Genomic DNA, 55,364 nt, shown 5'->3' on the forward strand with positions numbered 1-55,364 from the left:
CTCATTGTCACCTCCGGCAGTTCCGAGCGCCTCGATTCACCCAAGACATCCGACCGGCCCCTTGTCGAAGCTCTGCGGCGTGCCGCGGACGATGACGCGCGCAGCTTCCATTCTCTGGCCGCAATTGTGATTTCCTGTCCGCTTGTCTGGATGTTCCTCAATCCAGAGGAATTCTATTTGCAAAGCGGAAACCTGAAGGTGGATCTCCGCAATGAGGTCAAGAACGCTTTATCGGCCTGGCAAGAGGAGCATGGTGACGCTGTGGAGCCGTTCAAAGAGGCTTGGTTGACGTCTCCGGAAATAGATATCGCCATCGGTCACATCAGGAGCAGCAGCACCACCCAACAAAAGAAGGTGACGCAGAAAGGTTTCTTCAACGTTTTGAATGTGGTGCCGCGCTATCATCCGCAAGCCCGCGCTTCAAAATGATCAATGATGGACCTGAACAGATTGCCCGGCTTCGCGGGGTGATTGACATTGCCAAGGCGATGGTCACGAACGTGCATCTTGTTCGCTTTCTCGAACGTGACGCATCGGGCTATCGGGCAGAGGACGACCTCCGGTCACTTTGGGGGCGTGGTGACGGACGCGCTGAACTGAAGGCGGCCTATGCGAAGGGTCGATTTCTTCACTGCCGAAAACTCAATCCCCGGTTGACCGACGAAGCCGTCGAACACCGTATTGCCTGGGTCGCGGGTGAACTGGACCGCGAGACGCGTGGAGGGTGCCGGCTTATCCTTGATGACCCGTCCAAATGTCTGGTTGCGATACTTTCCTGCTTGGGCGAAAGGTTCCTGTGCGAATGCCGCGACGGGTCGTTGCGGGTGCGATCACGGCTGTTGGCCGAATGGCAGGACTTGATCTTGGTCGTACCGCCGATGCTTATTACGGCGGCCTGGATGGCGGCGCGCCAGCCCAAAACGGGTGATTACGGCCAGTCCCTCTCGGAACGGGCGAAGTGGCAGGCACGGGTTCAGGGCTGGTTGTGCGACAGCACCTTGCCGGTGGATGACGATCCGTTTCTCGACCACCTCTGCCGGACGGAGGGGCTTGATGAAACACATATGCACCTGAATGGCACGACAGAGGCGGACAAGATCTGGATCGACGCTCTGCGCCGACCTGATGCGGTTGTCGGCGAGCTGTTGAGAAAGGGTGTATCGCGCGAGGACGGATTGCATGCCGTGATCGGGAACGGCGTTGACAGATTGCTGCGGCAAGAAGACGAGCAACTCACGCCAAAACGTCTCAGGGTTCGGGTGGGACAGGCCATCTCGCTCAAGACCTTTCTGCTGGAGGAGGCGAGTAAAGAGCAGGCGCGGGAACCGACCACGGATGAAGAGGCGGATTTGCGCTACCGCCATGCTGTCAGCAAGCGGATAGGAGGGGCGCCGGTATCCAAGACAACCGCGGAAGCCCTCCAGCTCATCGACATTATCGGCATGCTTCGTCGACCGGAGGCCAGCGAGCTGCACGGCCTGGCGTTCTTCTGGTACGCGTTGCTGCGGGCGCAATTCTGCCGCCTGCTGGTCCAGCAAGTGTCACAGATTGGCTTTGACCAGTTCCAGCAAATTACCTTGAACGAACTGCGCGAAACGACCGAGAAGAGTTATCTGGACAGATTCCGGCAGATCGAACGCGGCGTGCAGAAGCCGGTCGATTTCCTTGAAGGACGCTTCGCACCCAAAAAAACGCCCGCTGGCACCGCGAGGCTCATGTCGCAGGTGCTGCGCGGTTACCTGATATTTCTGGACGAGAACGCCGATGGCTCGCCGCGTAAACACCTGCGGAAATGGTTGGCAAACCCCGAGACGACCGACATCTCCCTTGCCGACACCATCCGGCTCATTCGGAAGTTTGAGCGCGGCTCTGATAAAATCCCGGCCAGCGAACGCCGGTTGCGTTTGGGCCTGGTTGCGCATTTCATCAAGCGGACTGATGGGGCCGAGCTAGAGAAGTTCTACCAGCGGACGCACCCGGCGCCGGTTTGCAGGGACGTAAGTGTGAGGCGCGAAGCCGATCAGGCCGCGCGGGCGCTGGTCGCCTTGATGAAGAGCACAGAGGGCTTTTCAGAGCTTTTTCGCGGGGTGGATGCGGCAAGCAACGAGCGGCACGCTGGACCCGAAGTTTTTGCGCAGATATTCCGCAGAATGCGTCGCGCGGGTGTGAAGCGTTTTTCGTATCACGTCGGAGAGGATTTTGTTCACCTGGCCTCAGGCCTTCGCGCCATTACCGAGGCTGTTCAATTCCTGGAGCTGTCCGCCGGGTGCCGAATTGGACACGCAACAGCGGCAGGACTTTCCCCAGACAGGTGGTGGAAATCCCAAAACGGTTCGGTCATCCAACCTCTCGAAGACCGTTTGGATGATCTGGTTTTCGTTTGGGGACTGCTACGGCAGAAGTCCTTGATGCCAAATCAGATCGTCCTGATCGAAATGGAAATATGTCGACTGGCCATGTCGATCTGGAAAACACCTGAACTTACGCCCGACCTGTTGCACCGCGCATGGGAACTTCGGCACCTCGACCCGATTGTGCGGACATACGGCGACCATGACGTAGACCCGGACCGAAACGGGGAAATAAAGCTATTTCGTGACAGCGCGGCCAGCGATGCGGACGCGCACTCCCAATTTCTTCGGCGCCATGGCGTTGGCGTTGAAGCGGCCACGTTGCAACGTGCACGGCAGTCAATATTGGTGGAACGGGGATCCGACGTCCTGTCACCGGACGTGCTGGAGGCCGTTCAATCGGTGGTCCTGGAAACGCTGCAGCATCGTGGCATCGCCATTGAAACCCTGCCCAGCAGCAACGTGCGCATCAGCATCCATGATTCCTACGAGGATCACCATGTCAGCGGTTGGGTTGGCCACGGCAGGAATTTCTGCGCTACTTCCGTCGTCGTCGGCTCGGATGACCCGGGCATTTTCGCCACCAGCCTGCGCATGGAATACGCCCATGTCAAAAGAGCACTGCTGAGCAACGGCAAAGGAATCCAAGTCGATGCCCATCTGCAAGATATCTGCAAGACGGCAAAACGATATCGCTTTTGATTATGGCAAGGCCCGCCATAGGTTGCGTAATTCATCCTCAAATGTTTCAGCGCCGACCCGACACCAGATCATCACTTTATACTTGCAACGCGGAAGCTATCCACAGAGGACTGATCGGATCGTCCAACGCCGCAGACATTTCCGGCCATCGATGTGTGCGCCTGAACGAAGGGAAGCCTTTGGTCGGCTGCTGCCAGTTTCGCCGGATGAGCAAGGCCGCCGACAAAGCGGTCGTTGCCAACCTCATATCGCTTCCCTGATAGCGGCCATCGGTTCACCCAGTTACACGCGAAGCTGAACGACCGGGCGTGGGACTTTCCGGAACGTCCGCTTAGGAGACGGGGACCGGAGAAAGGCGACATTCGCTGTTGGCGATCTCGCCGATCGGCAGGTCCGGCTCGGCCGCTATGGGATCGCGCCGCATGTGGTGCGCTATCTTGAAAGGCCCGATTTCGATTGAGGCGCTGGCCGGCTTTTCGCTGACGGCCGATATCTTTCGATGTAGAGTGCGATATGGGTAAGCGCTTTAGAGGGAAGCCGTGCGCATATTGCGATGGGGTTGGCGCCACTGCCGACCATGTCTTCGCGCGCAATTTCTTCCCAGTCGAAGATCGCGGACATCTCCCCCAGGTTGGCGCGTGCGAACCCTGCAATCGCGAGAAATCACAGCTGGAGCATTACCTGCTGAGCGTGTTGCCATTCGGCGGGAATCATCCTGCATCCAGTGCGATTCTCGCGAACGAAGTGCCGCGGCGCCTGAAGAACAATCGAAAGCTCCACCTCGAACTGTCCGAAGGTAAGCGAGAAGTCGTTATGCAGACGCAGCACGGCGTGCGCGAAAGCCTGACCCTGCCATTCGACACCGACAGGCTGGGGCGGCTGTTCGAATTTGTCGCGAAGGGACTTGTCGATCATCACTGGCAGGTCCGCGTGCCAACGGACCATTTTGTAGGCGCAGGATTCCTCAGCAACGAGGGGGAGCGCCTGTTCGAGCAGCTGATGATGCGGCGATCGAAGGCGGAAGCGCGCGGCAATCTCGGGCGCGGGCTGGTTCTCTATCAAGGCGTGCAGACGCTCGATAGCCCAACGACCACGCTTTGGCGCTTCCAGCTATATGGCGGCATTCAGTTCGGGGGCGATCCGGGGGTACCGACGCAGATGCCGTCGAATATCTGGGCATCGACGTCGCGCACCCCGATGCCGGGCCTCTCAGCGCCCGGTTGATCTGCGTAATCAATCGAGTCCGAGGATCAGCTCGCGGGGCGCGTGGTCGTGCTTCAGGACATCGGTGCAGATGACCTGGTAAACATCACGCTGGTCGAGAAGACGCGCGATCTCACACTCTTGCCGTGGCGACCGGCGCTGGAGCGCCAACTCGGCAAGCCCGTTGCCGGCATCGTGCGCGGTGATCGGATCAACTGGCAGTGCCGTCGCGGGCGGGGCGGACCAACTATCAGTTGACCGCTCTTTGTTCTCCCGCATCTTCCCCTATATTTGAGGAAATGGGGTTGGTGACGATGTTCGAAATTACTGGCGCGCAAGTCGCCGATCTCAATGACGCCGATCTACGGACACTCGTCGCGCGTCTCGCCTTGGCAGAATTGCGTGTGCAGGGTTGCCCCAGCTCGTCGGTAACCGCTGGCGGTAATCAGGATGCAGCCGATGGTGGACTCGATGTGAGGGTCGAGTGTCCCTCCGCGCTGACGACGCCGGATTTCGTGCCGCGCCAGCACACCGGATTTCAGGTCAAGAAGCCAGACATGCCGGCGAGCGCGATCCGCGATGAGATGCGTCCTGGCGGCGTACTTCGGCCGGTCATTGCTGAACTCGCCGCTCGCTCGGGCTCATATATCATCGTCAGCGCGCAAGGGTCGGTCGCCGACAAGCCGCTGAGCGATCGTCGCGATGCGATTAGAGCACAGCTCGACGAGCTGCCTGAGGCCGGACAGCTGCACAGCGACTTTTACGATCGCGATCGGCTGGCAACCTGGGTCAACCATTATCCGGCGATTGCCGCCTGGGTCCGCACGCGGCTCGGCATCAGCATGTCGGGCTGGAGCAGCATCGGCGATTGGTGCGGCGCCGGCGTGAGTGAGGAGATGCCCTATCTCTTCAACGACAAGGCCTGCCTGACCGATGAGCGGACGAGCGACCGCGAGCAGCTCACGATCGGGGAGGGTATCGTTCGGCTTCGCGCCTCCCTGACCAAAGCTCGCCAGTGCATCCGGCTGATCGGCTTGTCCGGTCTCGGAAAGACTCGTCTCGTGCAAGCTCTGTTCGAGGATGGAGTCGGCGAGACTCCACTCGATCCGGGACTCGCCGTCTATACCGACTATTCGGCGGAAACAGACCCGACGGCCCGGGACATGGCGCGCCAGCTGGTGATCGCACGCCAACAAGCGATCCTGATCGTCGATAACTGCAATCCGGCGACGCACAGTGAGCTTGCCCGCATCTGCTCGGAAACGGGAAGTCAGGTCAGCCTCCTCACGGTCGAATATGATGTGCGCGACGACGAGCCCGAGCGCACCGAGGTCTTCCGCCTTCAGTCGGCATCACCCGAGATGGTGGAACTGTGGCTGGAAAAAACCTTCCCCAACGTGACGCAGGTCGACCGGCGAACAATATCGGAGTTCAGCGACGGTAACTTTCGCGTGGCGCGCGCGCTAGCCGAGACGCTCGGAAAAGGCGAGACCCTGGGAAAGCTCAAGAGCCGCGACCTCTTCGAGCGGATTTTCCATCAGCGCAACGAGCCCGACCGCGATCTCCTTTCCGTCGCCGAAGACCTCGCCCTGCTCTATTCAATCGACGGGGAAGACACGTCGGCGAACGGTGAGCTTGCGCGAGTTGCTGCTATTCGCGGCGTTGGAGTAGCGACCATATATGCGGCGCTGAACACGCTTCGTCAGCGCGGGATCGCGCAGCTGCGCGGACGGTGGCGCGCGATCCTGCCGCATGCGATCGCCAACCCACTCGCCGGGTTTGCCCTCGAACGCATGCCGCCGGCCGACTTCGATCGCTTTTGCGGGTCGCTCACAGCGCGGATGCAAAAGTCCCTTTCGCGCCGCTTGGGCTATCTGCACGACAGCGCCGAGGCGCGGACTGCGGTCGAACGCTGGCTCGGCGCCGACGGGCCGCTCGGCGATCTCGCAGCGTTGGGCGAGGATGGCCTGCAGATCATCACGAACATCGCCCCGGTCGCGCCAGATGCGGCGCTCGCAAGGATCGAGCGAGATATTGCGAGCCCAAGCGGTGCCGAGATACTTGATCCGCAGGCAAGCAACCGGTGGCAATGGATACGACTGATCAAGCTCCTCGCCTACGATCCGCCGCTTTTCAACCGCGCGGCGACATTGCTCGCCCGGTTCCTTGCCGCCGAACCGCCCAACCACAATCACAACTCAGCCTCGGACATGTTCGCCGAGCTGTTTCATCTACACCTGTCTGGCACCAAGGCACTGCCAGATCAGCGGCGAGCGCTCGTGCGCCGGTTCGCCCAATCCGGTGATCCGGCTTTGGTCCGCTGCGCCAGCGTCGCCCTCGATGCACTGCTGAAGGCGCACCATTTCAGTTCATCGAGTGACTTCGACTTCGGCGCTCGGTCAAGGGACTATGGCTGGCACCCGCCGACCTATGGCGACATCTGGGCTTGGTACAACGGCGCCGTCGACCTGGCGGTCGAGCTTTCGCCAGTCATCGATAACGCCCGGGACTACCTTGCCCACAGCGTGAGGGAGCTGTGGCACTTCGGCGCCTGCCATGATGCGCTCGAACGGGGAGCGACCCATTTTTCTTCCGACCGGCCTTGGATCGAGGGGTGGATCGGCTTCCGGACAGCACTGCGCTTCGAGGGCGACGCGATGCCGGATGAAGTGCGCACCCGGCTCGCCGCGCTCATCGAACGCCTGAAACCTACCGATCTTCTTCATCGGGCCCGTGCGGTCGTGCTTGGGCACAACAGTTTCGGTTGGGATGTGGCTGACGGCGACGCGGATGACGGCGACGTTATGAAGCCGTATGAGCGTGCTTCGCAGTTGGCGAAGGAAATCGGCACCGCGCTCGCGCACGATCCGGAGACGCGCGCTGCCTTTATCGCCGAACTGCTCGTCGAACAACATCCGCAGCGCGCCTACGAGTGCGGCATTGGTCTGTCGGATGGCGCTGCCAATCTTGATGTGATGTGGCTGGAACTCCTGGTTCACTTCTCCGCCGCTGATCCGGATAGGCGGAATGCGACGGTGCTGGGCGGGTTCATCCATGACGCGCACGCGAAGGATTCGGCCTTTGCCGACGCTGCGCTGGAGGAGGTCATCGGAAATCCCGATCTAGCCGCGAGCCTGCCGTATCTTCAGGCGCGTGTTGCTATCGATGCCCAGGGCATAGCCCGGCTTCGGCGTGCGACTGAACGCGGCGCCCTGTCGGCGCGCGACTTCCACAGCATCGCGAACGGTAGTGTCGGGGAGTCTCCGCCTGACGCGCTCGGTCCGCTACTGACCGATATCGCCAATTTGACCGACGGCGTGGAGATCGCGCTCGATATCCTTCACATGCACTTTTACCGCGATCGGGAGGAGGGCCGCCAACGTGCGCCATCCTTGATCGCTGTTGGCCGTGAGCTGCTGCTGCGCGCCGACTTCGGAAAGAAGCAGTCGTTACGCGATTTTGGGCTGCATACCGTCATTCGGGTCTGCTGCGCCGGATCCGATGGAAAGGCGACATTGCGGGAAATCTGCGCGCGCGTCCGGGCCGGGCTGGAGACCGTTTATCTCTCGTCTTACGATCTTGGTTATGTCTTGAAGGCGCTCTTCGAGACGCATCCCCTGATCGCACTCGACGAATTCCTGCTCCCCGAACTCAGGCCGAGAAATCGGGAGCTGTTTGAAGGGGACTTCGGGTCTGGCACGCCGGTGGAAGATGTCGGCGCCGAGACACTTGTTCAGTGGGCGAATATCGATCCGGATCGGCGCTATCCGCTGCTTGGCAAAAGCATCCCCATGTTCAAGCGGCAGCAGGGCGAAGAGGAGAATGGTGTCTCTACGCTTTTCCTGGAAATATTGGGCCACGCGCCAGACAAGCGGGCGTTCCTCGGTGATATCTGGTCGCGGCTGCATCCGCGCAGCTGGAGTGGTTCGCTCGCCGATATCCTTGTTCGGCGTCGCGTCGCGATCACGACGCTGGGTGACAATGTTGGAGGCGAGGTCCAGCAATGGGTCACCGACATGCTGCCCGAACTCGAACGCTGGATCGAACATGAGAGCAAGCGTGATCGGGAAGGCGAGCAGAGTTTCGAATAGCTGCTGATACGTGCGTCCCCAGCGGGGCTTTGACGCCGATCACGGCTTTCGCGCTGGGCGAATGGCCGGTTTTGGCGGGAACAGCCGTTCAAAACACGATAGGCGAACGGCGTAAGCTGGTTGCGACCTGCCGGTGGCGCCCTCCCCGACTCACGCCGACAAAGCGGTTATAGACCGCCTCATCTCGGCTCCTTGAGCGGCCGTTAGCTCACCGATTTTCGCATTAATTTGAACGAGCCGGCGAGGGACATTGTGTCAGGTACGCTTCGACACGCAAAAAAAGCGAAGCGATCCTATCCGCGAAGACTTCGTAACCTACAACGCCAGCTATCAATTTCTGATGTCACCTAACTTTGCATACGGTTATGCTGCGAATTTGCCTGACAAGATCAATTGCAGCCTCCCGCGTCACGACGCCTGTATACCGTGCGATGTTCCCTGCAGAACCCGCCCACCGGCCCTTCCCGCTCCCCTTGAGAAATGATGGGTAGCGTCGCGGTAGAGCCATCTTCTCGTAAAACCAAGCTTCAGCGGCGATCCGCACACGATTCTTGCAAATTGGCTCGACGTCACTCTTGGCCATGCCACGCAGGACCGTTGACGCGGAACTCACCGTTAGGAAGAAGGCTTTCCGTGGCTCGCCAACGGTAAGCGCAGTCTTTTCGTGGTTTGCTCGTCCGATAAGGTCCTGCAGCAAACGCGAGACTGGTCGATATGGAATGCCTGACAGGAAAGGCTCGCAACAACCACGCGATGTCGGCGGCGGCCGCATTCTCCAATCGGATTCTTGTACCTTCAAGCTTTGGAATATCGGAAAAATGTGCTGAAACTCTCTGATCCGCTGCTGGAAAGCGGATGGCGTCGATGTCCTGCAGGTATTCGACTGTACGCACTTTGCCCGAACGGATCGGATGGCGATCAGCCACCCATTAGCGGAATAGAGCGCTCCTATGGAGCGGGTGGCCAATGCGCATGGCCAGAGATCCGCGATCCGGCCTCGGCAGTCGTTCCGTATCGTCGTTGAAGGAGACCACCCATTGCCCACGTACTCAATGACCCGCAAATCTTCAAAAATATCGATCCAATCGATTTGAATATCGTTTGCATCACAAGGGTTTTACACAGCCGAGATGACAACGCCCCAAAATAGAACAGCCTCGGTGAATCGATCTATAAAGTCTTAAAATCCAGCACTCCGCTTCTATCTCACTTCTCGATGTGCGACAGAGGAGGGTAATGATAATGGCTGCGAAGCGAGAAAAGGCGCCGGCAAATTCAACACCTGCGATTTCGATCCGGTTGCTCCGCAATGACTGGACGGTAGACGAGGCTATCCGCAACAAGGACAAGCTGACAGAGAAACCGGCAACGACCGGAAGGCTCTTTCAGGAACAGACTTTTGGCAAGGATCCCGGCTGGCTCGGTTTCGTCAACGCCTTTGTAAGGGGGGAGCCGCTGAAGTTGCAGAACCAGAGCTGTTCGGCAGTGCTGTTCCTCGAAGTTAAGACCGGCGCGAAGAGTACGCGCACTTTTGCGCTCGCGTTCGGAGCTGCCCACCTTTCTCTTCACGCCAATGCTTTCGAGCGCAACTTCGGGCTCAAGGTGGCGCTGAACTCCGTTGCGCGCGCCAACCTCAAATACGTCGATGTCGCAACCCTGGAAGCAACACCGATTCAAAAACGCGCGCAGGCGAGCCGGAAGTCCGACCTCGACGGGTTCGGTGTCGATGTGCAGCGCGATCTTTTCCGGCTGGCCGGCGGCGTGCCGACCGATACCGATTTTGCAGGTTCGCTGGCCGGACGCGACGCCCTGACGCTCAACACGCGCATCCTGCCCACGACGATCGAAACGAAGTGCAGGAAGGCGCTCAAGCTCTTCGAGGCGCAGGACTACAAGAAGGACTACGCTTTCATTGACCATGTCAGCCCTGTCCGGGAGACCGATCTTATCGAGGCTCTCGACGAGCTCATCTATGCGGAAATCCTGCTGCTCCTGGACAACAAACCGTCCGATCTGCATCTCACGATCCCCGATGTCATCGATCCGGAACAGACGCATGAAATCGGCTACTTCGGGATCGGTTTTCGTGGCGGAACCAAGACCGGCTTCGGCGAGCTCACGATCGAGGACTATATTGCGGAGATCGGTAGAGGACACCCAGAGCAGATCACCAGCATCGAGGACATCAAGGGTAGCCACGAGATCCGCGTCGTCATCGATGGACATGGGCAGAAAGCGCACAAGCGCAAGGTCTACGACTGCATGATCTTCGAGGCCGAACACAACGGCACTACCTATGTCCTGTTCGCCGGCGACTGGTACTGCGTCGACAAGGAGTTCTTTCAGAACGTCGAGGCCGATTTCCAGAAATTGCTGAGCAGCGTCCCGCTGCGCGCCCAGACGGCATCGAAAAACGAACGCGAATTCATCGAGGAACTGGATGCTGATCCCAACCTTCTGAATCTCGATCAGGTCAAGGTTTCGCCAGCCGGAGCCCGCGGCGCGAACCTGGAGCCCTGCGATTTCCTATCGCGGGAAAAGGCCTTTATTCATCTCAAGGACGGGCACGATTCCGCGCCGATCAGCCATCTATGGAACCAGGGCGTGGTATCTGCGGAATCGTTCGTCGGCGACGCGACGTTTCGTGGCGAGATGCGAACTAAGGCACTCAAGCGTCAGAAAGAGAGCGGCAAGAAGGGCTTCGAAACCGTGCTTCCAGACGGCCGTCAGAAGAAACCGGCGACCGTGGATTACACAATCGTCTACGGCATCATGCGCCACCCCTATCAGCGATCCAAGAAACTCGACCTGCCCTTTTTCAGCAAGGTCAGCCTGAGAGCGGCAGCACGCCGTTTACAACTCATGGGCTTCACGGTTGAGGTCCATTTGATTGAAAAAACGTAGGAAGCAGAATTCACTCCCTTCCCACCTGCCGCCCGGTCGGCTCGCCTTGGCCCGCCCTGTCCTCCTCAACGATCCGCAGGCGAGCGGCCAAGCAACCCACGGAGCGTAGCTGCAACACAATCTCCAGTTGCCTTGGATGGCAAATCCGCAGAGCTTTCTGTTCCCACCATATTTGGAGCCTTTCTGTTTGTGCTCCACGGGCATACGGCGCCTTGCGAAAGCGCAATGGAGAACTCGTGGACGTCAGTCCGTAGCACGAAGACTATTTGCCCCTGGCATTTCTGCCAGATCCGGATGCGAACTACGATCCGGTGAAGTTCAGCTCGAGCCGTATCGCGCCTAATGGCGACGATCCCCGAGCTATTGAAGTTGCAAGTCTGATACGCCAGCGTCACGCCATACTGGATACATGCCGCGCTCGGGGAGCGGCGAAGCCGCGCAGCTTCTTCGGCGGATTGCTGGCCTGTTGCGCGAACTCAGTTGATGGTGGTGCCGCAAGCCGCGATGCCGCCGGCGGCCATCAACGGGAACGGCGCGATCACTCGTCGCTGCCTGCCTCGTTCTCTCGCTGGCGGATCGCTGGGTTAGTGATCAAGCGGGGCGGATTCGCGGGCATCGGCGGGTTTCTCTCCACTTCCTTGACGAAGGAGCCAATCGCGTAGCGCATTTCGGGCATGCCGGTGAGCAACATAGAGATTTCCTGCTCGGTCGAGGTCAGGAATTGAGCGCTGGCAATGACGAGGGGGGAAGTCGTACCCCAGACGCCTGCCACGGCACCAAGGTAAAAGGTTGCAGCCGTTCCGGCTGCGGCTGCGATCACCAGGTTGATGACGGATCGGTTCGCCACCCCGCCGGCCTTGCTGCCCTGCAGGTCACCGCGTTCGGCGGCTTCGCAAAGCCCGCGCATAACCTTCGCACTGTCGTCAGCGATGAGGAGATGTTCCTTAGCCGCGGCCAGCACCTCCATCGTCGTTTCGAGTTCCGGGTATTTTACCAGAAAACTGCTGGCATGCTCGTCCCACTCGCGAATGGTGGGGAAGGATTTGAGCCACGGCACCACCGAGCGCATGAGATTGTCGAGCGGCCGGCGCACCTCCGGATCGAGGGGAAGCGCACTGGAAGATGATCGCTGGGCAAGCCTGTCGTCGAGCTCGATGAAGGACCACATTTCAAGGGTCGCCGCGTAGACCAATCCAAGCAGGCCGCCGATTTCTTCCGCCGGCTGCTCAAGCAGGCGGGCCAACTCGCTCGCTGTCTTGCTTATCCCCGCCCAGCCTGGTTGATTGTCGAGCCGTTTTGCCTCTTCGGCAAAGCGGCGCGCATTCGAGATCGAAGCGTCCTGCAATTGCCGCATGACCGGCTTTGTCGCGATGGTGGCATCGCTATCGCTCGTCCCCGCAGCTATTGCGAAGTGGTCACCGTCGGCTTCGAAAGTTGCTCCGCCTTCGGTCTGCTCGAGTTCAGCCACCTTTGCGACAACGGGATTATCAGGGAGCACAAGGTCTGGTTTTACGAATTGAAGCGAGCTTATATCCATTCCGAGGTGGAGGCCTCGATCGGCCAGCGCGGCTTTGATATCCGTAAGCGTTTCGCGCCCGATTCCAACGGTGCGCAGAAGCGAGGCCTCGCTCGCCTGAACGAGTTCCCCGATGTATGCGAACCCTGCGTTTTTCAGCAGCCTCATCGCCCGGGTCGGCATGATCAGCTCTGACACCGGCTCTTTTAGAATGTCACTTGCCCGGAGCCGAATTTGATCTCGCGAGGGCCTCGGTGAGTTCGTTCGGATCCACCGGGCTATGCGGCTAACCGGCGTTACGTTACGCGAGAGGTCGGCCACGTTGACCTGGATGAATTGGTGCTTGGGAAACACCTGACCAATGTTCCAGGGGTCGATCTGAACTGAGAGCAGATGTCCGTTTGCGGCAGCCCGCTCGAACTGGGCGGCATGGGCCGGATAGTCTCCAGAAGTCAGCAGGTTTTGCGAAATGAGCAAAACGAAGGGGCCAGATGCCTCCTCGACGATCCGCCCGGAGCCCAGGGCATGGTTGATCTGAAATTCGAAGTTGGGAATTTGGGAGCGCAAGGCGTTGCCCAGTTCGAAGGCGGTTCCCTCGTCCTTAGGATGGGCGAGAAAAATCGCCGAAATACCTTCCGCTTCCATCGCTTCTGGCTAGCCGCAAGATCTGGCGCAGGCAACACTTAGCCCGGCGCTGTGGAAACTTCAGCGACCAATCCTCCAGCCGCTTCGCTGCGACCGGACGCTCTATCGGCTTCGGCATGTCGGCCTGCGTCCGGTGGTTTCCGCGCCCGGACTGATCAATGTTCAGTGAGCGTGCGCAGTCTTGATGCCGTTGGCGACAGCCTTCAGTGAAACCGTCCAGGCCCGCAGATAGTGGTCGCGAGATCGATGTCGCTGCCCCGCTTTAAGATGAACCAGGGTAGCTGTCCGAGCGAACGAAATACCTCTGTCGCGGTGTGTAAGCCGTTTTTCCCGAGCAGTCCGGCAATTGGGGCAGGCGCGCCGCCAAAATGCGAGCACGGCATCCTCATCCCTTGGTCGTTCTCCCGAACGTCCGTGCGTCATGCCGATTGTACCGTATCAGTTTTACAGCAACAGGGGGCATGGTGTGGAAAACCTCGGCCTGTCTCGAACACTGACCTGTCCAGCCTTCTTCAGGCGGCAGCAGCACCCTTGGCATTCATGGGTCCAAACCGTTTGGCGGTCTCACTCCCCAGCCGGCAATGCGGCGGGCATTGAGCGGTGATTTTTCAGAAATTCGTCTCAGCGCCTCGTCCAATGATGCCAGCATTTCCGGGGCAGTCGGCGCGATATGACGCGCCATCCTTACTGTTGCCTGGACGATAGGCCGTAAATCCTTGCCGTTGATCGCTTCGAACTCGGCCTGGAACCGTTCGGGGGGCAGGCTCGAAAGCAGGTCGGCATCTTCCTGGATCCATCCGTTCTTCCTTGCGACCGCGACAAGGACAGGTCTCACGTCGCGAGTGTTCGGAGCTGGAGCAGGTCTTGCTGCGAAAGCCCTTTTCAAATGCTCGTCTATTCGTTCGCCGTTCAAATATTCGCCGCCGAGTTCGTTGAAATAGGTTTGATCATCCGCCTGTGTGGCGGCAAAAGCGGCGATTAGCGCATCCGCTTCTGATGGACGATCACTTTCACGTAATAGGGCAACGGTGGAGTTGATACTGGCAAGATCGAGATGGGCTATATTCTCATGGGCCGCTTCGCGGATCGCATCGAGCACTACAACGTCATCGACGCTAAAGGATCCGTGGTACAGGTCCCATGCTGCGCTATAAGTGGCCGCCGATCGGAAGCGTATCGCCTGGTCGTGAAGTTTCTTGGCTGCGACGAGCAACTCATCGTGTTTGAAGTATCCGACCTGAGCGCCCTCGATGATGACCCGATCGAAATCGTCGCAGCTGACAAATGAAATGGCATCCAGTCTTTCGCCCCAAAGCGGGGAGGGTTCAGGGTGCTTGTCCATGTACTCCTGAACGTGTCGGTCGAAGGACTGGTAGCTGATTATTTCGTCCTTGGAGGGAGCCTGATCGGGCTCGTAAGCGATCCATCCGCCAAGAGCTACGGCGACAATCGCTTGATCGAGAACTTCCGAACAGAACGGGTTGATGAATTCTACCAGATTGATTGCCAGGTGCTCGATCTTCTTGATCACCCGAATGTTGGTGATTGCGAGTCGCGTTGTTGCCTCGCGAACTTTTTCTGCGACACGGGTACTGCCGTCTACGGCAATTGCGGCTGCTTCTGCCGGGGTAGGCTCGAACGTCAAGGAAATGTCGGCGACTTTCTCGAGCGTTCTACCGAAATCCACCTTGTTTACACCGTCCATCGCTTCTTCGTTGAGAAGGATGGCGACCCTGCATTTTCGCTGTTCCTTGAGGAACGAAATCAATCCAAGGACGTCGCGAGGTTTCAATCCCTCGCCTGCCCGTTCGAGGTCGTCGATGCATATGAGCTGCTCGCGAACGAGCAAAAAGGCCGAGCGCGATAGTGCCTTGCCAGCCTCTCCAAACCCAACTGTGCTAAGTGCCGCTTCCAACCATGCACGTGCCTTCCGCTTGTGCGTATAGGCCTGCTGGACAAGGTCGGTGAAGGTATCCGCATCGGGCCCGGCCGCGGCCTTTTCGGGCGGCACGGTGCTCTCGAATATTGCGTAGCGCAGATCGTCGAGTGAATTGAGACCGAACAGCGATACGTAGGCATATTGTTGTCCGGCCAATGCCCCGAGATCGGCTGCCTCCTTCAGATAGCGCTGCCATGCAAACGTTTTTCCGGTCCCCCATCGCCCCCGGATGCAGAGCACCTGGGGGTCTTTGTTTGCAAGAAATCGCTGAACTTCCTGAGCTACATTGGCTGTCGACATGGATGGCGACGTTAGCGGACCGGGGCGTCTCGCCAAGTCAGAAATCGATTGCGTGGGGAATCGCTTGCAGTGACAAGGCGTGTTTCTTGGGCAGCGTCGTTCCCGCGATGCAGGGCTCGGAGCAGCTCGCGACACCAGCCCGCGCGCGGGAAGCGTCGCCGATTACTTAAGCATCGCGGATTGGACACTTTCCCGGCCTCTCTTCAGAAGCTCTAGCGGAAGGTCGGCCGCTTGAGTGGCTACGTCAGGCTGCTATCGCCTTTGCAATCGGGTTTCTCGCAAAGGAGGAGACTGGTTCGGGTGGGCTTGACGATTGGGAGAAAGGCCGCGCAATCAGCCCGCTGCTCACTCACCTATGAGTGCGCGGCACAATGACTGCAAGGCGGTCCTGCAAGTGATCGATGCCGAACTTGGAAAACTCGGGCAAGGTGGTGACCTCGCTGACGGCCGTGCACGTGATTATCTCGTCGGCTGGATCAAAGGGCATTTCCATGACTTGGCCGAAATTCGTTCCGCCGAGCGAATCATTTCTAGCGTGCGTCCTCAGCGGCACCGGGCGAAACGTGCCTAAACGTATACATGGGTGGTTTCGAAGCGGGCCCAAAGCGCTGCCCCAAGGCGACTTAAACGAAGGGCAGCTAAGGGCCCTTCCGTGATCCGAAGGAGACGTTCCGGATCGTCCGACTTCCGAGACATGCGCTCACCACACGTTTCCTCCTGCTCACCTTTTTGTGCAGTAAGCCACCGGGTCTCGACACCAAGTATCTATGTCGTCGTTCCGCCACCCTACGGCTCGGGAACTGAGACGAATTTGCCTTGGGAACGTGCCATCCGATATTTTGCGATAAAGGGTAGCTCGCGATAGACCGCTACGCTGAAGAACCGCGTTCAATCTAACGAAAGTCACATTTGGTGCCTGCCCTTGTACCGTATCTATTCCAAAATGCGGCAAAGGTTCTTTTCCTTCTTTGACGCCGGGAACCTTAGTGCCTTCATCCCACTTCATATCGGTCCTTCCTTCTACTGGGCATATAAACTTTGATCAATTCCGATACACATTGGATCCTACGTTTCTGTGATTTGAAAGGCTATTTGCCAGCGCGGGCCCGCTCCCGCATAAACGCACGATCACTTTTTAGGAAAGCCTCCAACATCGCTGGCACTAAAGCAGCAACTGGTTCTTCGCGGCCATAGGTCACCGCGTAGATTTTGGCGTATTCCTCCAGTGCTTGGGCAAGTTCAGGTAAAACGTGAACCGACAGCTTCATCGGCGAACGATCAGGCAATGCTGGAAGTTTTAAATCGGCCATGAAGACGCTCCTACTGTTGCCAGGGCGGCAAGACGAGATCACGATGAACGACGAGGCGCACCGGGGCGCCAGGCCGGATCGTGATCGTGGGTTGTATCTGCAGACTGCGTGACACCAGCTGATCACCGGCACGAGATACGCTCTGCTGAGTCGACTGCCCGATGGCCTGAACGAGATCGCTTTCGCCGGTGAAGGTCAATTCCGAGCCAACCCCAAGCAACGTAGAAATCGCTGCACCTTTCACAATCTGCCAGGTATGCGCGTCGACCTGATCCTCCAGGCCCGCATAACCGGACAGGTCGCTGGCCGGCACGTTATCGAGGCGAATGGAACTGCCGTCCGGCATCACGATGCGCTGCCAGACGATGAGCGCCCGCTTCTGCCCGAAGGCCACCAGACTGTCGTAACTGCCGATAAGCCTGGCGCCCTGAGGAATGAGCAGGACATGCCCGGTTGCGCTATCGAACACCTGCTGGGTCACCTGGGCAATCACCATGCCCGGCAGGTCCGAACGCAGACCGGTGATCAGGCTCGCCGGTATGACACTTCCTGCCGAAAGCATGTTCGGTGACGCCGCCGGGACCAGGACATGTGACTCGATATCACTCCCCCCATTTCCCTCCGCAACAAAATCCGCCTTGCGCTGCTGGGCATTGGGATCGCCGGTAAAGTCGATGGCTATTTTCGAGCCTGCGCTTGTCGCTGGCGCCGGAACGGTCGCGGCGGATGCAGGGGTGCCCCCTACGCTTTCAGAAAGCCCATCGGACGCGGCTTCCGCCGACGAGAAAAACAGCCCCGAGGTTCGCGCAGCGCGCCGCTCTTCTTCAGCGCGATCTATCGCACTGTCCTGAACCGGCTTTGCGGCAGCTTCGGGCGGGGCCAACGATGGAAGGCCCCCTTCCCGCTGCTTCTGCAGGATCGGCCGCCCGAGATCGCCGGGCAGCGGCGGGCCCAACTTGGGCACGCCGTCGTAGCTCTGCGGCAATCCGGCGATGGCATCCGGCGGACCTTCCCGCGCCTGGGTGCCTTCATCTGCGCGCCCGGCCAGATGCAAGTCTACGCCCTTGAGCGCATACCAGGCCGCACCTGCAATCACCAACGCAGCGATCCCGGATAGGGTGATAATCGCCTCGCGCTTGAAGCGCTTGGCCAGGGGCGGCTTTTGCCGCAAGGCCAGGCTTTCCGGATCGAGTTTCGGCGAGATCTGCTGGACATCAGCGCCGGGCACTTCGGCCCTGCAATCAGATTGCCCGACCGGCGAAACCGCCTGCACGGCCTGAGCCACGCCCTCTGTTGGTTCGGGTCCGCTCATTTCCCCCTCCTGTTCGAGGTGCCTTCCGCGACCCGGACGATGCGAACGATCTGCTGGTTCCTGGTTCCAAGTCGCAGCTCGGCGGCGTTGAAGATGCGGTCGACCACGTAGAACCGGCCGCTCAGGCGGTAGTTCACCAGCTCTGCCGCACCTTTGCCATCGACGAGGAACAGCGGAGGCGCTTCATCGAGCACGATGCTGGCGGGCAACTGGATGAAGGTCTGCCGACCATCATCGAAGGCGCGGAGTGGCCGCCAGGTCGGCCGGTCGCCGGAGATTTCATAATTGAAGTTCAGAGCCTCAGGCATGACGCCGGCGGCTACAGGCCGTGCTGCTTCGGCGGCAGCATCCGCCCGTTTCAGCGCCACCAGCGCATCCTCGGGGTAGGTCCATGACATAGCCGACAGCGCCGCTCCGCTCGCACTCGACAGCGTCAGATGATAGCTGCGGCGGTCGGTCGTGACGACGAGGTTGGTGGTGAGACCGGCAGCGAACGGCTTGATCAGGATGTGGGTTCGCTTGGCCTCACCCTGCCCGCTGGTAGTATCGCCGATCACCCAGCGCGCGGTATCACCGCTCGCGACGGCGACGAGCGCCTCGCCCGGCTGCAGCGCGATATCGGTGATGCGGTCCGGCGCGGTCGCGACGTGGTAGAGCGCGCCTTCAGCAAAAGCCTGAACCTGAACGGCATTGAGAAACCGGCCTGCCGCGGGCTCGACCGTTGCGGCGTGATTAGCCCGTTCGATCACGGAGGCGCTGCCGCTTGGCGACGGCGCCGCCTGCGCTGCATCGTGCAGGGCCGGAATCAGCAGGGCAGCGGCGATGACCGCTGATCTCGTCGGGAAGGCGATCATGGTAAAACCTCCTGTTGCGGATTGAAAAGCGGCTGCTCAGGAACCGTCGCCGCCGGTTGCGGCCCCGGGCTCTTGGCCGCCGGCACATCGAGTTCCCGGCTCCAGTCGACGGCATCGACGTAGATCCCGAGCGGATTGCGGCGCAGGACGTCAGCGCTGCGCGGCGGCCGGGCCACGATCGTCAGGATCCCCGTCCAGTGACCGACGTCACCCTTGGCGCCGCGCTCGTACTCGGTCTCGGTCCATTTGACCTGGAACGAGGTGTCGGACGCGCGCACCACGCTCGTCACTTGCACGGACACCGTACGCTCGCCAATCTTGGCGAAGGGATCGGCATCGCGGGCATAGCCGTCGAGGAACTGCGCGCCGCGCCGGGTGGCGAAGTCGTAGGCCGACAGCCAATCGCGCCGCATCAGCACAGGATCGAGCGAGACCGAGCGAACACTTTCCACGAAGCGCGCCAGATGCCAGGCAATCTGCGGATCGGTCGGGGTATAGCGGCTCTCCGCTTCATTGACCGCACGTGGCTCGCCGAGATTGTCGACCTCGACGACATAGGGCACGACCCGGCTCTGCAGCGACTGCCACACGACGGCGCATGCCATTCCGCCTGAAAGGCCTATTAATCCGAGCGCGATAAGCCGCCAGTTGCGTGCCTGCACCCGGGCCGTGCCGATGCGATCATCCCAAACCTGCGCGGCGCGCTGAAAGGGTGTCTCCGGTTCGGGGGTTCGCCCGTAACGCTGGACCGCTCGCTTGAATGCCATGGTTCAATCCTCCTTTTCGTGGATGTCGGGAACAGCTGCGGCGCCGCCGCGATCACCCTCCTTGAGGGTCTGCAGTGCGACTTGCCGGTGATGGCGCGCGTCCTGCTGACGGCGCAGATCCCGCGCCCAGCCAGGCGCCGGATGGGTTGATGCCGGAGATGCGGCGGCGCCTTCACCGCTCCCGCCAGCGGCACCGTGGAAGGCCTCAGTCGCGGCGGCGCGCCCGCGCTGCGCAGCTTCGCCAATACCGAAAGCCTGGCTCGCTTTCTGCCGCGCGGCACCGCCGGCCGCCTTGCCGACGCCGCCAAGGCCTGCACCGATGCTGGATGATCCAGCGCTGCTCTGGCCGAGCCCGTAAGCGGTCGATGCTGCGGTTTTCATACTGGTGCCGGCCCGGATCGCGCCGAGCGCGGCGCCGCCGGCCAGACGCGCAGCGCCAGCGGCGCCGCCCGCACCTATCGCGACGATCCCGGCGGCGCCTGCCGCCGTACCCAGAGCCGCGCCTGCTCCCAGTTGCGGCGCGCCGGACACCAGACCCGAGGCGATCGCCGGGCCGAAAATCCCTAGCCCGAACACCGCGAGGCTCGCCAGCACCAGGCTGAGCGCCTGGCCGATATCCGGCTCCTGCCCCTGCAAGGCGCTGGTGAATTCATCGAAGAAGGTCGAGCCGATGCCGACGATGACCGCGAGCACCATGACCTTGATCCCAGAGCTGACCACGGCGCCGAGCACGCGTTCGGCCAGGAATGCCGTGCGGTTCCACAGAGCGAAGGGCACGAGAATGAACCCGGCGAGGCTCGTCAGCTTGAACTCGAGGATCGTGACGAACATCTGCACCGCGAGCACGAAGAAGGCGATGATGACGAGAAGCCAGGCCAGCAGCAGAATGACGATCGTCAGGAAGTTGTCGAAGAAGCTGGTGAAGCCCATAAGCTGCGAGGCCTGATCCAGCAGCGGCCACGCGGCGGTGAAGCCAGTGCCGGCGAGGCGGCCGGGTTTCAGAAGGTCGGCAGCGGTGATCGAGCCGCCCCCGGCAGTGAGGCCCGCCTGGGCCAGCGAACGGAACACGATGTCGCCGAGGGCAGCAAAGTTGCCGATGATGAACGCGAAGGCGCCGACATAAAGGATCTTGCGGATGAAGCGCCCAAGGATGTTGTCCTCGCCGCCCAGCGTCCAGAACAGCGCCGCCAGCGTCATGTCGATACCGATCAGCGTCGCACTCAGGAAATGCACGTCGCCGCCCAGCAGGCCGAAGCCGCTGTCGATGTAGGCGATGAAGCTGGTCATGAACCTGTCGATGACATTGAGGTCGTTCATGGGCCGGGCACCTTGCGATAGACATGCCTCTTGAAATTTCGCCGCGGGACGCAGCCCAGGGGCGCGGAAAAGCCGCGTCCCGCAACACGGCGACGGGAGAGGCGTGACCGTCGCCGTAACCGATGATTTCGAAGTGCTCGCCGGCCCGCTCGAGCCGACAGCACGGAATGGCAGGTCAGTCCGGCGTGTAGGCCGTGCCCGAACCCAGGAACTTCTTGGTTGCCGCCTGTGCGTCACTGGCGGACTGGGTGCGGTTCGCGCGCTCGATCGCCTCGGCCCGGTACTGCGCGGCCAGCATCTGCTGGATCTGGAACTGCTGCTTCGCCGTCAGCGCCAGGAGTTGATTGGTCGCCTGACTGGCCTGAAGCGCGCCTTCCGCGCCCTGGCTGCGCTCGACGATCGCCGAGAGCGATGCGGCGTCGGCCTCGACATTCTCGACCACTTGGGCCTGGATGCTCATGGTATGCTCATAGGCCGCCATGGCTGTCTCCATGCGGCTGCGCGCCGCGCTCACCTGCGAAGCGAGTGAAAGCGAGGTGCTGCCGCTGGTCGGATAGAGCTGACGATATTGCTGATTGAGTGTGGCGACCTGGAAGCGGATGCCTTGCGCCTGCCCCATCAGCGTATCGATCTTCTGCAGCGTCTGGGTCAACGCCTGAAGTTCGGGAAAGCGGATGGTGGTGAGGTTCTTCGCTTCGTTGATGAGGCTTTGCGCCTCGTTCTGCAGCGAGCGGATCTGGTTGTTGACCGCTTGCAGCGTGCGCGCGGCCGTCAGCAGGTTCTGGGCGTAGTTGGTGGGATCGTAGACCACCAGAGCGCGGGCCGATTTGGAGGGGATGACGGTGCCGATCAGCGCTGCACCCGCAATGGCAATCCCCAGACCCGCGCAAGCGAGCAGCGAAACATGCGGCTTGGCATTCACCTTCATAGATCTTCTCCAAACAGGTCGAGGGAAAGAGGGGACTCAGGGACCGAGGGGGCGGCACCGTGAACCAGGTCGGCTGCCCAGGACGCCTTGCTGCCCGCGAGGAAGCGGCGCAGGAAATCGTCGGTGCCGCCATCGGCGAGAAGCGCATCGATCCGCGCCTGGCTCGCCGGATCGGCGGCGCCGCAGATCGCCAGGGCGAGCGGACCGAGACCGAGCTCGAACAGGCGATTGCCGCGCGCAGATTGCAGGTAATAGTCACGCTTCGGAGTGGCCCTGGCGATGATCTCGATCTGCCGCGCGTTGAGGCCGAAGCGCTCATAGGCGGAGCGCGATTGCGGTTCGATCGCACGGTCGTTGGGTAGCAGGATGCGCTGCGGGCAGCTTTCGATGATGGCCGGCGCGATCGTGCTGTCCGCGATGTCGGCAAGGCTCTGGGTCGCGAACAGCACCGAGACGTTCTTCTTGCGCAGCGTCTTCAGCCATTCGCGAATCCGCGCCGCAAACAGGGGATCGTCGAGCAGGCTCCACGCCTCGTCGAGGACCAGGAGGGTGGGGCGACCGTCGAAGCGCTGCTTGATGCGGTGGAACAGGTAGGTCAGGACCGGCGCGACCAGCCCTGCCCGGTTCATCAGCGCCTCGGTCTCGAAGCATTGGACATCGGCCTCGGCCAAGCGTTCCTCCGCGGCATCGAGCAGCCCGCCGTAAGTGCCCTCGAGCGTATAAGGCGCCAGCGCCATGCGGAGCGGGTTCGACTGCAGAACGAGCGACAGACCCGTCAGCGTCCGCTCCGCCTCAGGCGCTCCGGCAAGGCTGGACAGCGCCGACCAGATCTGGTCCTTCACGTCGGGGGTGATCGTCACCTTCTCGCGCGCAATCAGGTCGCAAACCCAATCGGCCGCCCAGCTGCGTTCGGCCGCCTCGTCGATGCGCTTTAACGGCTGAAAGCTGAGACCCCCTTCTCCATCGATGCCCTGTCCAAGCGCATTGTGGCTGCCGCCCATGGCGAGCACGGCCGCGCGCGCGGACCGGCCCATATCGAAGATGACTATGCGGGCGCCCTCGTATCGGCGAAACTGGCAGGCGATCAGCGAGAGTAGGACGGATTTGCCTGCACCGGTGGGGCCCACCACCATCATGTGCCCGACATCGCCGACGTGGTTCGAAAGACGGAACGGTGTCGATCCCTGCGTAGAGGCGAAGAGCAGCGGCGCGCCGCCAAGATGATCGTTGCGAGCCGGTCCCGCCCAGACCGCCGACAGCGGCATCAGATGGGCAAGGTTCAGGGAGTGGACCAGCGGCTGACGGACGTTAGCGTAGACCTGACCCGGCAGAGAGGAGAACCAGGCTTCGACCGCGTTCACGCTTTCGCGCAGGCAGGTAAAGCCGAGGCCGTTGACCACGCGCTCCACCGCGCGGACCTTTTCCTCGACGCCGTCGCGATCGGGATCCGACACCGTGATCGTCGTCGTCAGATAGCCGAAGGAGACGTGATCGCCGCCCAGCGCCTGCAGTGCAATATCGGCATCGACAACCTTGTTGTCGGCGTCGCTGTCGACCAACTGGGCAGGCTGATTGTACATGACCTCCCGCAGTAGCGCCGTGATAGACTTGCGCTTGTTGAACCACTGCCGGCGTAGCCGGGTGAGCACCTTGGTGGCATCGGTGCGGTCGAGCCCGATAAACCGGGTCATCCAGCGATAGGCGAATGGCTGCGCGTTCAGCGCATCGAGCAGCCCCGGCCGGCTGAGATTGGGGAAGCCAAGCACCGTCAGGGTGCGCAAATGCATGCGGCCCAATCGCGGCTCGAAGCCGCCAACGAACGGCGTATCGGCAAGGATCGCATCGAGGTAGACCGGCGTCTCCGGCACGGCGAGCGAGACCGGATGGTCCGCGATGCAGTCGTGGAGATAGGTGAGTGTCCCCGCGCTATCCAATGCCCTTACCTCAGGCATGAAGCCGGAAAACAGATCAAGGACGCGGCCAGTCTCGGCGGCAAAGCCGGCAAGCGCCGTGCGCCAATCGCGCGGCGCGCCGCGTGGCTCATCAGTTTTCTCGACAAGGGCACGGCCGGCAGCATCACCGGCGTCGGCCGGTGGCAGCCAGACCAGCGTGCCGTAGTATCTGCTCTCGAAATGCTGGCCTTCCGCTTCGAACGCGGACTGCCGCTCGGCATCGATCAGGTCCGAGGCGGCATCGGGAAACCGTCCGATGGGATAATCCATCGCTTCACGGCGCTGCGCTTCGAAGAAGATCGCCCAGCCCGAGCCAAGGCGGCGCAGGACATTGTTGGCGCGGGCGCAAGTGCCGACAAGTTCGGCTTCGGTAGCGCTCTCGAGATCGGGACCACGAAACACGAAGCTGCGCTGGAAACTGCCGTCCTTGTTGAGGACGATACCCGGGGCGACCAGTGCGGCCCACGGCAGGTGATCGGCCAGGCGGTCGAAGCGGGAGCGGTATTCGGCAAGGTTCAACATGCCAAGTATCCTTTCTGGCGCAAATGACGCAGGAGCACGCCCGCGAAATCGGGATCGCGGCGCGCGGCAAACACCGCGAGGCTGTGGCCGATTGCCCAGAGCGCGATGCCGACCGGCCATTGCTGAAGTCCAAGGCCAACGGCGGCGGCGAGCGTCCCGTTAAGGATCGCGATCCCGCGCGGAGCCCCGCCCATCAGAATGGGCTGGACGAGGCTCGCGTGGATCGGTGTCTCGAAGCCTTCGAGGTGGCTCACGAAACCAGGGCCCCCCCGCCGAAGCTGAAGAACGACAGGAAAAAGCTGGAGGCGGCGAAAGCGATCGAGAGACCGAAGACGATCTGGATCAGCTTCCTGAAGCCTCCCGCCGTCTCGCCGAACGCCAGGGCAAGGCCGGTAGTGATGATGATCAGCACCGCCACGATCTTGGCGACCGGTCCCTGGACCGATTCCAATACCTTCTGCAGCGGGTCTTCCCACGGCATGCCTGAGCCGCTGGCCCAGACCGGGGAACTCATTGCTATGGCAAGTCCGAGCAGCGCGGCACTGCTGAGGTCACGACCGGCAATCCTGATAGCACGCATGTCATTCTCCTTCGGGTTGAACTGGCTGGGAGGTGGCGGCCGGGCGCAGGGCATCGACGACACGGTATTCCCCGCGCTCATCGAGCCCCATAACACGCGCGACGGTGTCGATGCGGCGGTCGGCGCCGCGTCCGGAAATGAAGACGATGAGGTCGATGGCCTCGGCGATGAGCCGGCGGGGCACGGTGACCACTGCCTCCTGCACCAGTTGCTCGATCCGGTAGAGCGCGACGCGCGCGTTGTTGGCATGGACGGTGGCAATCCCGCCCGGGTGCCCGGTGTTCCACGCCTTCAGCATATCGAGCGCCTCGGCGCCGCGCACTTCACCGACAATGATCCGGTCGGGCCGCAGGCGCAGCGTCGAGCGCACCAGGTCGCTCATCGATACCCGCCCTGCCCGCGTGCGCAGCGCGACGGTATCGGCAGCGGGCGATTGCAGCTCGCGGGTATCCTCGATCAGGATCACCCTTTCATCGAGGTTGGCCATCTCGGCAAGCAGGGCGTTCGCGAGCGTGGTCTTGCCCGAGCTGGTGCCGCCCACCACGAGGATGTTCGCGCGCTCGACCACGGCGCGCGACAGGAACCCGGCCGCGCCCGGCGTCATGATGCCGTCGCGCACATAGTCCATCAGTCCGTGGATTTTCGCAGCAGGTTTACGGATCGAGAAACAGGGTGCGGTCGCCACCGGTGGCAGCAGACCTTCGAAGCGCTCCCCCGCACTGCTGCCGTGCGGCGGCAGTTCGGCCGAGACGATCGGCGCGTCGGCATGCACTTCGGCGCGGATGTGCGAGGCGACCAGCCGAACGATGCGCTCGACCTGGGCCGGCTCGAAGCCGATCCCGGTATCGATCCTCCCCTCGCCGAGGATGTCGAGCCGCAAGGCGCCGTCAGGATTGACCATGATCTCGACAACGCGGGGATCCTCAAGCGCCTTGCGGATCGCGGGCCCCATGGCGGTCCGGAGCATGGCGCGGCGGCGGTCGGCGGAGATCTGATCGGGAGTGTCAGTCATGACTGCCGCCATCGCTTTCCAGCGAGGGAAGCGTGCGCTTGCCGCTGCCGATCTGGCGTCCGACCTGGGCGACAAAGGCCTCGAACCTATCGCGCCCGACGGCGCGGGCGGCCGCATCTCCCTCAGGCAGCGGCGCGGTGACCATCAGCTGGTAGCGGACAAACAGCGCCAGGGTCTCAAGAACAACATCGAGATCCCGCCGCGTGGCCTCGAGTTCCCGCGAGATGCGGTCCAGCCGCGGCTTCAGCAGATCATCGATTTCGCGGGCGCCCTTGCGGGCAAGCCAGACCTTGAGCGCGTCGTTAACCACGCGGCTTTTGTTGCCGCGGGGGCCCGCAGCGAGGCGATCGAGCGCGGTGCTCAGGTCCTGGTCGAGATAGAGGTTCTGCCGGATCTTCATGATGCCCTCACAGTCCGAGTATCTGGGTGTGGTCGCTGTCATCGAAGGCGAAGCCGCGCGCGACCGGCGTCATTGCCTGCGCCTGCTCCATCGCCCGCTTGTCCCCGGCGATGTCATCGTCCTCGGTGGCCGGTACGATCTCCGGGGTCTTGTCTTCTTCAACCGAGAGGCTGTGGCCCCCAGTCGAGCCCGGCTGACGCTGTTGCTGCAGGCCACTCTCGTCTTCGGAAGCGGTTTCCTCGGCGACCTCGGTGAGACGTGCGTCCTCGACGCCGACGCGGTCCGCCCAGTCGTCGGGACGGGCATCCGGCCGGTCGGCATATTGTCCGGCGGCAAGCATCGGCGCGGGAAGCCGGCGTTCGGTGAAGTTCGCATCGGCGTAGTAGCGCAGCTTGCCGGCCCGGATCGGTGCCAGTCCGGACAGCAGTACCAGTTCCTCGTCCGGCGACAGCTGCATGACCTCGCCGGGCGTCAGCAGTTGGCGAGCGGTTTCCTGCCGGCTGACCATGACGTGGGCGAGCCACGGCGCCAGCCGGTGCCCGGCATAGTTGCGCATCGAGCGCTGTTCGGTCGCGGTGCCCAGCGCGTCGGAAATGCGTTTGGCGGTGCGCTCGTCGTTGGCCGCGAAGGCCACGCGGACATGGCAATTGTCGAGGATCGAGTTGTATTCGCCGTAGGCCTTCTCGATCTGGTTCAGGCTCTGCGCGATCAGGAACGCGCGGATGCCGTAGCCGGCCATGAAGGCGAGGCTGGTCTCGAAGAAGTCGAGGCGCCCCAGTGCGGGGAATTCATCGAGCATCATCAGCAGCTGGTGCCGGCGCCCTTCGCCCGATTGATCAAGCTGCTCGGTGAGCCGGCGACCGATCTGGTTGAGGACTAGGCGCACCAGCGGCTTGGTACGGCTGATGTCCGAGGGCGGGATGACCAGGTAGAGCGAGCACGGCTGCTTCGCTTCCATGAGGTCGGCGATCCTCCAGTCGCAGCGCGAGGTGACCTCGGCAACGGTGGGGTCGCGGTAGAGGCCGAGGAAAGACATCGCCGTCGACAACACACCTGAGCGCTCGTTCTCGCTCTTGTTCAGCAGTTCCCGTGCGGCGGAGGCAACCACCGGATGGACTTTTGGCTGCTGGGCATTGCCAAGATGGTTGGTGGCAAGCATCGCGCGCAATGTCGCCACGAAAGAGCGCTGGGGGTCGGACAGGAAGGTCGCAACCCGCGCGAGCGTCTTTTCTTCCTCGGCGTAAAGGATGTGGAGGATGGCGCCGACCAGCAGCGAATGACTGGTCTTTTCCCAATGGCTGCGCCGTTCGAGCGCGCCTTCGGGATCGACCAGGATATCGGCGATGTTCTGGACGTCGCGCACTTCGTTGGCGCCGCGACGCACTTCCAGCAAGGGGTTGTAGCGCGCAGACGCGGCATCGGTCGGATTGAACAACAGGCAATGCGAGAAACGCGAACGCCACCCGGAGGTCAGGATCCAGTTTTCGCCTTTGATGTCGTGGATGACTGCCGATCCGGTCCAGGAGAGAAGCGTTGGCACGACAAGCCCGACGCCCTTCCCGGAGCGCGTCGGCGCAAAGGCCATGACGTGTTCTGGGCCGTCGTGGCGAAGGTAATTGCCGCGCAAAGATCCGAGCATAACGCCGGCCGGATGCAGCAAACCTGCCTTGGCAACCTCGCGCGAGCTTGCCCAGCGCGCAGAGCCGTATGTGGTGACCTTGCCCTTCTGCCGCGCGCGCCACAATGATCCCACCACCGCCGAGCCGCAGCCGAGGAATCCGCTAATGCCAGCGAGCATGCCCGCCCTGTCGAACACCTCAGGCGCATAGGCGTCATAGGAATACCACCACCAGAACAGCGCCCACGGACGATAGACCGGAAAGCCGCCGACCCTGAACCACGCCGTCCCAAGTTCGGGCTGGTAAGCTAGCATCGAGGCCGCCCACTGTGTCGCCAGCCACAAACCGGCGAACATGATCGCGAAGACGACAGCAATCTGGCCGATAAGGAGTTTGGTGGGCGTCACGGAGCATCTCCCGTCGACCGATGACGATCGGTCTCGACGGGATCAGGCTGCGCGATCAGTTAGGAAACGGGAAGTGCGCTGAACGGCGTTGAACGGCGCGGAACGGCGCGGAACAGCGCGGAACAGCGCGGAACAGCGCGGAACAGCGCGGAACAGCGCGGAACAGCGCGGAACAGCGCGGAACAGCGCGGAACAGCGCGGAACAGCGCGGAACAGCGCGGAACAGCGCGGAACAGCGCGGAACAGCTATCGCGGGGTTGGCGCTATAAGGTGATCAGTCAATGGCTGGCGGCACGCTGCAACTTCTCGAGGCGCCTTGCGCAGATTGTCGCAACAATATCCCGTAAGTGCCGAACCATCTCGGATAACGCCTGAAGATCTTCGATGCCAATTTCGTATCCATCGGAGTAACGCGCATCTACGTACGCCCGCTTCAGAAGTTCAAAACGGCGTCGGTCAATCTTATTTGCGCGCGGCCAAGCTGCAATAAGAGTTGGCTCCTTATCCTCGGCAAGAGAGCGCAGAAATTTTATATTATGAGATCTGGGAAAATACAGCGTCTTAACAAGTAGAACGCAGGCATATGCAGTCTCCGCGGCCTGATGAAGATTGAATGCGGCATGCTTGCGATAGCGTACCGGGTCGCTTTGGTTTATCATCTGACTTTCTGCTGTCTCCAGCCAGACCGCGATGTCAGGAAACTTTTCTTCATAGTATTTTGTCGAAAGAGCCAGAGCATCTGATGAGGTTAGGGCTTTGGGATAGCTGAATGTCGATCCTGGGAGTTCGTAAAGCGCGATCCCATCGCGCACTATGTCCGCCCAGAAATATTCACCTCGAGAAAGCGCCTGATTGACCTCCTGCATGGTGTGAACAATGATATTTACTTGGCGACCTATCGCCGGGTCGCGCAGCATCTTATCTTCCGCGACGTACCAAAACTCCGATACGTCCGTTAGATTTTCATGACTGACGACTATCAGCACGTCATAATCTGATTGGTAACCGTTCTCGGGCTCGTCTACCCAATCGTTGCGTGCGTAGCTTCCGAACAGGACGATCTTGAGAATTCGTCCGTTCTTTTTCCAAGGCTGCGTAGCCCGAGAAGTCGCAATATCGAACTCCGACATCAGAGTGGCTTTGGCCTTCTCTAATTCTTCTTGCTGCACAGCCGGCAAATGATCGATATCTTTACGCATTGCCCCAGATTCTCGCCTGAAAGCGATCCTTTGGCAACCCTTCAGCGATTGAAGCGCGGCCCGAAACTTCCAACCGGGTTTTGGCCTGATCAACGGAAGGTTTCGACCAAAGCCGGTCGTTCAGGTCAGCTACGGCAAACGTCTGCTCCTGACCGAAGTTGCAGACCGAACGCTGCGAAGCGGACCGCCAGAAAAGCGCCTCAATTCGGTCATTGGACCGCTGAATGCGGGCACCCAAGAGCTGCCATCGTCAAACGCCATATAAGAATCTTTATATGGCGTTTGGCGCGCTGACGATTGAAGCCAATGCTTAGTGTGTCGAGGTTCTCCGGTCGTTCGCGCGCCCGAGCTAAAGTGGGGAAGTTGGTGCGATCTTATGGCGGGTGCCGACATGGCTGCCACGACCCGCGACGTCTTTCTGCTTCACCGCCTCGTATCCCTGACCTATCCCGCGATTGCCGATCGGCTGGACCTCTCGGTGGTCGAGGTCGAGCGCCACGTCGCTTCGGCTATCCTTCATCTTGCGCGCGCCCTGGACGACGCGGGATGACACCCGCGCACGCCGTGTCATCCCGGGATTGGGAAGGAGGGTGGCGGCCGGTCAGCTGCCTGCGTCGCGCTTCGCCTGTTCGAGGACGAGATACGGGACGAGCGCGACCCACATTACCGTAATAAAACCATAGAGCTTGCTACCGAGATCGGCGGTCAGGCCGTGATTGTTCCAGCCGTGCGTCGCGATCCAATAGCCCTGCGTCGCGCCGATCCAGAGCAGCAATGACACCAATGATGCTCCGATTTCATTCCACGCCGGCTTGCCGTCGACCTGCGTCGCGAAATAGCGCAGCGCCATCGTGAACAGCGCCGTGGTCACGATGATGATGAGCAGCCCGACCGGGCGATCGCCGACCAGCGACTGACCCAGCGGGAACAAGGTTGCCGCCTCGATCGGAAACAGCTTGGCGACATTGGTCACATAGGCCGGCGACGCCACTTTGGGCGCCTCGGCCAACGCGAGCGAGAAATTGCCGTTGGCGCGCGCCATCGCCCGGGGCGACGGCGACACCCTGAGCGCGCCGATTAGCCCGGCGGGAGCCTTCACCGACAGGAATGCCGCGTTGCCCAGGATTCCCTGCAAAGTCGCGTTGGCAGTGTCGGCGTCGGCGATGACCTGATGGGTTTGCGCCGAATTGGTCCCGCTCGCCTCTGTCGCTTCCTGTGCCGCATGATTGGCTTGGTCGACCGCAGTGCCGCCATAGGGCACGTCTTTCCCCGAATATTTGGTGTCGCATTGCTCGGCGAGGCTGCCCGAGACCACCGCGCGCTGCAGCAGGATGGTGCGGTCGTTGGAATCATTGGTCCGTAACGCCAGCGCCGAAAGCGCGTCGCGAAGATCGGTATAGGCGGTGACGACTAGATCACAGGTGGCCATGGCTCACTCCTCACACTGCCGGAAAAAATGCCGCGACCTGGCTCAGGATCGAGAAGATCTGTTTGCGGTTCTCGCGCGCGACCTGCTTGCGACGCTCAGCCGAGATTTCGTTGTGTAGAACCGCCTGTTCTAGCTCGTCATTTGATGTGCGCAGATCCTTGATCGCTTTCTGCAACCCCGCGATCCGCGCCACCTTGCCGTCGGTCACCTCGTCGGCCGCGATCGCCAGGTCATGCACCCGCTGGACCCGCTCATCGAACCTGAGCATCGTGCGCTCGCGCGAGTAAGCCGCATCGAGAGCGAACAGCTTGTAGGTCGCGGAGTTCGCGTCCTGCAGGCGATTGAGCTTGATCACTGCCGTCGACAGCATGTCGAGCAGCTTGGTCGCGTTATGGCTTTCGATGACCCCTCTGACTCTGCGGACCTTGAGATCGGTCTGTTTGAGCTGAACGAGTGTCCCGATTAGATCGACCACCGCCTTGGCGGGATCGCTGCTCAATACGCCGAGATCGATTACTTTCGATCCCGCGATCCGGTTGATGTCTGAGCTCGCCGTGGTCAGCGTGTCGATCGCACTCGAAATCTCCGCCTTCGCATCGATTGGCTTCTCATCGAGAATATCGGCGAGTGCGCCCTGATAGGCGGCGATCCCGGCGATCGCCGCAGTAATCGCCTTTAGCCCCTGATCCGACACCGGCTGGAGGTTGACCGTTACCTGTCGCGACGGCGGCACGCCGCGCATATCGCATAGACCGCGCTTGGTCTTGGCCGGGTCCCATTTGAGATCCATCACGATCGACGATCCCCAGGTGCAGGTCGGATCGCTCGCGACCAGCGCGACGGCGGCCTCGCGGCGGCGCGCCTGGACATCGGCGACATAAGCGCTCGCGGCTGCCGTGGTGGCCTTCGCCTTGGTCGACACGTCACCGGCGATCTCAAGCCGCACCTGATTGGCCGCGCACCCCGCGAGTAGCAAAAACCCCAGCGCCGCCGTGCGCATCATAAATCTTCTATGATGGTGCGGCGCGTCATTTCTTCGGATTCGCGAAGCGCTGAAACAGATGCGAGACGCTGATCCGCATCGGCTCGAGCTTTCCCTTTGTGTCCGTGTGGTGGCAGGCAAAGCAGTTCTTCGAGCCGGTCTGCGTGTACGATTCCATTGCCACGCTCGACAGCCGGTCCTCGCCGCCCAACATCGCGTCGGTGAACGTCGCGCCGGACTTGAACACCGATCTGGGGTCATCCAGCCAGGTCGCGCCGACAAGAACGTATCGGGTTAACCATGCGGACTTGTTCTTTTTCGCGAAGCTATTGTTTAGCGCGGTGATCGCCCCGTCGATTGCCGTGACCGGTTTCGCTGGATCGGTCGAGCAAGCAGAAAAGGGGTAGACGCGAACGATCGAGCTTTTCGGTGCAAACGTCTGATTCGCATCGTCGACGACCGTCATGCTCGCCGGCTTCTTGTTGATGCCGCTCGCCGGATCACCTTTCGCCCAAAGCAGATAGGGCTGGCCGTCGTCGTTGACCGTTCCGTCCGCCGGCTCGCCCTGCAAGCTGCACTTGCTCTGGGGATCAATCGGATTGCCCTTGGTTGAGGGCGCATTGCGGACATACTCGAACGTCGCCCAGATCATCTCGGGATGATTGACCGTCGTGAAAACGACATGCAGTCCGATCATCGCGACGGTGACCGTCCGCAGCCCTTGCGCATCATTCTTCGCCTTGTCGACGACCAGTACCTTTTTGCTGGGATCGAACGTGGAGGCTGCGGTCGTCAGCCACGGCACTTTGGCCTGGACAACGATTCGATCACTAGGCGGGTTGGCTGCGTCAACGATCTGCCAAGCCGCCTTGAATTCGACCATGTCGGGCGGCAGCTCCGTTTCCGGGGCGGTCGCGAGCAGCTTGGCTAGGTTGTTATAACCCTTGCCCTTGATCTCCTTTGCGAACTCGGGGTCGACGAAGATGTTGTAGAAGATCGGATGCCCGGCCTCGTCGATCAGCACCGAGTTAGATCCTGCCTGAAGGATGTCACCGGCATCGCGGACCTGGGCCGATTTCTCGAGCCGCGGCGCCAGCACCATCAGCTTCTTGTTGCTGTTGGGATCAGCCGCGCCGCTCAGCAATCCAGCTTGGGGATCGCCCCCAAACAGATCGGCATAGCTCTGGTAACCGAGGAAGCGCGGGCTGTCGGCTTCGCCCGCCACTGCATAAAGAAAATGTTGAAGCGCGCGCTGGTAGAACTCGCAATCGTTGCCGCGCGCCGGTTCGATCGACGGCGGCCGCGGCGCCGAGGCGGAGAACCACGCAGCGTCGGCCTCGCATTCGTCCTCCTCGTCGGCGGCGGTGACCTTGGTTTCGGTCTCGCTGGTCGTTGTCTCCGTAATGGCCGGTTTGCTGCGATGGATAGCGACATAGGCGAAGACGCTCGCGCACAGGAGGAACAGGACAAAAGCGAGCTTGGCGAACCTAACCATGTTCGGGCGCACCCGCCGCCAGCCACGCGCCGATATCCTGAATGATCTGCTGGCCGCTCACTTGTGTGCCATCGACGTCGACCGAATATCCAGCATCGGTCACAAACGGCCCGGTATCGGGCATTTGCGACATCGCCGGCGCGGTGCACCAGCCGGCCTGAAGGATCTGGTAGAAAGGCGACGCCGGCATGTTGCCATGGTCGACGATCGGCACCGGTGCGCCGTTGCAATGCTTGCTCGGCACCATGCCGTTCATGAATGACGGATAATCGCCCTGCCAGAAAATGCCGTGCGCGGCATTGCTCGGGTCAAGGCTGCCATTGCCGGCTATCGCGTTCAGGTATTTTTGTACGCGTTCGAATGTGATCGGCATGACTCAATCCCCCTGATGCGAGTCGTGACGTCATAAAGATACGCCAACCATCCTCTCTGGAAAGAATTTTTTCGGCGCTTAATCCTCGCGATACTATCTGATGCACCGATTTCGAGCAATTACCTCAAATTTACATCCACTTCGGATGTTTGGCGCTATTGAGGCCTTCTGTCCTTATAGGGCGCCGATCGCGCGAATGTTGAACGTCAACTTCTGGCGACAGATGCCGTCTGAGGGGACGCTCGGGAATGTCAGCAAAGTCCCAGACCAAGGCGTTCAAGCAGTGCCGAGAGATATGTTGCGTTAAGAGATACCGGGCGGCGGTCGCCCCCGCCCGACGGTCCAATTCACGCCATCCGCGCGAACGAGGCCTGACACCGTTTTGCCTACCTGTCGCTCCAAAGGCGGGCGCCAAGGAAGCAGCGTGAAATCCCGGCTCCGTTCGATAAGAGCATGACGTCCGCTGACGAGATCGACAGCGCGCCTGTAGACGCCTTCGATTTTGTCGCCCTGACGAGCCTCCCGAAAAGGTATTTCGAGCTCGCCAGATAGCTGCGAGGCAACGCGCAGCAATTCACGCCTGCGCAGCGCATTCAGCATGTCGTCCGAAAAGACCATGCCGCCCGCCGCTTCGGTAGCGAACCCTTGCGCCAAAAGCCACTGCCGCCGCAGTACTCGCGCCTCAGCCAATTCTGCTCCGAATCCTGCCTCACGAGCCGGGGCCGCATTGCCGGAAACGAGCTCCCGATCGATCCACGTCGCGGCCTCCAATCCAGCCAGATCCTTGAGCGCTCCGCGAGATAGAACCTCGATGCCCACCGGTCGGTCCTGCAACCGCTGCGATTGCCACGTGGCAACGCGCTCAAGATGATCGCTGGAAATCACCCATCGACCCGATGGTTCGCGCTCCACCAGCCCGCTCTCGCGGCGCATCGCCTCCAGGCGGCGGACATGGGCTTCGGCAAAGGTCTGCGTAGCGGCCGGATCACGGCGAAGATGTAGCGCGACATCGTATTGCCCGCCGCTCCCGGCTGCGACGGCGGCGATCGTCCTGTCGACCTCGCGCACCGATGCCCGCAGCGGCTCGATGCGGACGACCACGCCGCGCCCTACTCCGCTGCCCTCATCGAGGCCGCTCAGCAAGCCCTTCCCTACCGCGACATAATGACTGCGGCCATCTGCCGCATCGACGATCAGGTAGTGGCGATCATCGTTTTCGTTGGAGAGCCCGCGAGATACCACTTTGCCCACCAGCGGCGTGGCGCCTTCGGCTGCCGGATCGTAGATCACCTGGGCAACACCGGATCGCTCCAGTTTGAGACGCGAGAAGTCGCGCTGCATGGTCCGGATGACGTCCCCGCGTTCTCCCATCACGCGCAGCGCTTCCTCCAGGCCAGCAGCAAGTTGGTAGCGATCATTCCCGAGCGGCTCGGCAAGGCCCATTCGCGCAAGCTTTGCCAGCCGGCCTGCGCGAAGTGATTGCTCGAAGGGGTCACCGGCCCGCGCGGCCACCTGCCGATCGTCCCCGGCGTTCCGGAGCAGCGCACGGTCGATCGAGGTGAAACGCTCCTTATCGATTTCCGCTCGGCGAGTGCCGGCGATTTCCCTGTCGGTTCGCGGCCCCAGGTCCAACTCGACAAGATCGCATACCCGCCCTCGGATACCGCCGGTCAAATAGTCGCGCGCAATGACCAGATCCTGGCCCCGCTCGTCTTTCCCGCGTACGACGATATGCGTGTGCGGATGGCCGGTGTTGAAATGGTCCACAGCCACCCAATCGAGCCTGGTGCCGAGGTCCTCTTCCATTTGCGCCATGAGCCGCCGGGTCAGTGGCTTCAGGTCCTCATATTGGTGCCCGTCCGCGGGCGAGACGATGAAGCGAAACTGGTGGCGATCCCCCTCTCCTCGCGCAAGAAATTCCTTGCCACTGGCAGCATCATGTTCCGCTCCATAAAGGGTGCCACGCTCCCCTTCCCTCGTGGTGCCATCGCGCTGGAGATAACGCAGGTGTGCCGCCGCCGCTTTGGCACCGTTCCCGCCCAGCTTGACGATACTCGTCTTGACCACCGCCCGCCGGCTACGCGGGCCGCCCGCGCTTCGGGTCGAAAGCACGCGCCCCACGCCGGCGCCCCGCCCAACTCGACTGCCGGAAAACCCGGATTTGCCGCGGCCTTTCCTTGCCATACCACTCGCGAGGTTTGCAGCTGCCAGAACCTTGCCGAGATAGCGCTGCTTTCCCTTGCCGCCCCGGGCTTTCTGGCGGCCGAGCCGGGGCGTAAACTCGTCGTCGTTGTTCATCGCTAGACCTTCCAATGCGGAAAAATCGTGCCAGCCTGCGCGTTCTACTCCGATCTGGAAACCGGTGCCGGCAGGACCCGCAGGAATGCTGGAAAAATCGCCGATCCGGCACTGTCCGGAGCGGCATAGTGCCTAGAAAACCTGAGAAAAACGACGTGCAGACAGTAGGTTATGGCAGCAGGGGTGCCATAGCTTTTATCTTGCCTTACGCCGCTTTGCCCTCCCTACCGCCCTATCGTGCGCGAACCCCTCCCCGCGCCCCTCTTGCGGAAGCCCAAGCAAGAGCAATCCACCGAGCAGCGAGAAGGCCGGGACGCTGGCCACGAAAGGACCAACATCCCGGCCGCAATCCTTCGCTGCCTTCATCGCAAGGCCGCGTACGCCTCACGCGCTTCACTCTCGCCCGCGCAAGCCCGCCGCGCGACGAGACCCTGCGCCTGCCCATCGCCGTCAACGATGCTCACACCCGCGAACCACCGCCCATCCAGCCTCCCGAGCACCGCCACCCGATCGAGCTCGCGCTCGCCCTCATCGCCGCAATCCCACGCGCCCAGCCACCGTTCGCACACGCGCGCGTCCCACACGAAGTCGCTCTCCTCCGCCTCCAGAAACCGCGCCGCAAGCGCCTCGCCTGCACCGCGCCCGAACTCCAGTTCCAGTCCCGCCACAAGGCTTGCGACAACACCGTCAACAACAACGCCAAGGTTCACATAATTAGCCATGAAAGCCTCCTAAGCCAGTGCGTCCCCATCCTTGAGGACCCCTGTCATCGGACGGTCGGCGCGGCGGCTGTCAGGGCCGTGCCGGCTTTAGCCGGTGCGCCGCGCAGCGGCGGCGGAGGAACCGATTTTGCCAGCAGAAAAACAAACAAACTCGCGCGCGAAGCGCGCTCATTTGCTGCGGCAAAATTGGAGGGGCCGCCGGCCTTTACAGCCGCCGCAGAGGCCGTCATGCTGGGAATTCCGAGGGGGTGGCTGACCTCTCGTCCTAGCGCACGTCTTGGGCCTGGGCTCCAACCTGAAAATGCCTGCGACACTGTGCAGGGTGTCGTGCACAGTACCGTTCAGGGCACCGCGCGGATAGCAAACAGCGGATCCATCGATGGGCGCGCTGGCGGGTTATCAAGGGGAGCATTCGGCACGGTTCTGCCAAGCGGCTTCGCGCTGGGCAACGCTTGATCGCCTGCAATGTCAGAAGGTTCGCGGACCTCCCCAAGCGAAACGAAGATCGTCTGACGTGGCGCCCCAAACCCGAATGCCGTGCCAGACTCAGAGCCTTGTCCGGCCACTTCGGCGAGATAGGCCCGGGTTTCCGCGGGCAGAGCACGGCCCGATGCGAGCGACGCCGCGTAGCGCGTCGGCCCCGCATTGTAGGCAGCAAACATGCCGGGATAGCCGAAGCGATCGTACATCTCGCGCAGGTATGCCGTGCCTGCCAGGATGTTGTCGCGCGGTGCATGCGGATCGCTTCCCAGCCCGAGGCGGCTTCGCAGTTCGGCCCAGGTCCCCGGCATCAGTTGCATGAGTCCCATCGCTCCGGCAGGCGAGGTTATCGGCCCTCCGCTCCGCTGCGTACGTCCCCTGCTTTCCGCGCGCATGACCCGCTCGATCCAAAGGGTAGGTACATCGAAACGCGCCGAGGCTTCCGCGATTTCGGCGCGCCATTGGGCGACGCCGCTTTGCTCTTCGGCGAGCACGGGACTGGCGGCCAACGCGATAGCAGATGACGCAAGGTTCAGCAGAGATCGACCTACTGCTCGTCGCCCTACGATGGGCCGCATCACGTCGCCGGTAACCACAACGGCCTCGCTTTACCGAGGATATCGCGCTCTTGTGTAGGCCCGAAGTACCGGCCGTCGAAGCTGTCGGCTCGCAGGTTCATCAACAGCAGATAGCTGCCCTGGCGAAGCCTCATGCAGCCCTCCCAGGCCGGTAACCTGCGCCCAGAGGGATCGGCAAACAGGCGCTGTACCACCGGCTTTCCATTCAGCATTACGGACGAGCCGCGCGCGCAGATCGTGTCACCTGCAGCGGCCCACACGCGCTTGACCAGCGGCACCCCGGCCGGAAGATAATGCCGGTGCGCTGCCAAGGCGCGGGCGTGTTCGGGCGGCCAGGCGACGACCATGTCACCGGGCAAAAGGCGCCCGCCGGGAGACACCAGATAGAGCCCGACAGGCGCGCTGGCACTATGATTCCACACGAGGCGCGGCACCGGCGGAAACACCAAGGTGAGATTGAGAACGGCGATGCCGGCACCAATGAGGACGGCCCGCCTGCGCAGGCGCCGGCGGTTGCGGCGCGCTGAGCGCAAGGCATCACCCCACGCAAGCAGCGGAAGATTGCGGGCGTCAGACATCGTCTTCGCCTCCGCTTCGGGCGAGCGACCAGGCTTCGATATCGTCAATGTGATAGCGCCAGTTGTGGCCGTGGCGGCGCGCCTTAGGGCCCTTGCCGGCAAGCCGCATGGCCCGCAGGGTATGGGGCGAAATACCGAGGTGGAAAGCTGTCTGCTTGCCGGTGAGATAAGGGCACACTTCGCGCGCCGCCTGGGCGCGGGTTTCGGCGTCATCGGTCATGATTTACGCTCCCTGTCGGCGGGCTAAAAACGCCTGCGCCGCGCAAGGGATGTCTCCTCTACAGAGCCTTGTGGAGGGTCGAAAATCGACATGCGCGTTTTCGCCCCCTCCCCCGCGACCGTTTCCTGTCCCCGCCGCCATGTTGCGATCCGCGAGTGGAAAGAGCACGAAACCCCATCCTCCGCCGCGCTGTGCGAAGAGCGGTATTGCCGCAAGCTATGATGGAAAATCGAGCCGCCAAGGCGCGTGTGCGAGCGGCGTCAGCGCTTATCACCGCGTTGCAGCGGCGCCTATCAGGCCGTCAGAGAACCCGGCCTGGACCAGCCGCCGCCGACTTCTCGATGCGGGAAGATGGCAGCAGAAGTCGCTGTCGAACCAGCAACTCCACCTGCGCGACGAGAGCTTCAATCCTCTCGAACAGCCAAACGAGTTCGTCGTCCCTGATCGCATAACTCGGCGCATACCGGGTCTTCACATAGGCATCGTTGAGCAACCTGAAGCAGCGGCGTGAAAACGCATCGTCCGGTCCCCAGAGATTGCCGAGGTTTGGCACCGCCACCGCGGCGCGTTCGCGCATCCAGTCGATCCGGTGGGTGCTGGGACTGTAGAGCAGATGGGCGAGAAGCAGCGTATGATAGGCGTGTTCGGCGGTCTGGTGGAGATTGAAAACCGCCTGGTTCGACATGCCTTCGGCCTGGCCAAAGCGGGCCATCCTGAGGAAGCTAATGGCCCTGGGAAAAGTGCTGTTGACAAGGCGCTGCGCCTGCTCGCGAAAATCTTCCGGCGCGAGACGTTTCGGCGCTGCAAACGGCTCGCCCGGCAGTCCGTAGAGAAGCAGCCCTCGGCTCACGGCATCGACGAAATAGGACTTCCCGCCCGACAGGCGGCTGTTGATGCCCGTCATCGTGAAAACGGCGAGTTCGACCGGCGCGGAAAGACGGCCCATAATGGCGTGCTCCCGCATCAAATGATCGCGCGTGTGGGTCCAATATTGGGCTTCCGCCAGCCGCTTGTCGTTGACGGCCAGCATGATCTCGTAGCGCTTCGGCGGCGTATCGCCTCCTTGCGGTCTCGGCCTTTTCGTCGTGGCAATAGCCTTTTCAGGGCACACGGCGCCGGGCGTATGCTCACCATGAAGGAGCACTTTCATCACGCGGCCGGCGCGCTTCCAACCTTGGGTCGCGCGGCCGATCGTGTCCTCGAATTCGGTGAAGATGATGCGCAGAATGGCGGCGACGTCGGCGCGCACGGTCTCAGGAAGGTGGTCCAGATCCGATTTCATCGACGCCGGATACTATCCAATCTCCGGCCGGCTGCAACCGCCGCGCCGGACAATCGCTCTCCGCCGCTCCCTGCTGAAACGAACCCGGCCCCGCGCAGTTTTTGCGCGGGGCCGGGAGCATCGCGGCGGGCCTTAGTCGGCCGGGTTCCAGATGATCGCGAAGGTGTCCTCGTCATCCTGGCCGGCCGCGCGGCCGAGGTTGGCGTAGAGCCGCCGGGGGCCGAATTCGGGAGCGGCGAGGCTGAGAGACACGTAGTCGTTGCCGGAGGTTTCGCTGCGGCGGATCCAGCCCGCCCCGACCTCGGCGCCGCCGCAAGTGACGCGGTAGTCGGGCTGGGTGTCACCGGACTTGGCGGTGTTGGGCGCTATCTCGATCTCGGCGCGGATCGAGAGGGTGCGAAGCTGGCCCTTGAAGCTGCGGCCGGTGCGGGTGACATATCCGATTGCGGGCATCTTTCGTCTCCTTGAAGCATTCGCCCCGGAGCCATTTCCGGGCGATGGGCAGACCTTCGGGATCGGTCACAGCGGGACGGCGAACCGTGAGGCCGAAGCACATGCGAAGGACCGAAGAACGCCGCTTATTTGGAGCGAAGCGTCCGCGAGGAGCCCGCGCAGCGGGCGGGGAAATAAGCAGCGGGCGATGGTTTTGCCGGCTCGCGGCCGTTCCAGGTCGATGCCCCTTCCAGCCGGGAATGGTCCCGAGGCGTAGCTGCTTTCATGAGGAGACGTACTTGCCCGCCCGGAGATGTCACCCGCACTGGTCGCCGCTTCGATGCCGAAGGAAGCACCCGCGCGCGTCCTGCGCATGATCGTCGAAGTGCCCGGCCCGGCGGGGGCCGGCGATGTCGCCGGCACCGGCCTTGGCAAGGTCATCACGGCCGGCCGGATCCGTCGCAGCGAAACTTTTATGGTGCCGCGCGTCCGCCCGGCCGTCGGTCTCGCCGGCCCTGCCTCGGCCTGCGTCCGAGGCCGTGCCGCCGGTCGGGCGGGCGAGCGTTTAGGCGTACGCTGGGACCACGACTACCTTCCGCCGCGATCGTTCCTGGCTCCGCGCAAGGATGTGCGGAGTCCACGCGTAGGTGTCTGACCTCGACGGGCGCGCGCTCAGCTTCGGCGCGGCGCGCACACCAGCCGGCTCGCAAGCAGGAAGATATCGCTGGTCGCGCCCTCCGGCGCGCCATCGACGGTAATGGCGTATCGCCACAGTTCGCGCACCGGCCGGGTCACGACTTCGCGCACGAGATCGCCGAGCGGGCCGTGCTTGACGAGACCGGCGACAAGCGTCCCCGCCTTTTTCAGATCTCCATCGTAGCGAACGAGACGCGCGCGGGTATCGTAAACGAGCTGGGCCATGTTCCATCTCCGCCAGTCATGTTTGTTCTTGAAGGTCGTGCCGACCTGCCGCCGGGCACAGAGACGACAACCCGGCCAGGGACTTGCGTATCCCGCAGGCGCAAAGCCCATCGGCGAACGGAGCCCTCGCTGAGACGTTCGCGCCCCGTTCTCTCCCACCCGTCTCGCCTGGGAAACGCCAGGCTCAGTCGCCCGGAACGTCCTATTCGAGCGGCACAATTTCGGCTTCTGGCAAAGGGTTCGGATCCTCGCGGAGATAATCGCCGACGATACCGGCGAGGCGTAGCCGCGTCGGCGTATTTCCCAGACAGCGCGCACGAACGCGTGGCCCGGCCCGGCACCGCTCGTCGCGCTATCGGATCAGAAGGTTCGCGACCATCGGGATTCAGCGGCGCCGCGTCGTCATGCGGGTCTCCCCGCAGAGCGAGCAAGCGCACTTTCCGCGCTCGAAACCGCCCATCCCGGCTAGTTCATGCGCGGCGTGGGCCGCGTCAGCCGGATTACCCAGCTTCAGTCGCTCGGTAATGCAATCATCGCAAACAGGTTCGGGAGAGAGCCTGCCCACGAACTTCTCGATGTCCTGAAAGATTGCTGAAGTTTCACCCATGCTGGGCCTGTGCCACCCGCATCGGATCCGTGCAACGGGTAGATGATCCGCCGCGCGCCCGGCACCGCAAGGTGCGCCGGGCGCGCGAAAATTTTTTCCCGCAGCACCGCTTTTGCGAAGACCCGCCGACGGTGGGAGCGGGACATCCCACCTGAAAAAGAGAATACCCGGCAGGCAGCAAAGCGGCCTGCCGGGCACCCGTAGTCAGGCCGCTTTCAGGTCTTCGCCATGCTCGCCGTCCAGTTCCGCCAGATCTGTATAATCCGTTTCGTCCGCGATGGTGTGATCGGGCGGATCGACCTCATCCGCCGCGCTGCTCACGGCAATCCGGTGGGCATTGGCCTCGGCAGTGCCGACACCGCCGCGCTCGGTGTAGGCAGATGGCGGGAAGGTCATCCAGCGCGGCACCCAGCCCTCCTTTTTCGTGCGACCTCCTGCCCCGGCAAGGTGATCACGGATGATTCCCTTGAGGACCTTGCCCGGCTGCTTGGCGTTGGCGGAGGCCACCATTTCGCCCGCCACTTCCCCGGCCATGGCCAGCAAGACCTCGCGGTCGCGTAGCGTCTCGAGGAAGGCCTCGTCCGCCTGCCACCAGTCTGCCATGGAGAGATTCAGCTCCATTCCGAGCGTTTCGATCACCGGACTACCCGCCGCCAGCGTTTCGCCCATGACGATGGCGAGTACGTCCATCACCGCGCCGTCCGGCAAGGCAATAAGCCGGGCAAGCAGGGCGTTCAGCCCGGTGGTCCGGCTGCTGCCGGTGACGGTAGGCTCGTCTTCGCCAAGACCGAGAGCAGCGAGAACGATTCGGCGCTTCTCGTCGAAGCAGGTTTCCGCCTTGCATTCGTCGAGGCTTACACGGCTTCCCTCGTGCCGGGCTGTCTGCGGCTCGATGCGAACGCCCCATAGCGGCGATCCGGCAACCGCGTGAGCGACCATGAGCCGAAGCGCGAGGCCGGTATGGCCAAGCAAGGCGGCGCGAACGGCGGCATGGCGGTGCAGGTCCAGATAAGTCCGAGTGACCGAAGTCATTTCCGGGCGGGCAAGTTTGCCCGCCCCCTCCGAGGCCTCACCGCGCGCAAGCCGGGCCGCGCCTTTGCGGCTGAGGTAGCCTTCATGGATCACGATTTCGCCGATGGGCCTGACATCGAGATAGACCCGCCCGCCCTTGCGCTTGGGCATCTTTTCGTACTCCCAGGAATGGAAATTCTCGTCCGGCCCGATGACGACGGCATCGGCCCAACCTTGCTCCTTGTATTCGCGGCGGCGCGCCTCGACGGCGGCATTCTGGAGCGACCAGAAGGACCTGCCGCAGGCGAAATAGCTGTCCTGCCCGAACAGGTCGGACACTGTCGCCAGCCCCCTGCCATCGAGCGGGAACAGCGCATGCGATACCGAAATCGTCTGACCTCCCAGAATCCAGCCTTTCAGCTGATGCCCCCTCGGCGCGTAAGCCTCGGGGTCGTCCAGCAGCGCCAGCCAGTCGCGCTGCTGGCGCTTGGATGCCAGAGTCAATTGCCGGACGGTCACGACATCGATTTCCTCGCGGCGATAGAGGTCGCGAATGCGCGGCAGCAGGTTTCCGAGCGCCAACACCCGCTTCACCGCAAGGTCCGGCAGACCGAAGGTCACGGCAATCTCTTCGACCTTGCGTCCTTCGCGGATGAGCCGCGTAAAGCATTCCCACTGTGTCATTTCTTCGGGATCGAGACGGGCGATGTTCTCGATCAGCGAGGCCTCGACCGCATCGGCATCGTCGCCCTCGTCAAGGATCGCACAAGGGAGAACGGCGGATTCCGCTGTGCTTCCATGGGCCTCGCCAGCCGCAGCGCCGTTTTCTTCCGCGACAATTCTGGCGGCGTGGAAGCGGCGCGAACCGGCAACGATTTCATAATGACCCGGCGGGCAGTGCGGCCGCACGAGGATCGGCTGGATCACGCCGCGCGCGCGAACGGTCGGCGAGATGTCGGAAACGTCCGGAGCCTTGCGGCCATGCCGCATGTTGGCCTTGCTGACGCAGAGCTTGTCGAGGGCGATGAATTCGAGTTTCATGATAAGGGTTTCCATCGATTTGGTGTTTCAGGGGTGGCCGGTCCTTCGCACCCGGGTGAGGGACGAGGGACCGGCAGTGAATGAGCGGATAGGAACCAAGGCGTCCGCCCGCGCCGGTCTGCTGCCGCTATCGCGGCAGAAGCCGGATCGCCGCCGGGTCCTCGCGCGTGAGGCGCTCCAGCAGGAGGGCGGCATCGGGGATCGAGCCGGCAAGACGCGAAGCTTCGGCCCAGATCGAAAGGCGGTGCCGGGTGGTAAAGACGAGGTCCGAGGCGATCCGCATGCCGAGCGGCAGAGTGATCGCCTCGATCTCTCTCAGGGAGAAGATACCCAGTTCGGGACTGCCAAAGCCGAGATCGGCCAGCCCATAGAGAGTGTCGCCGTCAGCATAGAGTTCGCTCGCGAGCCAGACCGCACGGCCCGTGGGATTGAACAGGCGCACCAGCGGCAAGGGGTCGAAACGTGGGTTGCGGATGCAGTGCTCGAAGTTTGCGGTAAGCAGCGAGCGGATGCCGGGAGGAATGAGGCTCATGACACCGCCCCCCCGTTGTTCATCCTTTCGCCGTTCGCCTCTTCGCTGCCTGCTCCTTCTGTCTCCATGCTAACGGCGTGGGCCATGTCATAAGCCGTCTCGGCGTCCGCAGCGGCATGGCGCGCCAGCAGCCAATCCGACGCCTTGCTGGCCATCGAAGCGGCCCGGAAGATCGCGCGGTTGTCCTCGCGAAGCACGTCCAGCCACGCCCCCAAGTAATCGGCATGACGCACGGTCGGCACGATCCCGAGCGCGGCGCAAAGGAAAGCCGAACCCATTTCCGCGACGAGTTCCTCGCGGGCGTAGTCCTTGGAACCGAACGCTCCGGTCAGATTGCGGGCGAGGCGCGCTTTACTCCCGGTTGCGTGACACATTTCGTGAAGACAGGTCCGGTAGTAATTCACCTGATCGTAGAACGCGGGCTGGGGCGGCACTTGCACGAAGTCTGCGCCCGGGGAATAAAAAGCCTTTGCGCCGCCGATCCGGAAATCGATCCCGCTGGCGGCAATGACCGCTTCGGCAACCGGCACGATCTCTCGCTCGGGCAGCGCGACCGGTTCCGGCATGAGGCCTTCTCTCAGTCCTTCGCACTGCGCCACGTTGAACACCGTAAAACGCTTGAGAAAGGCTATCGAGCGCGCTTCCCCGCCGCTTTCCTGCGCCCGCGTCTTCTCGGCCTCGGGGGTGAAACGGTCGGCATAGACGACAGTCGTGCCATGCTCGCCCTTGCGGACGTTGCCGCCCGCTTCCAATGCCTGCCGAAAGGTGAGCCAGCCTTGGGAAGGCCAGCCATGCTCGATAACCGCGCCCCACAGGATCAGCACATTGACGCCCGAGTAACAGCGCGAGGTCAGGGCATTACGGGGAAGGCCGACAATCGGCGCGCCGCATGCTTCGCTACTCCACGGCTGGACCCAAGGGACGCGGCCCTGCTCAAGCTCCGAAATGATCCGGCGGGTGACCTCGTCATAGAGCGAGGCCCGGTCCTGCCCCCGGCACTCCCGGCTCTCCTTCACTTCCTGCCACGGTCTCGGTTCCCGCGAACCCTTGCGATTGCTGCGCATGTCTCACCTCCATACGCCGCCTGAAAGACCCAACATGGGCCTCCCCGGCGGAGGCGGGGGTGGGCGGCACGGACGACCGACAAGGCCCGCTGTGAGGCGGTCCCTGCACCGCTTGCGGCCGGAACGTGAGTGGAGGAGCCGCGCCTTGGCGCGGCTTGCAGGGGTCGGCGGCGGGCCTAGACGGGCGGCGAGCCCACCTCCGGCGACGCCCGGGAGAGGCTCACTGATGACGCCGCGCGCGGGCGCAGCCTGCGGGCGTCAACAAAAGGCCGAGCCTGCTTGGCCGCCCCCGCGCCAGCGATCGTTGCCGCCAGGACGAGACCCTTCGAGCTTGTCTCGGGGGGGCTCGGTGCCTGCGGGCGGCGCCGGAGGCGATCAGCCTCGCCGCGCGCGGCATAGAGCGCGATCGAACCGGAGGAGCGAGGCGCCATGATGCGATTCAAAAAACAAAGTTTTGAGCGAAACCTGCATGGAGAAAGTGCGAGTATTTCATAGCGACCATGATTCATGGATGCACGTTCAGGATCGCAACTGGAGGAGATCGGCAGATCTCGCAAATGTCCCCGCTTAGAACATCATCCAGAATTGATAGCCTCTACGCTCGACAGACTTGCGCCGGAGGCAGCATGATGCTGTGGCGATTTCCTCGCACAGATACGATCGGGTAAAAACAGCATGGTGAACGAAACACTTCTCACTCTGGCCGCAGACATCATCTCGGCGCACGTCGGCCATAATAAGGTCGCGGCGGAGGAACTTCCGCAGTTGATTGCCGCCGTCTACGGATCGCTCGAGAACTTGGGACAGCCCGCCGCCCCCGTGGAGGAAGAGCGCAAGCCGGCGGTTTCCGTTCGCGCCTCGATAAAGCCAGACGCCATTACTTGCCTGGAATGCGGGACGAAGCTGAAAATGCTAAAGCGTCACCTCACAACCCATCACCAGATGACACCGGCCGAGTATCGCTCGCGCTGGAACCTGACCGCAGATTATCCGCTCGTCGCGCCGAACTACGCTGATACCCGCAAGGAACTTGCCCAGCGGATCGGCCTTGGCCGCAAGCCGCGCGGCAAGGCGGCAACGGCGGGAGGCAGCACGCAGCCGGTCACCGAGCCTGCCGTTACCCCGGCTCCCAAGGCTCCTGCGAAATCAGGCCCGGAGACCGATATCGAAACCGGTCCCAAGTCGGCAAAGCCGCGTTCGCGCCCGAAACTCGGGATTGCCGCGGGCGAGGCTTAACCAGGCGCCCACGCGCATTTGCGATAACAGCAGCAGGTGACGGTCAACCGCCCGCACCTGCCGCGTCAGCCACACCTAGAAAGCGCAGATCGCGCTCCGGCCGCCACGCCAATGTTGACTGGCCCAATATTTGTTCTTTATATGTTCTCTTTTGGAGGCATGTAATCATGGAAAAGTTGGAGGAAATCCGAGGCGCTGTGGCGGCCGAACTAGAACGGCGGGGCCTCGATAACCGAAAGTTCCTGCGCCAGATTCGCACCGGGCAGCAGGACGAGGGTCCTTACATGATCGGCGCGCTCGCCTGCGCAAAGTTGCTCGGCGATTCCGAAACCTGACATTCTAGCGAGGGCCTCGCCCAGTCGCGGCGGATCAACCGCCGCCCATCAGCCGTCTGAACCCGCCGCCTGCCATTGCCCGTGCCTGACGGGTGAGACGGCGGATGCGCGAGCGCAGGGAATCCGACGGATGGTTCCAGTCGAGACCTGCATCGCCGTGTCCCAGCAGAGACATGGCGATGTCCCGATGCGTGGCGCCTGCCGCCAGGGCATCGTGCACCCGCAATAGCACGATGCCGCGGCCGAGCGCAGGATCTCTTGGATAAAGCATCCGGCCGAAGCGCTGGTGTTTGTAAAGCAGGATAAGTCGCCGCATCGGCAGTATCCCCGCTTCGGCTGAAACCAGACTATCGAAATGAAACCGCAGGCGCATCGAGCGTTCCGTTGTCCATCGTCCTGACGTGACATCGATCCTGATCCGGCGCCGACCATCGGAAAGGACTGCATGCTGGCGCCCGGCTTGTCCGGGAACCAGCGTCAACCACGGCGCCAGCCGCGTCATGTCCATGCACTCCGCGCCCCCTGCACGTCCCGGTTCGGCCTCTGCCCTGAGCGTGCCGGGATCGAGATCAGCATGCCAAAGGATCCGGGCCGAGAACGCATCCCGGACCGGGTCTTCAGCGAAAGTGAAGCCCCCATTTCAGAGCATCGGCGATTGCTCCGCCGGTCGCCCGGCTCGCTTGGACATGCCAATCCACATAACCTGGGTCACGGCGCAGCCATTCCCACATCAGGCCTGCGCGATCGGTCGCGGAAAGACGTTCGTAGGCCCCGGCATCGCGCCAATCCGCCACACGCGATTGATCGCGCGGCACGTTCAACGCCGCCAACGCAGTCTGCCGTATCTCAAGGCGATTAACAAATTTTCATCGGTAAATGAACTGCTTACCCCTTTTGGGGGATACTCCGGGATGGCGAAGCAATGATATGACAATTTTGCGACACAACCTGCCGGGCAGCAGCTTGAGAAACCGCAGCCTGGCTTCAGAAAAACAGGAAGGGCGAACACCGGATTTCCGGTGGCAAGAGACGCCGCCGGTGCTCGTAATGTCGAACCTTGGGCAAGCAAGTACTCGAACTGATGGCGCGCTTCTGGCGCCTCTTTGAAATGTCGGCAACGATGGACGATCTCGGGGCGGTGCTGAACGAAGCCACCACCTCGCTCGGCTTCCAGCGCTATGCGCTGACTCACCATGCCGATCTCATGCACGCCGGTGGACGCTTCATGCGTCTCCACAATTACCCGGCGCAATGGGCGGACTTCTACGACCGCCACGGCCTCGGCTTCAGTGACCCGGTCCACCGTGCGAGCCATGTGACAGGAAGCGGATTTGCCTGGCGGCACATCCCTGCGATGATCCCGCTCAATCTGCAGGACCACAAGATCATGGAGCTCGGGCGTCAGCAGGGGATCGGAAACGGCTTCACCGTCCCGATCAACGTTCCCGGCGAAGCGAACGGGTCGGTAACTTTCGTCACCGGCACCGGCATCCCGCTCCATGAGCCGTTGTTGCCGCTGGCGCAGCTGTTCGGCACCTGGGCTTTCGAGAAGGCGCGCCGGCTCTCCAGCGGACGCGGTACCGGCGGCGCCAGTGCGCCAATACTGACTATGCGTCAACGCGAGTTCACGGCCCTTGCCGCCCTTGGCAAGACCGATGGCGAGATCGCCGACCTCACAGGTGTCACGAAGCAGACAGCTGGTCTCCATCTCAGGAATGCCTGCGAGTGTTACGGTGTTTCCAAACGCACATTGCTGGTGGTCCGGGCACTGTTCGACGGGACGATCACGTTGACGCAGATTTTCCGCCGATGACATATCGGTTTTCCGATATGGCGCCGATCGCCTGAACGGGCTGACCCTTGGCCGATCACGGTCAAGGAGTCAGACCCATGCTCAATATAGCGACCTTCGAAGGCAAAGAAGCCCCCGATGAGGCAATGCGGGCGATGTTCGCAGCCCGCAAGTCGGTGTTCGTCGACCTGCTCAAGTGGGATGTGCCAGTTCTCGCGGGTAAATACGAAGTCGATCAGTTCGACAACGAACACACCCGCTACTTGATACTGTCGGAACAGGACGGGACCCATTTGGCGTCGACGCGAATATTACCGACGACCAGACCGCATATCCTCGATAGCTTCTACGCTGCCTTCTGCGCCGATGGGCCTCCGTGCGGTCCGACGATCCGCGAGATCACGCGGTTCTGCCTCGACCGGCGGCTGCGAGCGGCAGAGCGCCGGGAAGCAAGGGACGCTCTCGTGTGCCGCCTGGTCGAATATGCCCTAATCAACGGGATTACCGGTTACACCGCGGTCGCATCGGAAGGATGGTTTCGCCAGGTGCTGGCGTTCGGGTGGACCTGTCGCCCACTGGGGCCGCCGCGGTACCACGAAGGCGAGGTCCTGGCGGCGCTTTACATCGAAATCGACCGCGACACGCCTCAGCGCATCGTCGATGCCGGGATAATATCGCCGTGGTTTTCCGATCATTTCGCAGCAAACTGAGGGAGACGGCTCATGGACCTGTTCTACGAAGTTGCCCGCTATGCTGCCGAGCTCAAGGAAAATGGATACTGCATCATTGCCGATGCGCTTTCCATGGAGGTGATCGAGACACTGGACGGTGATCTCGCCGAGCGTTTCGAGACCACCCCGTTCTGCGAAGGCGGCTTTTACGGAGCGACGACGAAACGCTTCGGAAGCCTGCTCCTGCGATCGCCACGGGCCGAAGCCCTCGTTCGCCACGCCCTGATCGTCGCGATCGTCGAGCAAATATTGCTGCCGTGGTGCGAGTGCATCCAGCTCAACACCACGCAGGCGATCGCGGTCCACGGCGGCGCGCCCGCACAGCTGCCACACCGTGACCAGGACATGTGGGCGGCACCCAAGGGCAGCGCCGAGTACCTCGTCAATGTCATGTGGCCACTTACGCCGTTCACGAACGAAAATGGCGCGACACTGATCTGGCCAAAAAGCCATGGCGCTGCCGCCAACGAGGCAACTCCTCCTGAGCCGGCCATCGCGATCGAATTGCCGCCAGGCGCGGCACTCCTCTTTTTGGGTTCGACATTGCACGGTGCCGGCAACAATCGAACCGACACTGTTCGAAGGGGGATTGTCGTCGGCTACTCGCTGGGTTGGCTAAAACCCTACGAGAACCAGTGGCTCGCTTATCCGCCGGGGATTGCAAGCCATTTCGACAGCGAACTCGCCGCCCTTGTCGGATACCGGCAACACCGCCCCAATCTCGGCAATTTCGAGGGGCAATGCCCTTCGGTCCTGCTGGATGGAGATTTCGATCCCGATCGGCCACTGGCCGCGATCGACGCGCTGCGCCCGGACCAGGCCGACCTTGTCGCGCGGCTTGCCGATCCCGAAACCCGCTGCCCTGGGCCGAGGCGATGAACGCGGGGCCGACATCGGGGCGGATCTACCTGGATTTGCACGAACTCGTCACCAGCCGGGAGACCGCCCCGGGAATCCGCCTCGACCCCGCGATCCTGGCGAAGCAGCTTAACGCCAGCACGACGCCGGTTCGCGAGGCATTGAACCGTCTTGTCGGTGAACGGCTGGTCGAGACGCGCACCGGTACCGGCTATCACCTGCCGCTCCTGGACGAGCCTGCGCTGAAGGACCTCATCGGCTGGTCGGCCGACATATTGAGCCTGGCATTGCGGCGCGCAGCGGGCCTCGCGGCGCCGATCGAGCTGCCACGGCAGAGCCCCATGGACTATCCCGACCGCATAGCCGCCGCATTCAGCGCGATCGTGAATGCTTCAGCGCAGGCCGAGTACATCGCCGCCATTTCCCAGGCGAATGCCAGACTGCACGCCGTCCGCTTGGGAGAACCCGACATTTTCGACGATCTCGATAGCGAATTTGAAAGACTGGATGCAGCGGCGCAATCAAACCACGCCGAAGACCTCAGGAAATTCGTGACCTCCTATCATCGGCGCCGCCTCAAAGTTGCAGCCGAGTTACTTCGCAGGCGCTACCGAACAGAACGAAATACCATCTAATACGGAAATTTGATATTCGTCAGATCGAATCCATATAAGTTTTCGATACCCATGGCCACGACCTACTCTTGGTTCCGCTGTCAATTCCGGCAGCGGGAGAAGGAGAAAGACCATGGTACGCGAACTGAACGAAGACGTGATCGAACTCGGCGCCGCCAGCGAGCAAACGCATGGCCAGGGCCAGGTGCCCGCCGATGAAATCCTTGGCCGGGTCACCGGTCTCTCCGACGACTGACTGAAGAGCGGGCCGCGACCGGCGCTGGTAGCCGATCGCGGCCCGACCATTTTTGGCCCGGGCGGGCCGCTTCGGGAGGTCGTCATGGGTTACAGGTTGCAAAGCAATCTGACGTACTGCGAGGTCAGCGACCGTCTCGTGTTCCTCGATCTGGTCGCGGATCGCTATTTTTGCCTTTCGCCGCGCCTTGAAGCAGGGTTCCGGTCGCTCATTTCGGGCGCGGCCGATACACCGCGAAACGACGATGCCGCGCCGCTGCTTCTGTCAGGAATTCTGGCGGAGGCACCGGGACCAACCGCAGTCGCGCCTTGCCTCCTTTCAAATCCCGCCCGAACCAGCCTTCTCGACGCGCCGCGCGAAACCGTCCGTCCGGTCGCAATCGGGTTGCTGGCAGGCGGCATTGCCCTGGCACGGTTCGCATTGCGGCTCGGCCGGCTCCACCGGATGATCAAGCGGCTGTCCGAGCGCAAGGCCGCCATCGGCGACGGCCAAAAAATCGACACGGCGGCCATGCGTGACCTCGCCGCCCAGTTCGCAAGGACAGCGCGCCTGACGCAGGCTCACGATCGCTGCCTTCCCCGCTCGCTCGCCCTTGCCCGCTACGCGCTCGCGCGAGGCTGGCCGGTCGATCTGGTCATGGGCGTTCAGCTTCGTCCATTTGCCGCCCACTGCTGGGTCCAGGCCGGCACTGACGTGCTCAATGACCGCCTGGACAACATCCGGCCCTTTACCCCGATCCTCGTCGTATGATGCGCGTCTCCCCCCATCCCGGCGCCCGAAACACTCGGGCGAGCTCACGTTTCGTTGGCATCCTGCGCCCTTCGCCAGAAGCACATCCGGCGTTTTTGGAAGGCTTCGCCGCGCGTGTCGGAAGCTCGAGCGAATGGAGCATGGCGCTGGACACCGGCTCGGCCGCGCTTGCGGCGGGGCGCGAAGCCGCGATCCCCCTCGGACCTGAGGGTGCAGTGATCGGGGAGGTCTTTCGCAAGCACGATGGATCGCGGGTCACCCACTTCAGCGGCGAGGAAGCAGCCCGCATTGCCGCGGGCGATCTCGCCGAACTCGTTGACCGGTTCTGGGGACCTTACGTCGCCATCGTGCACGCGGCCGGTGAAACCCGCGTCCTGCGCGCGCCGCTCGGCGAGCTGCCGTGCCTGGTCGCGCCGGTCGGCGAAGCCTTCGCGATTGCCAGCGACGTCGACATGCTGAGCGCATTCGGCCTCTACGACCCCCTGGTCGACTGGAGCGAACTCGCGCGCGAGCTATCCCGCAAGGACCGCGTCTTGACCGCAACATGCCTGTGGAGCCTCGAGGAACTGCGCGGCGGCACGATGGAGACATTCGCGCCTCAAGGACGCAGAACAACGACGGTCTGGTCGCCATCCCGGGCCTTTACCCAGCCGCGGATCGGTACTGCGGAAGAGGCGGTCGCACTGGTCTCGGCCACAACGCGCATGTGCATCAGTTCCAGGACTTCTGGGCTACGACGCGCCGTGTTGATGCTGTCGGGCGGCGTCGATTCCTCGATCCTTGCCGCCGCGCTTGTCGGCGCCGGCGTCCATGTCGAAGCGCTTACCCTCGTCACGCGCGACGCATTGGGTGACGAGCGCCACTATGCTCGGGCCGTTTGCGATCATTTCGCCATTGTCCTTCATGAGAAGCAGCGCGAGGTTCGGGACATTGATATCGGGACCAGCAGCGCCGCCGGATTGCCGCGCCCTTCCGGCAGGATCATGTGGCAGGAAAGCCTGCGCCATTCCCGCGCCCTCGCCAAAGAAACGGATGCCGGCGCCATTTTCAATGGCGGCGGCGGGGATCAGGTCTTCTGCTCGCTTCACTCCTCAAACCCGGTAGCCGATGCGCTCCGGGCCTTCGGCCTCGGCAAGACTGCCTGGCGCATGCCAGCATCATGAGCGATATCACCCAGGTTCCCGTTGCGACGATCATGGCAAATGGAATCCGGCGGGCATGGCTGGGCAAGCGCTCACCCGCCGCCGCCAGTGACACCAGCATGCTTTGCGGCCCTTTCACCGGCCCTGAAGACGATGATCCGCGTCCTCGTCCGGCCAGGTTTCTTCCTGGACAGGAAGCCCATGGTCGCATGATCGGAGCGGGGCAGAGCTATATCGAGACACTGGACCCACGCTCTGCCCCTCCCATTGTCGCACCGCTGCTGTCCCAGCCCCTCGTCGAAGCCTGCCTGCGCATCCCGAGCTGGCTGTGGTTCGGCCAGGGCCTTAACCGCTACGCGGCGCGGCAAGCATTCGCGCAGGATCTCCCCGAGAACGTGATATTCCGGCACTCGAAAGGCACGCCGGACAGTTTCACCGCCGAGATCTTCGAAACCTGGCGCCTCGAGATCAGGGAACTACTCGCCGAAGGCGAGCTCGCGCGGCAGGGCGTGATCGAGAGGGCTGCGGTGCTCGAAGTGCTGGACGATCCGCGCCCTCCCCATGGCAGTCGGTTTCGCAGGGTTCTGCAATTCGCCGAGGCAGAGGCCTGGGCTGCGAGCTGGGCCTAGCACTCACAAGTTCCGCGAGGAACGGTAGGCTGCGGGCCTGATATTCGCGGTATCGAACCCGTATAAATTCCCGATCCCGGGCCATGCGCGATAGCCTCGATCACCTGCCGCTTCCGGCAGGCCGATTGAGGAAGACGACAATGGCAAACAAGAACGAACTGCCTGCTGACCGAGTGGACCTTGGCCGGGCGAGTGCGCTGACCCGAGGAAACGGTCCGCTACCCGTCGAGGAAATCCTCGGCTCCATTCCGACAGAGCTCCTTGCCGACAATTGAAATGAACAGCGGCCGCGTTCCCGCGCGGCCGCTGTTCACGCCGTTCCGTCCTCCGGTCACGCAGTCAGGCTGAGCGCCCGATCCATTGTGAAGCCGTTGGCCGTGCAAGTGCCCTTCTCTTTCTCGCCTCACAACCGGCTTCCCGAACCGCAGCGCTGAGCCTGGCAACGGCCCTTTCGTCCGCCCCGGACATTCCACGGTGCAACGTGCTGCGAGCCGGAATTGATATTCGCGATATTGGATCGCTATCAATTTCGGATATCGCCCGCCCTCCCATAGCCTCGAGCAAGCTGCCGCTGCTGGCAGCGCAAACGAGGAGTATGACAATGGCACGTGAAAACGAACGGTCCGGTGACCTCATCGAACTCGGCGCGGCAAGCGTCGACACCCACGGCGGCGGCCCGATGCCGGTGGATGAAGTGCTCGGTAGTCCGGCCACCGGCCTCGGCGAAGACTGAATGCGAACCGCGGCCGCCGAATGGCTAGACGGCCGCGGTTCGTCGCCCTCCGGTCAGGGACGGGACCGAGGATGATCTCTCATTTCTTTCCATCGCGCATATTGCGACCGCTTCGCCGGATCGGGATCCTCCTTGTCCTGCAGCCAGAACGTGAACCAATCGATATTGCGCTCGTACGCGGCCGCACGGTGCGCGGGCTGCCACTTCTTGTGATGTTCACCCGGAAAAACGAACATCTCGATCGGCTGCCCTGCTGCCTTGAGAACCGCGAGCGTATTGACGCCCGCCAGATATTCCTCGTCCGCCAGTTGCATGAGCAGCGGCCGGTTCATCCTGTGCGCGTTCATGGCCAGCGAATAGGGCTTCCAGAATGTCCGATCCTCGCTGTCGGGAGCAGCGTACCCCATGGCCTC

59 protein-coding genes (2 of these 59 cut by a window edge) are annotated in these 55,364 nt (G+C 62.3%); 20 read left to right on the plus strand and 39 right to left on the minus strand.

Translation table 11 applies throughout. The features are described 5' to 3' along the window. The 3 genes from AC1VV3_RS20045 to AC1VV3_RS20055 all read left to right on the plus strand — a co-directional run. A protein-coding gene (locus AC1VV3_RS20045; RefSeq protein WP_482962258.1) for a hypothetical protein crosses the window boundary here: on the plus strand, positions 1-429 show its 3' portion. 2,397 nt of this gene lie to the left of the window's left edge; 429 of the gene's 2,826 nt are visible here — the last part of the coding sequence; its start codon lies off the left edge, out of view; the stop codon is at positions 427-429. Then, positions 426-3,053, plus strand: coding sequence for a thioredoxin domain-containing protein (locus AC1VV3_RS20050; protein ID WP_482962259.1), 2,628 nt, complete (start codon positions 426-428; stop codon positions 3,051-3,053). Before AC1VV3_RS20045 ends, AC1VV3_RS20050 begins: the two co-directional genes overlap by 4 nt. A 513-nt stretch (positions 3,054-3,566) precedes the next feature. Beyond that, positions 3,567-4,277, plus strand: coding sequence for a hypothetical protein (locus AC1VV3_RS20055; protein WP_482962260.1), 711 nt, complete (start codon positions 3,567-3,569; stop codon positions 4,275-4,277). 9 nt (positions 4,278-4,286) lie between these two features. On the opposite strand, the gene AC1VV3_RS20060 is transcribed toward AC1VV3_RS20055, so the two are convergent. Then, positions 4,287-4,535 carry a hypothetical protein gene (locus AC1VV3_RS20060; RefSeq protein WP_482962261.1) on the minus strand — a complete coding sequence of 83 codons (249 nt, stop codon included), beginning with the start codon at positions 4,533-4,535 and terminating at the stop codon, positions 4,287-4,289. Between the two features lie 29 nt (positions 4,536-4,564). Here AC1VV3_RS20060 and AC1VV3_RS20065 point away from each other — a divergent pair, with 29 nt between their 5' ends. Beyond that, on the plus strand, positions 4,565-8,347 hold the full coding sequence (locus tag AC1VV3_RS20065; RefSeq protein ID WP_482962262.1) for a hypothetical protein: 3,783 nt from the start codon (positions 4,565-4,567) through the stop codon (positions 8,345-8,347). Positions 8,348-8,916: 569 nt separating this feature from the next. Here the strand turns inward: AC1VV3_RS20065 and AC1VV3_RS20070 are convergent. Next, positions 8,917-9,273 (minus strand): hypothetical protein, encoded by a 357-nt coding sequence (locus AC1VV3_RS20070; protein ID WP_482962263.1) that lies wholly within the window; start codon positions 9,271-9,273, stop codon positions 8,917-8,919. A 316-nt stretch (positions 9,274-9,589) separates the two neighbouring features. Here AC1VV3_RS20070 and AC1VV3_RS20075 point away from each other — a divergent pair, with 316 nt between their 5' ends. After that, entirely contained in the window at positions 9,590-11,251 is a 1,662-nt protein-coding gene (locus tag AC1VV3_RS20075) for a DUF6119 family protein (RefSeq protein ID WP_482962264.1), read from the plus strand. A 538-nt stretch (positions 11,252-11,789) separates the two neighbouring features. Here the strand turns inward: AC1VV3_RS20075 and AC1VV3_RS20080 are convergent. Together AC1VV3_RS20080 and AC1VV3_RS20085 are read right to left on the minus strand one after the other, a co-directional pair. Next, complete coding sequence (locus AC1VV3_RS20080) at positions 11,790-13,412, minus strand: DNA-directed RNA polymerase subunit alpha C-terminal domain-containing protein (RefSeq protein WP_482962265.1); 1,623 nt, start codon at positions 13,410-13,412, stop codon at positions 11,790-11,792. A gap of 538 nt (positions 13,413-13,950) precedes the next feature. Next, on the minus strand, positions 13,951-15,651 hold the full coding sequence (locus AC1VV3_RS20085) for a hypothetical protein (protein WP_482962266.1): 1,701 nt from the start codon (positions 15,649-15,651) through the stop codon (positions 13,951-13,953). A gap of 394 nt (positions 15,652-16,045) precedes the next feature. Between AC1VV3_RS20085 and AC1VV3_RS20090 the strand changes: the two genes are divergently transcribed. Next, the gene (locus AC1VV3_RS20090; RefSeq protein WP_482962267.1) at positions 16,046-16,222 is read left to right on the plus strand and encodes a hypothetical protein; all 177 of its coding nucleotides are present in this window, start codon (positions 16,046-16,048) and stop codon (positions 16,220-16,222) included. 150 nt (positions 16,223-16,372) lie between these two features. Here the strand turns inward: AC1VV3_RS20090 and AC1VV3_RS20095 are convergent, their stop codons facing one another. The 15 genes from AC1VV3_RS20095 to AC1VV3_RS20165 form a co-directional block, all read right to left on the minus strand. Continuing rightward, positions 16,373-16,657 carry a helix-turn-helix transcriptional regulator gene (locus AC1VV3_RS20095; RefSeq protein WP_482962268.1) on the minus strand — a complete coding sequence of 95 codons (285 nt, stop codon included), beginning with the start codon at positions 16,655-16,657 and terminating at the stop codon, positions 16,373-16,375. A gap of 82 nt (positions 16,658-16,739) precedes the next feature. Then, positions 16,740-16,961, minus strand: a complete 222-nt coding sequence (locus AC1VV3_RS20100) for a DUF2274 domain-containing protein (protein WP_482962269.1) — start codon at positions 16,959-16,961, stop codon at positions 16,740-16,742. Positions 16,962-16,971: 10 nt separating this feature from the next. Next, positions 16,972-18,273 carry a TraB/TrbI/VirB10 family type IV secretion system protein gene (locus AC1VV3_RS20105; protein WP_482962270.1) on the minus strand — a complete coding sequence of 434 codons (1,302 nt, stop codon included), beginning with the start codon at positions 18,271-18,273 and terminating at the stop codon, positions 16,972-16,974. Further along, the gene (trbG, locus tag AC1VV3_RS20110; RefSeq protein WP_482962271.1) at positions 18,270-19,127 is read right to left on the minus strand and encodes a P-type conjugative transfer protein TrbG; all 858 of its coding nucleotides are present in this window, start codon (positions 19,125-19,127) and stop codon (positions 18,270-18,272) included. Before trbG ends, AC1VV3_RS20105 begins: the two co-directional genes overlap by 4 nt. Continuing rightward, entirely contained in the window at positions 19,124-19,894 is a 771-nt protein-coding gene (gene trbF, locus AC1VV3_RS20115; protein ID WP_482962272.1) for a conjugal transfer protein TrbF, read from the minus strand. Before trbF ends, trbG begins: the two co-directional genes overlap by 4 nt. A 3-nt stretch (positions 19,895-19,897) precedes the next feature. Next, the gene (trbL, locus tag AC1VV3_RS20120) at positions 19,898-21,211 is read right to left on the minus strand and encodes a P-type conjugative transfer protein TrbL (RefSeq protein ID WP_482962273.1); all 1,314 of its coding nucleotides are present in this window, start codon (positions 21,209-21,211) and stop codon (positions 19,898-19,900) included. Positions 21,212-21,386: 175 nt separating this feature from the next. Next, entirely contained in the window at positions 21,387-22,139 is a 753-nt protein-coding gene (gene trbJ / locus AC1VV3_RS20125; protein WP_482962274.1) for a P-type conjugative transfer protein TrbJ, read from the minus strand. Beyond that, complete coding sequence (gene trbE / locus AC1VV3_RS20130; RefSeq protein ID WP_482962275.1) at positions 22,136-24,613, minus strand: conjugal transfer protein TrbE; 2,478 nt, start codon at positions 24,611-24,613, stop codon at positions 22,136-22,138. Before trbE ends, trbJ begins: the two co-directional genes overlap by 4 nt. After that, entirely contained in the window at positions 24,607-24,807 is a 201-nt protein-coding gene (locus AC1VV3_RS20135) for a VirB3 family type IV secretion system protein (protein ID WP_236549606.1), read from the minus strand. Before AC1VV3_RS20135 ends, trbE begins: the two co-directional genes overlap by 7 nt. A 56-nt stretch (positions 24,808-24,863) precedes the next feature. After that, complete coding sequence (locus AC1VV3_RS20140) at positions 24,864-25,193, minus strand: TrbC/VirB2 family type IV secretion system protein (RefSeq protein WP_482962276.1); 330 nt, start codon at positions 25,191-25,193, stop codon at positions 24,864-24,866. A gap of 1 nt (position 25,194) precedes the next feature. Next, positions 25,195-26,205, minus strand: coding sequence for a P-type conjugative transfer ATPase TrbB (gene trbB, locus AC1VV3_RS20145; RefSeq protein WP_482962277.1), 1,011 nt, complete (start codon positions 26,203-26,205; stop codon positions 25,195-25,197). Beyond that, on the minus strand, positions 26,198-26,605 hold the full coding sequence (locus tag AC1VV3_RS20150; protein ID WP_482962278.1) for a CopG family transcriptional regulator: 408 nt from the start codon (positions 26,603-26,605) through the stop codon (positions 26,198-26,200). Before AC1VV3_RS20150 ends, trbB begins: the two co-directional genes overlap by 8 nt. Positions 26,606-26,612: 7 nt before the next feature. Further along, on the minus strand, positions 26,613-28,631 hold the full coding sequence (locus AC1VV3_RS20155; RefSeq protein WP_482962279.1) for a conjugal transfer protein TraG: 2,019 nt from the start codon (positions 28,629-28,631) through the stop codon (positions 26,613-26,615). A gap of 278 nt (positions 28,632-28,909) precedes the next feature. Further along, positions 28,910-29,830 (minus strand): HEPN domain-containing protein, encoded by a 921-nt coding sequence (locus AC1VV3_RS20160; protein ID WP_482962280.1) that lies wholly within the window; start codon positions 29,828-29,830, stop codon positions 28,910-28,912. Then, a complete protein-coding gene (locus AC1VV3_RS20165; RefSeq protein ID WP_482962281.1) occupies positions 29,823-30,068 on the minus strand; it encodes a hypothetical protein in 246 nt (81 codons plus the stop codon). The genes AC1VV3_RS20160 and AC1VV3_RS20165 overlap by 8 nt, the downstream gene beginning before the upstream one ends. A gap of 153 nt (positions 30,069-30,221) precedes the next feature. Here AC1VV3_RS20165 and AC1VV3_RS20170 point away from each other — a divergent pair, with 153 nt between their 5' ends. Then, complete coding sequence (locus AC1VV3_RS20170) at positions 30,222-30,380, plus strand: sigma factor-like helix-turn-helix DNA-binding protein (protein ID WP_482962282.1); 159 nt, start codon at positions 30,222-30,224, stop codon at positions 30,378-30,380. A gap of 51 nt (positions 30,381-30,431) precedes the next feature. Here AC1VV3_RS20170 and AC1VV3_RS20175 read toward each other — a convergent pair whose 3' ends face one another. The 12 genes from AC1VV3_RS20175 to AC1VV3_RS20230 all read right to left on the minus strand — a co-directional run bounded on the left by AC1VV3_RS20175 (position 30,432) and on the right by AC1VV3_RS20230 (position 40,720). Next, positions 30,432-31,259: a hypothetical protein gene (locus AC1VV3_RS20175; protein WP_482962283.1), complete on the minus strand. Its 828-nt coding sequence runs from the start codon at positions 31,257-31,259 to the stop codon at positions 30,432-30,434. Between the two features lie 10 nt (positions 31,260-31,269). After that, on the minus strand, positions 31,270-32,259 hold the full coding sequence (locus AC1VV3_RS20180) for a hypothetical protein (RefSeq protein ID WP_482962284.1): 990 nt from the start codon (positions 32,257-32,259) through the stop codon (positions 31,270-31,272). A 28-nt stretch (positions 32,260-32,287) separates the two neighbouring features. Then, positions 32,288-33,736 carry a hypothetical protein gene (locus tag AC1VV3_RS20185; RefSeq protein ID WP_482962285.1) on the minus strand — a complete coding sequence of 483 codons (1,449 nt, stop codon included), beginning with the start codon at positions 33,734-33,736 and terminating at the stop codon, positions 32,288-32,290. Further along, the gene (locus AC1VV3_RS20190; protein ID WP_482962286.1) at positions 33,729-34,109 is read right to left on the minus strand and encodes a hypothetical protein; all 381 of its coding nucleotides are present in this window, start codon (positions 34,107-34,109) and stop codon (positions 33,729-33,731) included. Before AC1VV3_RS20190 ends, AC1VV3_RS20185 begins: the two co-directional genes overlap by 8 nt. 303 nt (positions 34,110-34,412) lie before the next feature. Continuing rightward, complete coding sequence (gene rlxS / locus AC1VV3_RS20195; protein WP_482962287.1) at positions 34,413-36,407, minus strand: relaxase/mobilization nuclease RlxS; 1,995 nt, start codon at positions 36,405-36,407, stop codon at positions 34,413-34,415. A 362-nt stretch (positions 36,408-36,769) separates the two neighbouring features. Next, on the minus strand, positions 36,770-37,129 hold the full coding sequence (locus AC1VV3_RS20200; protein ID WP_482962288.1) for a hypothetical protein: 360 nt from the start codon (positions 37,127-37,129) through the stop codon (positions 36,770-36,772). 44 nt (positions 37,130-37,173) lie between these two features. Beyond that, positions 37,174-37,359 (minus strand): hypothetical protein, encoded by a 186-nt coding sequence (locus tag AC1VV3_RS20205; protein WP_482962289.1) that lies wholly within the window; start codon positions 37,357-37,359, stop codon positions 37,174-37,176. Positions 37,360-37,470: 111 nt separating this feature from the next. Further along, positions 37,471-38,103 carry a lytic transglycosylase domain-containing protein gene (locus AC1VV3_RS20210; protein ID WP_482962290.1) on the minus strand — a complete coding sequence of 211 codons (633 nt, stop codon included), beginning with the start codon at positions 38,101-38,103 and terminating at the stop codon, positions 37,471-37,473. Positions 38,104-38,186: 83 nt separating this feature from the next. Continuing rightward, the gene (locus AC1VV3_RS20215; protein ID WP_482962291.1) at positions 38,187-38,765 is read right to left on the minus strand and encodes a S26 family signal peptidase; all 579 of its coding nucleotides are present in this window, start codon (positions 38,763-38,765) and stop codon (positions 38,187-38,189) included. Continuing rightward, positions 38,758-38,985, minus strand: coding sequence for a helix-turn-helix domain-containing protein (locus AC1VV3_RS20220; protein ID WP_482962292.1), 228 nt, complete (start codon positions 38,983-38,985; stop codon positions 38,758-38,760). The genes AC1VV3_RS20215 and AC1VV3_RS20220 overlap by 8 nt, the downstream gene beginning before the upstream one ends. A gap of 301 nt (positions 38,986-39,286) precedes the next feature. Continuing rightward, positions 39,287-40,267: a HEPN domain-containing protein gene (locus AC1VV3_RS20225; RefSeq protein ID WP_482962293.1), complete on the minus strand. Its 981-nt coding sequence runs from the start codon at positions 40,265-40,267 to the stop codon at positions 39,287-39,289. Positions 40,268-40,399: 132 nt separating this feature from the next. Next, positions 40,400-40,720 (minus strand): DUF736 domain-containing protein, encoded by a 321-nt coding sequence (locus AC1VV3_RS20230; RefSeq protein ID WP_277668216.1) that lies wholly within the window; start codon positions 40,718-40,720, stop codon positions 40,400-40,402. A 292-nt stretch (positions 40,721-41,012) separates the two neighbouring features. Here AC1VV3_RS20230 and AC1VV3_RS20235 point away from each other — a divergent pair, with 292 nt between their 5' ends. Continuing rightward, the gene (locus tag AC1VV3_RS20235) at positions 41,013-41,354 is read left to right on the plus strand and encodes a hypothetical protein (protein ID WP_482962294.1); all 342 of its coding nucleotides are present in this window, start codon (positions 41,013-41,015) and stop codon (positions 41,352-41,354) included. A 17-nt stretch (positions 41,355-41,371) separates the two neighbouring features. On the opposite strand, the gene AC1VV3_RS20240 is transcribed toward AC1VV3_RS20235, so the two are convergent. From AC1VV3_RS20240 to AC1VV3_RS20260, 5 genes are all read right to left on the minus strand, one after another. Continuing rightward, complete coding sequence (locus AC1VV3_RS20240; protein WP_482962295.1) at positions 41,372-41,620, minus strand: hypothetical protein; 249 nt, start codon at positions 41,618-41,620, stop codon at positions 41,372-41,374. A 385-nt stretch (positions 41,621-42,005) separates the two neighbouring features. After that, on the minus strand, positions 42,006-42,227 hold the full coding sequence (locus AC1VV3_RS20245; protein ID WP_482962296.1) for a hypothetical protein: 222 nt from the start codon (positions 42,225-42,227) through the stop codon (positions 42,006-42,008). A 204-nt stretch (positions 42,228-42,431) separates the two neighbouring features. Further along, a complete protein-coding gene (locus AC1VV3_RS20250; protein WP_482962297.1) occupies positions 42,432-44,279 on the minus strand; it encodes a ParB/RepB/Spo0J family partition protein in 1,848 nt (615 codons plus the stop codon). A gap of 127 nt (positions 44,280-44,406) precedes the next feature. Then, positions 44,407-44,811 carry a DUF2958 domain-containing protein gene (locus AC1VV3_RS20255; protein ID WP_482962298.1) on the minus strand — a complete coding sequence of 135 codons (405 nt, stop codon included), beginning with the start codon at positions 44,809-44,811 and terminating at the stop codon, positions 44,407-44,409. Further along, entirely contained in the window at positions 44,808-45,875 is a 1,068-nt protein-coding gene (locus AC1VV3_RS20260) for an ArdC family protein (protein ID WP_482962299.1), read from the minus strand. The genes AC1VV3_RS20255 and AC1VV3_RS20260 overlap by 4 nt, the downstream gene beginning before the upstream one ends. 675 nt (positions 45,876-46,550) lie before the next feature. On the opposite strand from AC1VV3_RS20260, the gene AC1VV3_RS20265 reads away from it, so the two are divergent. Then, a complete protein-coding gene (locus tag AC1VV3_RS20265; RefSeq protein ID WP_482962300.1) occupies positions 46,551-47,111 on the plus strand; it encodes a Ros/MucR family transcriptional regulator in 561 nt (186 codons plus the stop codon). 167 nt (positions 47,112-47,278) lie between these two features. Then, positions 47,279-47,446, plus strand: coding sequence for a hypothetical protein (locus AC1VV3_RS20270; protein WP_482962301.1), 168 nt, complete (start codon positions 47,279-47,281; stop codon positions 47,444-47,446). Positions 47,447-47,480: 34 nt separating this feature from the next. Here AC1VV3_RS20270 and AC1VV3_RS20275 read toward each other — a convergent pair whose 3' ends face one another. Further along, positions 47,481-47,954, minus strand: a complete 474-nt coding sequence (locus AC1VV3_RS20275; protein WP_482962302.1) for a DNA -binding domain-containing protein — start codon at positions 47,952-47,954, stop codon at positions 47,481-47,483. Between the two features lie 109 nt (positions 47,955-48,063). Then, positions 48,064-48,276 (minus strand): transcriptional regulator domain-containing protein, encoded by a 213-nt coding sequence (locus AC1VV3_RS20280; protein WP_482962303.1) that lies wholly within the window; start codon positions 48,274-48,276, stop codon positions 48,064-48,066. Positions 48,277-48,503: 227 nt separating this feature from the next. Here AC1VV3_RS20280 and AC1VV3_RS20285 point away from each other — a divergent pair, with 227 nt between their 5' ends. The 10 genes from AC1VV3_RS20285 (at position 48,504) to AC1VV3_RS20330 (ending at position 54,951) form a co-directional block, all read left to right on the plus strand. Then, positions 48,504-49,259 (plus strand): autoinducer binding domain-containing protein, encoded by a 756-nt coding sequence (locus AC1VV3_RS20285; protein ID WP_482962304.1) that lies wholly within the window; start codon positions 48,504-48,506, stop codon positions 49,257-49,259. A 77-nt stretch (positions 49,260-49,336) separates the two neighbouring features. Beyond that, a complete protein-coding gene (locus tag AC1VV3_RS20290; protein WP_482962305.1) occupies positions 49,337-49,948 on the plus strand; it encodes an acyl-homoserine-lactone synthase in 612 nt (203 codons plus the stop codon). Positions 49,949-49,960: 12 nt separating this feature from the next. Further along, a complete protein-coding gene (locus tag AC1VV3_RS20295; RefSeq protein WP_482962306.1) occupies positions 49,961-50,848 on the plus strand; it encodes a phytanoyl-CoA dioxygenase family protein in 888 nt (295 codons plus the stop codon). Then, complete coding sequence (locus tag AC1VV3_RS20300) at positions 50,845-51,462, plus strand: GntR family transcriptional regulator (protein WP_482962307.1); 618 nt, start codon at positions 50,845-50,847, stop codon at positions 51,460-51,462. The genes AC1VV3_RS20295 and AC1VV3_RS20300 overlap by 4 nt, the downstream gene beginning before the upstream one ends. Before the next feature lie 112 nt (positions 51,463-51,574). Continuing rightward, on the plus strand, positions 51,575-51,697 hold the full coding sequence (locus AC1VV3_RS20305) for a benenodin family lasso peptide (RefSeq protein WP_482962308.1): 123 nt from the start codon (positions 51,575-51,577) through the stop codon (positions 51,695-51,697). A gap of 84 nt (positions 51,698-51,781) precedes the next feature. Further along, the gene (locus AC1VV3_RS20310) at positions 51,782-52,447 is read left to right on the plus strand and encodes a lasso peptide biosynthesis B2 protein (protein WP_482962309.1); all 666 of its coding nucleotides are present in this window, start codon (positions 51,782-51,784) and stop codon (positions 52,445-52,447) included. 140 nt (positions 52,448-52,587) lie between these two features. Beyond that, positions 52,588-53,610, plus strand: a complete 1,023-nt coding sequence (locus AC1VV3_RS20315; protein WP_482962310.1) for an asparagine synthase-related protein — start codon at positions 52,588-52,590, stop codon at positions 53,608-53,610. After that, complete coding sequence (locus AC1VV3_RS20320) at positions 53,607-54,218, plus strand: asparagine synthase-related protein (protein ID WP_482962311.1); 612 nt, start codon at positions 53,607-53,609, stop codon at positions 54,216-54,218. Before AC1VV3_RS20315 ends, AC1VV3_RS20320 begins: the two co-directional genes overlap by 4 nt. Before the next feature lie 140 nt (positions 54,219-54,358). After that, positions 54,359-54,493 (plus strand): hypothetical protein, encoded by a 135-nt coding sequence (locus tag AC1VV3_RS20325; protein ID WP_482962312.1) that lies wholly within the window; start codon positions 54,359-54,361, stop codon positions 54,491-54,493. 326 nt (positions 54,494-54,819) lie between these two features. Beyond that, positions 54,820-54,951, plus strand: a complete 132-nt coding sequence (locus tag AC1VV3_RS20330; RefSeq protein WP_482962313.1) for a benenodin family lasso peptide — start codon at positions 54,820-54,822, stop codon at positions 54,949-54,951. A gap of 53 nt (positions 54,952-55,004) precedes the next feature. Here AC1VV3_RS20330 and AC1VV3_RS20335 read toward each other — a convergent pair whose 3' ends face one another. After that, positions 55,005-55,364 carry the end of an Atxe2 family lasso peptide isopeptidase gene (locus AC1VV3_RS20335; protein ID WP_482962314.1) on the minus strand. The gene runs 1,842 nt beyond the window's last position, so only the last 360 of its 2,202 coding nucleotides appear in the window; its start codon lies beyond the right edge, outside the window; its stop codon occupies positions 55,005-55,007.

This window comes from Novosphingobium sp. BL-S-34, from assembly GCF_056857015.1.

Excerpts from the sequence above, each read along its gene's own strand:
- AC1VV3_RS20050 (WP_482962259.1), top strand. The coding sequence starts at position 426 with ATGATCAATGATGGACCTGAACAGATTGCCCGGCTTCGCGGGGTGATT.
- AC1VV3_RS20055 (WP_482962260.1), top strand. The coding sequence starts at position 3,567 with ATGGGTAAGCGCTTTAGAGGGAAGCCGTGCGCATATTGCGATGGGGTT.
- AC1VV3_RS20060 (WP_482962261.1), bottom strand. The coding sequence starts at position 4,535 with ATGCGGGAGAACAAAGAGCGGTCAACTGATAGTTGGTCCGCCCCGCCC.
- AC1VV3_RS20075 (WP_482962264.1), top strand. The coding sequence starts at position 9,590 with ATGGCTGCGAAGCGAGAAAAGGCGCCGGCAAATTCAACACCTGCGATT.
- AC1VV3_RS20080 (WP_482962265.1), bottom strand. The coding sequence starts at position 13,412 with ATGGAAGCGGAAGGTATTTCGGCGATTTTTCTCGCCCATCCTAAGGAC.
- AC1VV3_RS20085 (WP_482962266.1), bottom strand. The coding sequence starts at position 15,651 with ATGTCGACAGCCAATGTAGCTCAGGAAGTTCAGCGATTTCTTGCAAAC.
- AC1VV3_RS20095 (WP_482962268.1), bottom strand. The coding sequence starts at position 16,657 with ATGAAGTGGGATGAAGGCACTAAGGTTCCCGGCGTCAAAGAAGGAAAA.
- AC1VV3_RS20100 (WP_482962269.1), bottom strand. The coding sequence starts at position 16,961 with ATGGCCGATTTAAAACTTCCAGCATTGCCTGATCGTTCGCCGATGAAG.
- AC1VV3_RS20105 (WP_482962270.1), bottom strand. The coding sequence starts at position 18,273 with ATGAGCGGACCCGAACCAACAGAGGGCGTGGCTCAGGCCGTGCAGGCG.
- trbG (WP_482962271.1), bottom strand. The coding sequence starts at position 19,127 with ATGATCGCCTTCCCGACGAGATCAGCGGTCATCGCCGCTGCCCTGCTG.
- trbF (WP_482962272.1), bottom strand. The coding sequence starts at position 19,894 with ATGGCATTCAAGCGAGCGGTCCAGCGTTACGGGCGAACCCCCGAACCG.
- trbL (WP_482962273.1), bottom strand. The coding sequence starts at position 21,211 with ATGAACGACCTCAATGTCATCGACAGGTTCATGACCAGCTTCATCGCC.
- trbJ (WP_482962274.1), bottom strand. The coding sequence starts at position 22,139 with ATGAAGGTGAATGCCAAGCCGCATGTTTCGCTGCTCGCTTGCGCGGGT.
- trbE (WP_482962275.1), bottom strand. The coding sequence starts at position 24,613 with ATGTTGAACCTTGCCGAATACCGCTCCCGCTTCGACCGCCTGGCCGAT.
- AC1VV3_RS20135 (WP_236549606.1), bottom strand. The coding sequence starts at position 24,807 with ATGGGCGGGGCTCCGCGCGGGATCGCGATCCTTAACGGGACGCTCGCC.
- AC1VV3_RS20140 (WP_482962276.1), bottom strand. The coding sequence starts at position 25,193 with ATGCGTGCTATCAGGATTGCCGGTCGTGACCTCAGCAGTGCCGCGCTG.
- trbB (WP_482962277.1), bottom strand. The coding sequence starts at position 26,205 with ATGACTGACACTCCCGATCAGATCTCCGCCGACCGCCGCCGCGCCATG.
- AC1VV3_RS20150 (WP_482962278.1), bottom strand. The coding sequence starts at position 26,605 with ATGAAGATCCGGCAGAACCTCTATCTCGACCAGGACCTGAGCACCGCG.
- AC1VV3_RS20160 (WP_482962280.1), bottom strand. The coding sequence starts at position 29,830 with ATGCGTAAAGATATCGATCATTTGCCGGCTGTGCAGCAAGAAGAATTA.
- AC1VV3_RS20170 (WP_482962282.1), top strand. The coding sequence starts at position 30,222 with ATGGCTGCCACGACCCGCGACGTCTTTCTGCTTCACCGCCTCGTATCC.
- AC1VV3_RS20175 (WP_482962283.1), bottom strand. The coding sequence starts at position 31,259 with ATGGCCACCTGTGATCTAGTCGTCACCGCCTATACCGATCTTCGCGAC.
- AC1VV3_RS20180 (WP_482962284.1), bottom strand. The coding sequence starts at position 32,259 with ATGCGCACGGCGGCGCTGGGGTTTTTGCTACTCGCGGGGTGCGCGGCC.
- AC1VV3_RS20185 (WP_482962285.1), bottom strand. The coding sequence starts at position 33,736 with ATGGTTAGGTTCGCCAAGCTCGCTTTTGTCCTGTTCCTCCTGTGCGCG.
- AC1VV3_RS20190 (WP_482962286.1), bottom strand. The coding sequence starts at position 34,109 with ATGCCGATCACATTCGAACGCGTACAAAAATACCTGAACGCGATAGCC.
- rlxS (WP_482962287.1), bottom strand. The coding sequence starts at position 36,407 with ATGAACAACGACGACGAGTTTACGCCCCGGCTCGGCCGCCAGAAAGCC.
- AC1VV3_RS20200 (WP_482962288.1), bottom strand. The coding sequence starts at position 37,129 with ATGGCTAATTATGTGAACCTTGGCGTTGTTGTTGACGGTGTTGTCGCA.
- AC1VV3_RS20205 (WP_482962289.1), bottom strand. The coding sequence starts at position 37,359 with ATGACGGCCTCTGCGGCGGCTGTAAAGGCCGGCGGCCCCTCCAATTTT.
- AC1VV3_RS20215 (WP_482962291.1), bottom strand. The coding sequence starts at position 38,765 with ATGTCTGACGCCCGCAATCTTCCGCTGCTTGCGTGGGGTGATGCCTTG.
- AC1VV3_RS20220 (WP_482962292.1), bottom strand. The coding sequence starts at position 38,985 with ATGACCGATGACGCCGAAACCCGCGCCCAGGCGGCGCGCGAAGTGTGC.
- AC1VV3_RS20225 (WP_482962293.1), bottom strand. The coding sequence starts at position 40,267 with ATGAAATCGGATCTGGACCACCTTCCTGAGACCGTGCGCGCCGACGTC.
- AC1VV3_RS20230 (WP_277668216.1), bottom strand. The coding sequence starts at position 40,720 with ATGCCCGCAATCGGATATGTCACCCGCACCGGCCGCAGCTTCAAGGGC.
- AC1VV3_RS20235 (WP_482962294.1), top strand. The coding sequence starts at position 41,013 with ATGTCACCCGCACTGGTCGCCGCTTCGATGCCGAAGGAAGCACCCGCG.
- AC1VV3_RS20240 (WP_482962295.1), bottom strand. The coding sequence starts at position 41,620 with ATGGCCCAGCTCGTTTACGATACCCGCGCGCGTCTCGTTCGCTACGAT.
- AC1VV3_RS20245 (WP_482962296.1), bottom strand. The coding sequence starts at position 42,227 with ATGGGTGAAACTTCAGCAATCTTTCAGGACATCGAGAAGTTCGTGGGC.
- AC1VV3_RS20250 (WP_482962297.1), bottom strand. The coding sequence starts at position 44,279 with ATGAAACTCGAATTCATCGCCCTCGACAAGCTCTGCGTCAGCAAGGCC.
- AC1VV3_RS20255 (WP_482962298.1), bottom strand. The coding sequence starts at position 44,811 with ATGAGCCTCATTCCTCCCGGCATCCGCTCGCTGCTTACCGCAAACTTC.
- AC1VV3_RS20260 (WP_482962299.1), bottom strand. The coding sequence starts at position 45,875 with ATGCGCAGCAATCGCAAGGGTTCGCGGGAACCGAGACCGTGGCAGGAA.
- AC1VV3_RS20265 (WP_482962300.1), top strand. The coding sequence starts at position 46,551 with ATGGTGAACGAAACACTTCTCACTCTGGCCGCAGACATCATCTCGGCG.
- AC1VV3_RS20270 (WP_482962301.1), top strand. The coding sequence starts at position 47,279 with ATGGAAAAGTTGGAGGAAATCCGAGGCGCTGTGGCGGCCGAACTAGAA.
- AC1VV3_RS20275 (WP_482962302.1), bottom strand. The coding sequence starts at position 47,954 with ATGGACATGACGCGGCTGGCGCCGTGGTTGACGCTGGTTCCCGGACAA.
- AC1VV3_RS20290 (WP_482962305.1), top strand. The coding sequence starts at position 49,337 with ATGCTCAATATAGCGACCTTCGAAGGCAAAGAAGCCCCCGATGAGGCA.
- AC1VV3_RS20295 (WP_482962306.1), top strand. The coding sequence starts at position 49,961 with ATGGACCTGTTCTACGAAGTTGCCCGCTATGCTGCCGAGCTCAAGGAA.
- AC1VV3_RS20300 (WP_482962307.1), top strand. The coding sequence starts at position 50,845 with ATGAACGCGGGGCCGACATCGGGGCGGATCTACCTGGATTTGCACGAA.
- AC1VV3_RS20305 (WP_482962308.1), top strand. The coding sequence starts at position 51,575 with ATGGTACGCGAACTGAACGAAGACGTGATCGAACTCGGCGCCGCCAGC.
- AC1VV3_RS20310 (WP_482962309.1), top strand. The coding sequence starts at position 51,782 with ATGGGTTACAGGTTGCAAAGCAATCTGACGTACTGCGAGGTCAGCGAC.
- AC1VV3_RS20315 (WP_482962310.1), top strand. The coding sequence starts at position 52,588 with ATGGCGCTGGACACCGGCTCGGCCGCGCTTGCGGCGGGGCGCGAAGCC.
- AC1VV3_RS20320 (WP_482962311.1), top strand. The coding sequence starts at position 53,607 with ATGAGCGATATCACCCAGGTTCCCGTTGCGACGATCATGGCAAATGGA.
- AC1VV3_RS20325 (WP_482962312.1), top strand. The coding sequence starts at position 54,359 with ATGGCAAACAAGAACGAACTGCCTGCTGACCGAGTGGACCTTGGCCGG.
- AC1VV3_RS20330 (WP_482962313.1), top strand. The coding sequence starts at position 54,820 with ATGGCACGTGAAAACGAACGGTCCGGTGACCTCATCGAACTCGGCGCG.